This window comes from Arcobacter sp., assembly GCF_050300555.1.
Lineage (GTDB): Bacteria > Campylobacterota > Campylobacteria > Campylobacterales > Arcobacteraceae > Arcobacter.
In genome coordinates, this window is record NZ_JBNKXY010000005.1 from 72,790 (window position 1) to 128,489 (window position 55,700).

Annotated in this window: 70 protein-coding genes (2 of these 70 only partly in view); 37 read left to right on the forward strand and 33 right to left on the reverse strand. The window is 28.1% G+C overall.

Features of this window, described 5'->3' with window-relative positions:
- A protein-coding gene (locus ACQY5W_RS05065) for a hypothetical protein (RefSeq protein WP_428023863.1) crosses the window boundary here: on the reverse strand, positions 1-169 show its start. The gene continues 425 nt to the left of window position 1, outside the view; 169 of the gene's 594 nt are visible here — the first part of the coding sequence; the start codon lies at positions 167-169; its stop codon lies off the left edge, out of view.
- Between the two features lie 99 nt (positions 170-268).
- On the opposite strand from ACQY5W_RS05065, the gene ACQY5W_RS05070 reads away from it, so the two are divergent.
- On the forward strand, positions 269-844 hold the full coding sequence (locus tag ACQY5W_RS05070; protein ID WP_428023864.1) for an NUDIX domain-containing protein: 576 nt from the start codon (positions 269-271) through the stop codon (positions 842-844).
- Between the two features lie 70 nt (positions 845-914).
- On the opposite strand, the gene ACQY5W_RS05075 is transcribed toward ACQY5W_RS05070, so the two are convergent.
- On the reverse strand, positions 915-1,157 hold the full coding sequence (locus ACQY5W_RS05075) for a hypothetical protein (protein ID WP_428023865.1): 243 nt from the start codon (positions 1,155-1,157) through the stop codon (positions 915-917).
- A gap of 265 nt (positions 1,158-1,422) precedes the next feature.
- On the opposite strand from ACQY5W_RS05075, the gene ACQY5W_RS05080 reads away from it, so the two are divergent.
- From ACQY5W_RS05080 to ACQY5W_RS05095, 4 genes are read left to right on the forward strand one after another with little or no spacing between them, the layout of a single operon-like run.
- Positions 1,423-1,848, forward strand: a complete 426-nt coding sequence (locus tag ACQY5W_RS05080) for a hypothetical protein (protein WP_428023866.1) — start codon at positions 1,423-1,425, stop codon at positions 1,846-1,848.
- Positions 1,845-2,096, forward strand: coding sequence for a hypothetical protein (locus ACQY5W_RS05085; RefSeq protein WP_428023867.1), 252 nt, complete (start codon positions 1,845-1,847; stop codon positions 2,094-2,096). Before ACQY5W_RS05080 ends, ACQY5W_RS05085 begins: the two co-directional genes overlap by 4 nt.
- Complete coding sequence (locus ACQY5W_RS05090) at positions 2,093-2,737, forward strand: response regulator transcription factor (RefSeq protein ID WP_428023868.1); 645 nt, start codon at positions 2,093-2,095, stop codon at positions 2,735-2,737. Before ACQY5W_RS05085 ends, ACQY5W_RS05090 begins: the two co-directional genes overlap by 4 nt.
- Positions 2,724-3,758, forward strand: a complete 1,035-nt coding sequence (locus tag ACQY5W_RS05095; protein WP_428023869.1) for a sensor histidine kinase — start codon at positions 2,724-2,726, stop codon at positions 3,756-3,758. Before ACQY5W_RS05090 ends, ACQY5W_RS05095 begins: the two co-directional genes overlap by 14 nt.
- A gap of 35 nt (positions 3,759-3,793) precedes the next feature.
- Here ACQY5W_RS05095 and ACQY5W_RS05100 read toward each other — a convergent pair whose 3' ends face one another.
- Positions 3,794-4,033 carry a hypothetical protein gene (locus tag ACQY5W_RS05100; protein WP_428023870.1) on the reverse strand — a complete coding sequence of 80 codons (240 nt, stop codon included), beginning with the start codon at positions 4,031-4,033 and terminating at the stop codon, positions 3,794-3,796.
- Between the two features lie 61 nt (positions 4,034-4,094).
- A complete protein-coding gene (locus tag ACQY5W_RS05105; protein WP_428023871.1) occupies positions 4,095-5,072 on the reverse strand; it encodes a phospholipase A in 978 nt (325 codons plus the stop codon).
- 100 nt (positions 5,073-5,172) lie between these two features.
- Between ACQY5W_RS05105 and rpe the strand changes: the two genes are divergently transcribed.
- The 9 genes from rpe (at position 5,173) to ACQY5W_RS05150 (ending at position 12,702) form a co-directional block, all read left to right on the forward strand.
- Positions 5,173-5,814, forward strand: coding sequence for a ribulose-phosphate 3-epimerase (gene rpe / locus ACQY5W_RS05110; protein WP_428023872.1), 642 nt, complete (start codon positions 5,173-5,175; stop codon positions 5,812-5,814).
- Position 5,815: 1 nt separating this feature from the next.
- Entirely contained in the window at positions 5,816-6,406 is a 591-nt protein-coding gene (locus ACQY5W_RS05115; RefSeq protein WP_428023873.1) for a phosphoribosylanthranilate isomerase, read from the forward strand.
- The gene (locus ACQY5W_RS05120) at positions 6,396-7,217 is read left to right on the forward strand and encodes a 3'-5' exonuclease (protein ID WP_428023874.1); all 822 of its coding nucleotides are present in this window, start codon (positions 6,396-6,398) and stop codon (positions 7,215-7,217) included. Before ACQY5W_RS05115 ends, ACQY5W_RS05120 begins: the two co-directional genes overlap by 11 nt.
- Positions 7,217-7,759, forward strand: a complete 543-nt coding sequence (locus tag ACQY5W_RS05125; protein WP_428023875.1) for an HD domain-containing protein — start codon at positions 7,217-7,219, stop codon at positions 7,757-7,759. The genes ACQY5W_RS05120 and ACQY5W_RS05125 overlap by 1 nt, the downstream gene beginning before the upstream one ends.
- Positions 7,760-8,249: 490 nt before the next feature.
- The gene (locus ACQY5W_RS05130) at positions 8,250-9,974 is read left to right on the forward strand and encodes an OmpA family protein (protein WP_428023876.1); all 1,725 of its coding nucleotides are present in this window, start codon (positions 8,250-8,252) and stop codon (positions 9,972-9,974) included.
- Positions 9,962-10,927 carry a hypothetical protein gene (locus ACQY5W_RS05135; RefSeq protein WP_428023877.1) on the forward strand — a complete coding sequence of 322 codons (966 nt, stop codon included), beginning with the start codon at positions 9,962-9,964 and terminating at the stop codon, positions 10,925-10,927. Before ACQY5W_RS05130 ends, ACQY5W_RS05135 begins: the two co-directional genes overlap by 13 nt.
- Complete coding sequence (locus ACQY5W_RS05140) at positions 10,914-11,756, forward strand: hypothetical protein (protein ID WP_428023878.1); 843 nt, start codon at positions 10,914-10,916, stop codon at positions 11,754-11,756. Before ACQY5W_RS05135 ends, ACQY5W_RS05140 begins: the two co-directional genes overlap by 14 nt.
- An 89-nt stretch (positions 11,757-11,845) precedes the next feature.
- Positions 11,846-12,175, forward strand: coding sequence for a winged helix-turn-helix domain-containing protein (locus tag ACQY5W_RS05145; RefSeq protein ID WP_428023879.1), 330 nt, complete (start codon positions 11,846-11,848; stop codon positions 12,173-12,175).
- Positions 12,172-12,702: a hypothetical protein gene (locus tag ACQY5W_RS05150; protein ID WP_428023880.1), complete on the forward strand. Its 531-nt coding sequence runs from the start codon at positions 12,172-12,174 to the stop codon at positions 12,700-12,702. Before ACQY5W_RS05145 ends, ACQY5W_RS05150 begins: the two co-directional genes overlap by 4 nt.
- Before the next feature lie 40 nt (positions 12,703-12,742).
- Here the strand turns inward: ACQY5W_RS05150 and ACQY5W_RS05155 are convergent, their stop codons facing one another.
- From ACQY5W_RS05155 to ACQY5W_RS05170, 4 genes are read right to left on the reverse strand one after another with little or no spacing between them, the layout of a single operon-like run.
- The gene (locus ACQY5W_RS05155) at positions 12,743-13,300 is read right to left on the reverse strand and encodes a 2-oxoacid:acceptor oxidoreductase family protein (RefSeq protein WP_428023881.1); all 558 of its coding nucleotides are present in this window, start codon (positions 13,298-13,300) and stop codon (positions 12,743-12,745) included.
- Positions 13,301-13,309: 9 nt separating this feature from the next.
- Complete coding sequence (locus ACQY5W_RS05160) at positions 13,310-14,143, reverse strand: 2-oxoglutarate ferredoxin oxidoreductase subunit beta (RefSeq protein ID WP_428023882.1); 834 nt, start codon at positions 14,141-14,143, stop codon at positions 13,310-13,312.
- Position 14,144: 1 nt separating this feature from the next.
- Entirely contained in the window at positions 14,145-15,275 is a 1,131-nt protein-coding gene (locus ACQY5W_RS05165; protein ID WP_428023883.1) for a 2-oxoglutarate synthase subunit alpha, read from the reverse strand.
- A 1-nt stretch (position 15,276) separates the two neighbouring features.
- A complete protein-coding gene (locus tag ACQY5W_RS05170) occupies positions 15,277-15,591 on the reverse strand; it encodes a 4Fe-4S dicluster domain-containing protein (protein ID WP_428023884.1) in 315 nt (104 codons plus the stop codon).
- Positions 15,592-15,745: 154 nt separating this feature from the next.
- Here ACQY5W_RS05170 and ACQY5W_RS05175 point away from each other — a divergent pair, with 154 nt between their 5' ends.
- The 6 genes from ACQY5W_RS05175 to ACQY5W_RS05200 all read left to right on the forward strand — a co-directional run bounded on the left by ACQY5W_RS05175 (position 15,746) and on the right by ACQY5W_RS05200 (position 20,180).
- Positions 15,746-16,456, forward strand: a complete 711-nt coding sequence (locus tag ACQY5W_RS05175; protein WP_428023885.1) for a tRNA1(Val) (adenine(37)-N6)-methyltransferase — start codon at positions 15,746-15,748, stop codon at positions 16,454-16,456.
- A complete protein-coding gene (locus ACQY5W_RS05180) occupies positions 16,453-16,836 on the forward strand; it encodes a YkgJ family cysteine cluster protein (protein WP_428023886.1) in 384 nt (127 codons plus the stop codon). Before ACQY5W_RS05175 ends, ACQY5W_RS05180 begins: the two co-directional genes overlap by 4 nt.
- On the forward strand, positions 16,812-18,065 hold the full coding sequence (locus ACQY5W_RS05185; protein ID WP_428023887.1) for a hypothetical protein: 1,254 nt from the start codon (positions 16,812-16,814) through the stop codon (positions 18,063-18,065). The genes ACQY5W_RS05180 and ACQY5W_RS05185 overlap by 25 nt, the downstream gene beginning before the upstream one ends.
- A complete protein-coding gene (trpC, locus tag ACQY5W_RS05190) occupies positions 18,062-18,853 on the forward strand; it encodes an indole-3-glycerol phosphate synthase TrpC (RefSeq protein WP_428023888.1) in 792 nt (263 codons plus the stop codon). The genes ACQY5W_RS05185 and trpC overlap by 4 nt, the downstream gene beginning before the upstream one ends.
- 1 nt (position 18,854) lies before the next feature.
- On the forward strand, positions 18,855-19,562 hold the full coding sequence (locus ACQY5W_RS05195) for a ZIP family metal transporter (protein WP_428023889.1): 708 nt from the start codon (positions 18,855-18,857) through the stop codon (positions 19,560-19,562).
- Between the two features lie 81 nt (positions 19,563-19,643).
- On the forward strand, positions 19,644-20,180 hold the full coding sequence (locus tag ACQY5W_RS05200; protein ID WP_428023890.1) for a hypothetical protein: 537 nt from the start codon (positions 19,644-19,646) through the stop codon (positions 20,178-20,180).
- Between the two features lie 15 nt (positions 20,181-20,195).
- Here ACQY5W_RS05200 and ACQY5W_RS05205 read toward each other — a convergent pair whose 3' ends face one another.
- The 12 genes from ACQY5W_RS05205 to ACQY5W_RS05260 form a co-directional block, all read right to left on the reverse strand.
- Positions 20,196-20,876 (reverse strand): YggS family pyridoxal phosphate-dependent enzyme, encoded by a 681-nt coding sequence (locus ACQY5W_RS05205; protein WP_428023891.1) that lies wholly within the window; start codon positions 20,874-20,876, stop codon positions 20,196-20,198.
- 8 nt (positions 20,877-20,884) lie between these two features.
- Positions 20,885-21,937 carry an RIP metalloprotease RseP gene (gene rseP, locus ACQY5W_RS05210; RefSeq protein ID WP_428023892.1) on the reverse strand — a complete coding sequence of 351 codons (1,053 nt, stop codon included), beginning with the start codon at positions 21,935-21,937 and terminating at the stop codon, positions 20,885-20,887.
- 8 nt (positions 21,938-21,945) lie between these two features.
- The gene (gene pgsA / locus ACQY5W_RS05215; RefSeq protein ID WP_428023893.1) at positions 21,946-22,491 is read right to left on the reverse strand and encodes a CDP-diacylglycerol--glycerol-3-phosphate 3-phosphatidyltransferase; all 546 of its coding nucleotides are present in this window, start codon (positions 22,489-22,491) and stop codon (positions 21,946-21,948) included.
- Positions 22,491-23,270, reverse strand: a complete 780-nt coding sequence (locus tag ACQY5W_RS05220; RefSeq protein WP_428023894.1) for an enoyl-ACP reductase — start codon at positions 23,268-23,270, stop codon at positions 22,491-22,493. The genes pgsA and ACQY5W_RS05220 overlap by 1 nt, the downstream gene beginning before the upstream one ends.
- Positions 23,270-24,157 (reverse strand): 4-hydroxy-tetrahydrodipicolinate synthase, encoded by an 888-nt coding sequence (dapA, locus tag ACQY5W_RS05225; protein ID WP_428023895.1) that lies wholly within the window; start codon positions 24,155-24,157, stop codon positions 23,270-23,272. The genes ACQY5W_RS05220 and dapA overlap by 1 nt, the downstream gene beginning before the upstream one ends.
- A 9-nt stretch (positions 24,158-24,166) precedes the next feature.
- Positions 24,167-24,631: a globin gene (locus ACQY5W_RS05230; RefSeq protein ID WP_428023896.1), complete on the reverse strand. Its 465-nt coding sequence runs from the start codon at positions 24,629-24,631 to the stop codon at positions 24,167-24,169.
- Positions 24,612-25,892 carry a M16 family metallopeptidase gene (locus ACQY5W_RS05235; RefSeq protein WP_428023897.1) on the reverse strand — a complete coding sequence of 427 codons (1,281 nt, stop codon included), beginning with the start codon at positions 25,890-25,892 and terminating at the stop codon, positions 24,612-24,614. The genes ACQY5W_RS05230 and ACQY5W_RS05235 overlap by 20 nt, the downstream gene beginning before the upstream one ends.
- A gap of 70 nt (positions 25,893-25,962) precedes the next feature.
- Complete coding sequence (locus ACQY5W_RS05240) at positions 25,963-27,024, reverse strand: quinone-dependent dihydroorotate dehydrogenase (RefSeq protein WP_428023898.1); 1,062 nt, start codon at positions 27,022-27,024, stop codon at positions 25,963-25,965.
- Positions 27,025-27,079: 55 nt separating this feature from the next.
- Positions 27,080-28,789 (reverse strand): ABC transporter ATP-binding protein, encoded by a 1,710-nt coding sequence (locus ACQY5W_RS05245; RefSeq protein ID WP_428023899.1) that lies wholly within the window; start codon positions 28,787-28,789, stop codon positions 27,080-27,082.
- 66 nt (positions 28,790-28,855) lie between these two features.
- Entirely contained in the window at positions 28,856-30,157 is a 1,302-nt protein-coding gene (gene murJ, locus ACQY5W_RS05250) for a murein biosynthesis integral membrane protein MurJ (RefSeq protein ID WP_428023900.1), read from the reverse strand.
- Positions 30,147-31,700 carry an endonuclease/exonuclease/phosphatase family protein gene (locus tag ACQY5W_RS05255; RefSeq protein ID WP_428023901.1) on the reverse strand — a complete coding sequence of 518 codons (1,554 nt, stop codon included), beginning with the start codon at positions 31,698-31,700 and terminating at the stop codon, positions 30,147-30,149. Before ACQY5W_RS05255 ends, murJ begins: the two co-directional genes overlap by 11 nt.
- A gap of 77 nt (positions 31,701-31,777) precedes the next feature.
- Entirely contained in the window at positions 31,778-32,428 is a 651-nt protein-coding gene (locus ACQY5W_RS05260; RefSeq protein ID WP_428023902.1) for a ferritin family protein, read from the reverse strand.
- A 175-nt stretch (positions 32,429-32,603) separates the two neighbouring features.
- Here ACQY5W_RS05260 and ACQY5W_RS05265 point away from each other — a divergent pair, with 175 nt between their 5' ends.
- On the forward strand, positions 32,604-33,008 hold the full coding sequence (locus ACQY5W_RS05265) for a Fur family transcriptional regulator (RefSeq protein WP_428023903.1): 405 nt from the start codon (positions 32,604-32,606) through the stop codon (positions 33,006-33,008).
- Position 33,009: 1 nt separating this feature from the next.
- Here ACQY5W_RS05265 and ACQY5W_RS05270 read toward each other — a convergent pair whose 3' ends face one another.
- Positions 33,010-33,930: a calcium/sodium antiporter gene (locus tag ACQY5W_RS05270; RefSeq protein ID WP_428023904.1), complete on the reverse strand. Its 921-nt coding sequence runs from the start codon at positions 33,928-33,930 to the stop codon at positions 33,010-33,012.
- Positions 33,931-34,350 carry an rRNA maturation RNase YbeY gene (gene ybeY / locus ACQY5W_RS05275; protein WP_428023905.1) on the reverse strand — a complete coding sequence of 140 codons (420 nt, stop codon included), beginning with the start codon at positions 34,348-34,350 and terminating at the stop codon, positions 33,931-33,933.
- A 167-nt stretch (positions 34,351-34,517) separates the two neighbouring features.
- Between ybeY and ACQY5W_RS05280 the strand changes: the two genes are divergently transcribed.
- From ACQY5W_RS05280 to ACQY5W_RS05295, 4 genes are read left to right on the forward strand one after another with little or no spacing between them, the layout of a single operon-like run.
- Positions 34,518-36,440 carry a TonB-dependent receptor plug domain-containing protein gene (locus tag ACQY5W_RS05280; protein ID WP_428023906.1) on the forward strand — a complete coding sequence of 641 codons (1,923 nt, stop codon included), beginning with the start codon at positions 34,518-34,520 and terminating at the stop codon, positions 36,438-36,440.
- Positions 36,440-36,937, forward strand: a complete 498-nt coding sequence (locus ACQY5W_RS05285; RefSeq protein ID WP_428023907.1) for a YfiR family protein — start codon at positions 36,440-36,442, stop codon at positions 36,935-36,937. Before ACQY5W_RS05280 ends, ACQY5W_RS05285 begins: the two co-directional genes overlap by 1 nt.
- Positions 36,934-38,181 carry a diguanylate cyclase domain-containing protein gene (locus tag ACQY5W_RS05290; RefSeq protein ID WP_428023908.1) on the forward strand — a complete coding sequence of 416 codons (1,248 nt, stop codon included), beginning with the start codon at positions 36,934-36,936 and terminating at the stop codon, positions 38,179-38,181. Before ACQY5W_RS05285 ends, ACQY5W_RS05290 begins: the two co-directional genes overlap by 4 nt.
- Before the next feature lie 38 nt (positions 38,182-38,219).
- Entirely contained in the window at positions 38,220-38,624 is a 405-nt protein-coding gene (locus ACQY5W_RS05295; RefSeq protein ID WP_428023909.1) for a thioesterase family protein, read from the forward strand.
- Between the two features lie 14 nt (positions 38,625-38,638).
- Here ACQY5W_RS05295 and radA read toward each other — a convergent pair whose 3' ends face one another.
- Positions 38,639-39,988, reverse strand: a complete 1,350-nt coding sequence (gene radA, locus ACQY5W_RS05300; RefSeq protein ID WP_428023910.1) for a DNA repair protein RadA — start codon at positions 39,986-39,988, stop codon at positions 38,639-38,641.
- A 243-nt stretch (positions 39,989-40,231) separates the two neighbouring features.
- Here radA and ACQY5W_RS05305 point away from each other — a divergent pair, with 243 nt between their 5' ends.
- From ACQY5W_RS05305 to ACQY5W_RS05330, 6 genes are all read left to right on the forward strand, one after another.
- Positions 40,232-40,405, forward strand: a complete 174-nt coding sequence (locus tag ACQY5W_RS05305; protein WP_428023911.1) for a hypothetical protein — start codon at positions 40,232-40,234, stop codon at positions 40,403-40,405.
- Positions 40,406-40,440: 35 nt separating this feature from the next.
- Positions 40,441-40,581 carry a hypothetical protein gene (locus ACQY5W_RS05310; RefSeq protein ID WP_428023912.1) on the forward strand — a complete coding sequence of 47 codons (141 nt, stop codon included), beginning with the start codon at positions 40,441-40,443 and terminating at the stop codon, positions 40,579-40,581.
- Positions 40,582-40,692: 111 nt separating this feature from the next.
- The gene (locus ACQY5W_RS05315) at positions 40,693-41,085 is read left to right on the forward strand and encodes a RidA family protein (RefSeq protein ID WP_428023913.1); all 393 of its coding nucleotides are present in this window, start codon (positions 40,693-40,695) and stop codon (positions 41,083-41,085) included.
- A gap of 669 nt (positions 41,086-41,754) precedes the next feature.
- The gene (locus ACQY5W_RS05320) at positions 41,755-42,672 is read left to right on the forward strand and encodes a sialidase family protein (protein WP_428023914.1); all 918 of its coding nucleotides are present in this window, start codon (positions 41,755-41,757) and stop codon (positions 42,670-42,672) included.
- Positions 42,673-42,777: 105 nt separating this feature from the next.
- Positions 42,778-43,329 (forward strand): YqiA/YcfP family alpha/beta fold hydrolase, encoded by a 552-nt coding sequence (locus ACQY5W_RS05325; RefSeq protein WP_428023915.1) that lies wholly within the window; start codon positions 42,778-42,780, stop codon positions 43,327-43,329.
- Entirely contained in the window at positions 43,326-43,787 is a 462-nt protein-coding gene (locus ACQY5W_RS05330; RefSeq protein WP_428023916.1) for a ribonuclease HI, read from the forward strand. The genes ACQY5W_RS05325 and ACQY5W_RS05330 overlap by 4 nt, the downstream gene beginning before the upstream one ends.
- 30 nt (positions 43,788-43,817) lie before the next feature.
- Here the strand turns inward: ACQY5W_RS05330 and ACQY5W_RS05335 are convergent, their stop codons facing one another.
- From ACQY5W_RS05335 to ACQY5W_RS05360, 6 genes are all read right to left on the reverse strand, one after another.
- Positions 43,818-44,582, reverse strand: a complete 765-nt coding sequence (locus ACQY5W_RS05335; RefSeq protein ID WP_428023917.1) for a DUF1700 domain-containing protein — start codon at positions 44,580-44,582, stop codon at positions 43,818-43,820.
- Positions 44,579-44,923 carry a PadR family transcriptional regulator gene (locus tag ACQY5W_RS05340; RefSeq protein ID WP_428023918.1) on the reverse strand — a complete coding sequence of 115 codons (345 nt, stop codon included), beginning with the start codon at positions 44,921-44,923 and terminating at the stop codon, positions 44,579-44,581. Before ACQY5W_RS05340 ends, ACQY5W_RS05335 begins: the two co-directional genes overlap by 4 nt.
- 136 nt (positions 44,924-45,059) lie before the next feature.
- Complete coding sequence (locus ACQY5W_RS05345) at positions 45,060-45,263, reverse strand: hypothetical protein (protein WP_428023919.1); 204 nt, start codon at positions 45,261-45,263, stop codon at positions 45,060-45,062.
- Positions 45,254-46,276, reverse strand: coding sequence for a thioredoxin family protein (locus ACQY5W_RS05350; RefSeq protein WP_428023920.1), 1,023 nt, complete (start codon positions 46,274-46,276; stop codon positions 45,254-45,256). Before ACQY5W_RS05350 ends, ACQY5W_RS05345 begins: the two co-directional genes overlap by 10 nt.
- A gap of 121 nt (positions 46,277-46,397) precedes the next feature.
- Positions 46,398-47,333 (reverse strand): signal recognition particle-docking protein FtsY, encoded by a 936-nt coding sequence (ftsY, locus tag ACQY5W_RS05355; RefSeq protein WP_428023921.1) that lies wholly within the window; start codon positions 47,331-47,333, stop codon positions 46,398-46,400.
- Positions 47,333-47,875, reverse strand: coding sequence for a TlpA family protein disulfide reductase (locus tag ACQY5W_RS05360; protein ID WP_428023922.1), 543 nt, complete (start codon positions 47,873-47,875; stop codon positions 47,333-47,335). Before ACQY5W_RS05360 ends, ftsY begins: the two co-directional genes overlap by 1 nt.
- A 59-nt stretch (positions 47,876-47,934) precedes the next feature.
- Between ACQY5W_RS05360 and ACQY5W_RS05365 the strand changes: the two genes are divergently transcribed.
- Together ACQY5W_RS05365 and rny are read left to right on the forward strand one after the other, a co-directional pair.
- On the forward strand, positions 47,935-48,471 hold the full coding sequence (locus tag ACQY5W_RS05365; protein ID WP_428023923.1) for a 5-formyltetrahydrofolate cyclo-ligase: 537 nt from the start codon (positions 47,935-47,937) through the stop codon (positions 48,469-48,471).
- Between the two features lie 24 nt (positions 48,472-48,495).
- A complete protein-coding gene (rny, locus tag ACQY5W_RS05370; RefSeq protein WP_428023974.1) occupies positions 48,496-50,037 on the forward strand; it encodes a ribonuclease Y in 1,542 nt (513 codons plus the stop codon).
- A gap of 7 nt (positions 50,038-50,044) precedes the next feature.
- Here the strand turns inward: rny and ACQY5W_RS05375 are convergent, their stop codons facing one another.
- The 3 genes from ACQY5W_RS05375 to ACQY5W_RS05385 form a co-directional block, all read right to left on the reverse strand.
- A complete protein-coding gene (locus tag ACQY5W_RS05375) occupies positions 50,045-50,512 on the reverse strand; it encodes a DUF4405 domain-containing protein (RefSeq protein ID WP_428023924.1) in 468 nt (155 codons plus the stop codon).
- Positions 50,513-50,594: 82 nt separating this feature from the next.
- Positions 50,595-51,407, reverse strand: a complete 813-nt coding sequence (locus ACQY5W_RS05380) for an aldo/keto reductase family protein (RefSeq protein ID WP_428023925.1) — start codon at positions 51,405-51,407, stop codon at positions 50,595-50,597.
- A gap of 57 nt (positions 51,408-51,464) precedes the next feature.
- Positions 51,465-52,121, reverse strand: a complete 657-nt coding sequence (locus tag ACQY5W_RS05385; RefSeq protein ID WP_428023926.1) for a hypothetical protein — start codon at positions 52,119-52,121, stop codon at positions 51,465-51,467.
- A gap of 220 nt (positions 52,122-52,341) precedes the next feature.
- Between ACQY5W_RS05385 and rsmD the strand changes: the two genes are divergently transcribed.
- Genes rsmD through ACQY5W_RS05400 form a run of 3 tightly spaced genes read left to right on the forward strand, consistent with a single transcriptional unit; the run spans position 52,342 to position 54,291 of the window.
- Positions 52,342-52,932, forward strand: coding sequence for a 16S rRNA (guanine(966)-N(2))-methyltransferase RsmD (gene rsmD, locus ACQY5W_RS05390; protein ID WP_428023927.1), 591 nt, complete (start codon positions 52,342-52,344; stop codon positions 52,930-52,932).
- Positions 52,933-52,935: 3 nt separating this feature from the next.
- The gene (locus ACQY5W_RS05395) at positions 52,936-53,736 is read left to right on the forward strand and encodes an ABC transporter permease (protein WP_428023928.1); all 801 of its coding nucleotides are present in this window, start codon (positions 52,936-52,938) and stop codon (positions 53,734-53,736) included.
- A 3-nt stretch (positions 53,737-53,739) separates the two neighbouring features.
- Positions 53,740-54,291 carry a manganese efflux pump MntP family protein gene (locus ACQY5W_RS05400; protein WP_428023929.1) on the forward strand — a complete coding sequence of 184 codons (552 nt, stop codon included), beginning with the start codon at positions 53,740-53,742 and terminating at the stop codon, positions 54,289-54,291.
- Here the strand turns inward: ACQY5W_RS05400 and ACQY5W_RS05405 are convergent.
- Positions 54,288-55,109 carry an SDR family NAD(P)-dependent oxidoreductase gene (locus ACQY5W_RS05405; protein WP_428023930.1) on the reverse strand — a complete coding sequence of 274 codons (822 nt, stop codon included), beginning with the start codon at positions 55,107-55,109 and terminating at the stop codon, positions 54,288-54,290. The genes ACQY5W_RS05400 and ACQY5W_RS05405 overlap by 4 nt on opposite strands.
- Before the next feature lie 64 nt (positions 55,110-55,173).
- Here ACQY5W_RS05405 and ACQY5W_RS05410 point away from each other — a divergent pair, with 64 nt between their 5' ends.
- Positions 55,174-55,700, forward strand: partial view of a TIGR02757 family protein gene (locus ACQY5W_RS05410; protein ID WP_428023931.1) — the 5' portion only. Its footprint extends 253 nt past the window's final position; 527 of the gene's 780 nt are visible here — the first part of the coding sequence; its start codon is at positions 55,174-55,176; its stop codon lies off the right edge, out of view.

Below are 55,700 nucleotides of genomic sequence, written 5' to 3' on the forward strand. Positions count from 1 at the left end.
TAAATTCTGCATCATATTTATAAATTCTACCTTTTATGTATTCGTGATTTAGGGCATGCAAAACTTCTATAGCATTTTGTATATAGACATATTTGTCATCTTTCCCATCTTTAAAACTTACACCATGTTCTGAAATTATTGGTTTAGGACCTACGTATTTTAGTTTCATTTTTAACCTTAAGTATTTCAAATATCTTTTATATTCTACTATATGTTTACTTTTTTTAAATAGTTTTTGTATAGAATAAAAAAATTAAAAGGCTATTTTATGAATAATATAATTAAAAATTTTAAAACATCTATTTTAGAAGAGACTAAATTTGTACACCCAGTAAAAATAACTTATAATCAAAATGGTATAGACAAATCATGGGAAGCAGTAAAAAGCTTTGATTCTGTAGCTGTTTTACTCTACAATGAAGATAAAAACGCGTTTTTAATAGTAAAACAGTTTAGACCACCTGTTTATTTAAATGATAATTCAAACTTATGTACATATGAACTTTGTGCTGGAATAATTGATAAGGATAAATCTTTGGAAATTATTGTAAAAGAAGAGATTGATGAAGAGTGTGGCTATGATGTACCTTTAGAAAACATAGAAAAAATAACTTCATTTTATACAAATGTTGGGGTAAGTGGAGCAAAACAATATTTATATTATGCAAAGATTAATGATAGTATGAAAAGTCATAATGGTGGTGGAATCCATGATGAACAAATTGAGACAATGTATTTACCTATTGCAGAGTATAAAGATTTTATTTACGATGAAGAAAAAGCGAAAACACCGGGGTTGATGTTTTCGTTTATGTGGTTTATGGAAAATAAGATATCTAATTGAAAGTCTTAGAAAATATAAATTAACCAGCTATTTCTAATAGCTAGGTAATTTGTATATAAATATTTGAACATTATTTTTCAAGTACTTTTGATAGTTGAAGTTTATTACTTACAATTTCTTGAGCTGCTGGTAGATCTTTTTTATCTAAGCTTGAAAGTTCTTTATCTAACTCTTTTAATAATTCTCCTCTAGTTTCTAAATTTTCTGTGTTGTTAATTTTATTTACTAATAAGCTAATATCATTAACTCCAGCTGCGAATAAACTCATTGTTCCAATAAATCCTAACATTATTATTTTTTTACCTAATTTCATTTTTGTTCTCCTTATTTTTAAATGTTTGGAAGTATATATATAAAGTGTAAGTTATGTATTAGTTCAAATTTTTAGTTTTTTAGATTATTTTATATGGAGATTTTATGTTGATGTTTAATATATATTCCATTATAATTATGGCCTTTGAGAGTAGAATTTATGAAGAATTTACTCTATAATAATTAGCAAATTTTTTCTCATGTTATCTATTAAAATAATAGATAAAAAATAAATTATTAAGAACAGAGTTTTTTAAAGGGTATAGATGTTTAGGTTGGTACAAATTTGTTTTATACTAATGTTTTCAATATTTTTTATTGGATGTAGTTTAATTGATATTAAACAAATTATTATTGATACAAAAGATAAAAATCTTGTTAATGAAGATACAAAAAATAATTGTAATAAATATATTAAAAGCATGAACTATGCAGCACAATATATTGAAAAAGAGTTTGAAGATGCTTACTTTGTAAAAAAAGATATATTAGGAGCTAAAGCACAACTTTTTTTAATAGAAAACAATTCACCAACTCTTTTTGCAAAAAATATCAATGCGGCAAATGATTCATATAATACAAACTATGAGTTAGCTAAAAAAAATAGTTGTGATATAAGTGGGTTTAAAACTGCACCTTTTGTAAAATTAAAAGAGAGTATAAAAAGTTTTGAAAATAAGGATAAAAAATGAAGTTTTATGTAGTTTTTATTCTTTCTTTTTTTATTACAAATATGTTTGCACAAACAAAAGAAGTAGATAATTTATTAGAAAAAGTTAATCAAGCCTCAACACCCCAAGAAAAAAAACAATTAATTGAAAAGATAAAAAAAGAGCTTGCACAAAAAAATATAAAAGCAAGGGAAGAAGCTGATGCAATAATAAAAGCAAAAGAAAAAATGCCCAAAAAACTTTTTGATGAAAAAGTCTTAGAAAAATGAATAAAAAATTAAAAATCTTACTTCTTGAAGATGATACTATTTTAGCACAAACTATGGTGCAAATTTTAGAACAGGAAAATTATGATGTAACCTTAGTGGGTGATGGGGAAGAGGTTATGGAATATACTTATGAAAATAAATATGATCTTTATTTATTTGATGTAAATGTTCCCCTTCTTGATGGTATGGAAACATTAAGGCTTTTACGGGAAGCTGAAGATACTACACCTACATTTTTTATTACGGCAAAAATTGATATAAAATCTACCCTAAAAGGTTTTGATTATGGTTGTGATGATTATATTAAAAAACCTTTTGAAATAGATGAATTATTAGCACGTATTCAAGCTACTCTAAAACGAAGAAATCCTGTTATAAAGTACGGTAATATCACTTTTGATTTATTGGAGAGTAGAGTACTAAAAGATGATGTTGAAGTCTCTCTTGGAAGTGTGGAGAAAGAGATTTTTTCACTACTTATAAGAAATATTGGTATGACTGTAAACAAATCTACTTTTTTTGACTATATGAATAAACCAAGTGAACCAGCTCTTCGTGTTTTAATTAGTAAATTAAAAAAAGTTTTAGATGTCAATATTAGCAACATAAAAGGCATAGGGTATAAACTTGAAAAACTATGAAAAAAAGTCGCTTTTTACGACTATTTCACTTTTTTTTATACCACTTTTAATACTTGCTAGTGTTGTTTTGTATATGTATCATGGGGATAAAGTTAAAGATATAGAACAAAATATTTTATATCAAATGAAAGATTATACTTTTGATTTCAAAGGTGATACTTTTACTTTAGATATTGTACAAGATGATAAACAAAAAAAGCTATTTAAAATATATCATTGTGAAGAGGGACTTTGTGCCTATTTTCAAATACCAACAACAGGACCATATCTTCTAAAGGTGATTTATGACAAAAAGAAGTATGAGAAAGTTTATCATGAATTTTTATATGATATTTTTAAATTTTCCATTGTAATTTTCTTTTTTCTACTTTTTATTTCTGTTGGTTTTGCCATTTACTCTTTGCGACCTATGAAAGAAGCACTTCGACTTTTAGAAGACTTTTTAAAAGATTTAATTCATGATTTAAATACTCCAGCTACTTCTATATTATTAAATTCAAAACTTCTAAGAAGACGTGGAGATTTTGAGGAAATTGAACGTATAGAATTAAGTGCAAAAGCTATCTCTTCTTTGTATAAAAATCTAGAATTAATTACTCCAAATCAAATATCAAAAGATGAAGAAATCTCTCTTTTAGAACTAATTGATGGGAAAATTGAACTTTTACAGAAGTTATATCCAAAGATTTTATTTACTAAAAATATGCAAGATGTAACAATTAAAAGCAATAAAAATGCAGTTGATAGAATAATTGATAATTTATTAACAAATGCTTGTAAATATAATAAAAAAAATGGGCAAGTAATAATAAGTACCAACAATAAGAAACTTATTATAGAAGATACAGGACTTGGTATAAAAAATATAAAAAAAGTATTTCAAAGATATTATAAAGAGAATGATACAGGACTTGGTATTGGTATGAGTATTGTAAAACAGCTTTGTGATATTTTAGATATAAATATTAGTATAAGTAGTATTGTTGATAAAGGTACAAAGGTAGAACTTACGTTTAATTGAATACAAATCATCCTTTTACGGATGATTTATATTACTTAAATAAATTTAAATATTTTTAGATTGTTATTAATAATTTGCTGAGCGTTGATAAGATCTTCTTGTCCCATAGATGAAAGCTTTGCATCAAGCTTTTTCAATAATAGACTTCTTTCATTTAAAGTGGTAGCATTATTTATTTTATGTACTAAAGAAGTAATATCATATTTTATTTCTGAAGCAAATAATCCCGCTGTGCTTAAAATTGTAAAAATTGCTATTTTTTTACATAACTTCATTGTCACTCCTTTTTTAAAAGATGTGAAAGTATATATTTAAAGTGTTAGTTAAGTATAAGTTTTATCTTGATAGTGAAATTCCAAAGCTTATTCTATTTATTTCTTTATTATAGTCGATTAAACTATCTCCATATCCATTTGATAATTGAACATATCCAAAAGTATTTTTTGAATTAAAGAAAGGAAAAGTCCAGTTTAATTCAGTAAAACCTCTATTGTTCCCATCAAACCTTAAATTATTTCTCATTAATAATTTAAAAGTATGTGTTTTATATGGTAAATAAAATGTTAAATCTCCATATCCTAAATAATCTTGTAAATCAGGATTGTCATCATTCTCTCCATCTGGAATTCTATACCAAATTCTTGGAGTAATGAAGAGATTTGATATTTGAAAATAGCTTTGTGCATATAATCTATTCCAAGATCTTGATTTTGGATTATCTTGTCCATTTGATTCATGTAAAAAACCAAATTTAAGAGCTTTTAAAGAAGTTTTGTCTTTTTTCCCATAAGGAATAATAACAAAAACTTCAGGCTGATAGTTTGTCTCTCTAAAAGGTGAAGAGTTAGTATATAATTGCCACCATGAGGTTTGAGTATATCCAAAATTTATACTCTCTTTTAATCCAAACAAATTATAAGCGATGGGCTTTTTAACACTTAATTGAAATTTTGTTTCAACTCTTTTTCTTCCATCATTTATTTTTGACGAATATGAAAATGGTAAAAGATAGTTTTCATAATAAGGATAAAGATTAAATGATGATGCAAGCATTTGAGAAATAGATTCTTTTGTCTCTTTATCTTCGATTGTATCTAATATTTTTGTTGTTTCTTTTATCTCTTTTTCTTTATCTTCATCTATAAAAAGTTTTTTTTCTTTATTCTCTAGATTTGCTATTTTTTTATATAAAAGCATGGCCTCTTTATAATTTTGTTCATCTTCAAACTTTTTAGCTTGCTTATATAATTCATTGATATTTTCATCAGCTAAAATAAGAGTAGATAAAAAAATAAGTAGCAAAAGTTGCTTCATTTACACATGCCTTAAATAAATTGTTACAATATTATCATAATAAGTAAAATAAAACTATAAAATGATATAATCGCCACAATATAAAGAAAAAGGTATTTTTATGTTAGTTGCTCCTTCAATACTATCAGCTGATTTTGGAAAGTTAAATGAAGAGATTACGGCAATCTGTGATGGTGGTTGTGATTTAATTCATGTGGATGTTATGGATGGTCATTTTGTTCCAAATATGACAATAGGTCCAGTTGTTGTAACTCCTGTAGCAAAAATTGCTACAAAACCCCTAGATGTACATTTGATGGTAGAAAACAATACATTTTTTGTAGATTTATTTGCTCCATTAAAGCCAGAATATATTTCATTTCATATTGAAAGTGAAAAACATCCACATAGACTTATCCAAAAAATTAGAGACTATGGTATAAAACCAGCTATCGTATTAAATCCACACTCAACACCAGAGTCAATAGAGTATTTATTGGAAGATTTAGATATGGTATTACTTATGTCTGTAAACCCTGGATTTGGTGGACAAAAGTTTATTACAAGTGTTGTTGAAAAAAGTAAAAAATTAAAAGAACTTATAAATAAAAGAAATCCAAACTGTCTTATAGAAGTAGATGGTGGAGTAAATGATAAAAATATCCAGACCCTTAAAGAAGCTGGTGTTGATGTTGTTGTTGCTGGGTCTTATGTTTTTTCTCAAGATGACTACTCAAAAGCTATAAAATCTCTTCAGGTGTAAAATGAAAGTAAAGATTTGTGGTATTACAAACCTTGAAGATGCACTAGATGCTATAAATGCTGGAGCAGATGCTTTAGGTTTTGTATTTTATGAACCAAGTCCTAGGTATATAAGACCAATTGATGCTAAAAAAATAGTTGAGAAACTTCCCCCTTTTGTGCAAACAGTAGGACTTTTTGTAAATGAATCATCAAAACATATCAATGATATATGTAAAGTTGCACATATGCAATTGGCACAAATAATTGATGATGAAGATACCACAGAGTTTGATAATCTTGAAGTAAAATATGTAAAAGTAGAAAGAATAGCTTCTAAAGAAGATTTGGAAGATTTAGAAGATAATTTTAAGTTAGTAGATGCTTTTGTTCCAGGTTTTGGAGGTGAGGGCAAACGAATTGCACTTGATTGGTTTGAAGAAATAAACTGCTCAAAAATTATACTTGCTGGTGGATTAAAGGCAGAAAATTTAAAAGAGCTAAAAGGGTTTGGCTTTTATGGTGTTGATGTCAGTAGTGGAGTTGAACAAAGCAAAGGCAAAAAAGACAAACAAAAAATGATTGACTTTATAAAAACTGCCCATGAAATCTAAGAAACAAATTGTACCTTCTAATAGTGATATAATCGTATCAAAAATAAAAAAAGGGCTAAATAGTTTAGATGAACTTCTTAGTTTAATTGAATCGCTCAATAATACTTTTTTTGCTGATGCTTCTTTAGAGTTAGAACTTCTTCTTTCCAATGGTCTACCTTTGGAAATAGTTGAAGATAAAGTATTTTTAAAAACCAATGTTTATTCTTTATCTGAGCAAGTTTTTTGTATAGTTGATATTGAAACAAATGGAAGTAATGTAAATAAAGGTCAAGTGATAGAAATAGGAGCAGTTAAGCTTAAAAATGGTGAGATAATAGATAGTTATGAATCATTAGTTTATGCAAAAGAAGTGCCTCCTTATATTCAAGAGGTGACAAATATAACACCTGAGATGTTAAAAGATGCACCAGTTTTAAAAACAGTTCTTGAAGAGTTTAAAATATTTTTAGAAGATGATGTTTTTGTGGCACATGATATTAAGTTTGATTATAGATTTATTTCTGAATCTTTTAAAAAGTACAATCTAGGAGAACTACAAAATAGAAAGCTTTGTACTATTGATTTAGCAAAAAGAACAATAGAAGCACAAAGATATGGATTAGATTTTTTAAAAGATTTATTACATATAGATATTGATACACAACATAGAGCCTATAGTGATGCTTTAAGTACTACTTTTATACTTAAAGAGTCTATTTCTAAATTGCCTAAAGAAATAGTTACAGCTGAAGATTTAATAGCTTTTTCAAAATCTGATAATGTGATAAATAATAAGAATAACCAAAAGAAAAAAGAGAAGGAAGAGTAATGTTTTCACAAGAAAAATACTTAAAAGCACTAAATTATGCAGCACGAGTACATGATGAACAAAAAACACCGCAGGGTTTACCATACCTTACTCATCTTACATCAGTAGCAATGGAGATGATTCATGCCTGCGAAGAGGGAAATGTAAAACTTGAAGATGCAGATTTTGCAATTACTGTTGCACTTTTACATGATGTTTTAGAAGATACAGATGTAACTATTGGTGAACTTATAGAAGAGTTTGGAGAAGAGGTTGCAAGTGGAGTTGAAGCCTTATCAAAAGACCCAACTATAGAGTCAAAAAAACAACAAATGGCAGATAGTATAAACAGACTTTTAACTCAAAACTATGCAGTTCAATCAGTAAAATTAGCAGATAGAATCTCAAACTTACAAAAGCCACCACAAGATTGGGATAATGAAAAAATATATAACTATTTTCAAGAATCAAAATTTATATTGAGTTGTTTGAAAAATGCGAATCCGTTTTTGTCAAAGAGATTAGAAGACAAAATTAACAATTACAGAATATACATAAAGTAAAAACTCAGCTTTTTGCCCAACTCTGCGTTCGACTGCAATATTAATTGCAGTCACTTACTATTGTAAGCTCCTTTATTAATATTTTGTCTGCCTTGATTTGAACAAAATCTGAGTTTTATGTGATATTTGTAATAATTTTTTAATGAATAAATTTTATCCATAATTTATGAAAGCTTCAACAAAGCATTATCTTATAGATAGTATTTTTAAAACTATTTTCAAAAGCTACGGATTATTTTGTATTGATTAAATCTTCCTACTGGAATGCCCCCAAAAAAAGCTATATATGAATTCTTTTGTATTTATAGGTAATTATTGCCGTTTAATTAAGTAATTTGGTTTGAATTATTAGATTATTTAATATTAAAATAATACTTTTTAGTAATTATTATATAAATATTAACAAAAAAGTTAATAAAATAGTGATTTTATTGATATTTTTAAAATTATTTAAATATAATTAATTAATTTAAGAATAAAAAGGGGTTGTATGAAGAAGAAACTTGTAACTTCGACTCTGTGTGCTTCAATACTTTTTTCAGGTTGTTCAACAACTGAATTTCAAAATAGTGTAAACCAAAATATCGGTAAAATTGGTGGAACAACTGCTGGTGCAGGAGTAGGAGCTGTTATTGGTAAACAAGTAGGTGGCAAGAATGGAATGATTATCGGTGCATTACTTGGTGGTGCTGTTGGATATTTAATTGGTTCTGAAATTGATGAAAGAAGAGCTGCTATTGAAAAGATTGCTAAAGAAGAAAATATTCCTGTATATTTTGAAGATGTAAAATCAGAAAATGGCAAAAAAATAGGACAAGTGTTTATTGCAGAAGATAAATATCAATTTAATACGGCATCTTATATCTTAAATCCTAAAGCAAAAGATTATTTTATTAAAATAGCTCAACAATATTCAAAATCAGGACAAAAAGTATTAATTATTGGACATACAGATGATAGAGGTTCTGATTCATATAACTATAATTTATCTGAAAAAAGAGCAAAAGCTGTTGCAAAAATATTTAATGATGCAGGTGTGAAAGGTGAGAATATCTATTTTTATGGTTTAGGTGAATCAAAACCTATTGCTACAAACACTACAACCATTGGACAAGGTAAAAATAGAAGAGTTGAAATTGTTGAAGCTCCTACAGAAGAAGATATTGCAAAATATGCTTATGCAAAGCCTACAAACAATACTTTACTTAATAAAGAAAAAATTGGTAATGCAAATAAAGAAGCTCTTAAAAAAGCTAAAGAATTGGCTAATAATAAGCCTAAAATTAAAGATTCATCTGAAATCGCAACTGCAAATCTTCCTATAGCTCAAAAAAGTTTAAAATCAAATAGTGGAGAGCAAGATAATTCATCTCCTATGATAGCTAATAGTAATGGAAATGATTCTGGGATTTCTGCAAATGCTAGAGAAAAAGGCAGTTCTGATTCTTCTACTCCTCTTGCTTTAACTACTAATTTTAAAGGTAATGAGCTTTATGCAATTGGGAATGGTGTTTCTGATAATAAAGGACAATGTAGAGAAAATGATTTCTTATACTATGCAAAAGATAAAAAAGATTTAATAACTTTATCTGGTGGTGAAAAGTTCAAGCAGGGTAAAGTTGATGATTCTTTTGAAAAGGTAGTTGGTATGCCATTAAAGGATACAAATTTCTCAATTATTACAAAAGCTTATGCAGGTACAAATGATAAATTTTATTCAAGTTGCTTAGAAGATTCATTTAAAGAAAAAGGTACTGTTAAAAATTTTGAAACAGGGCGTGAAATATTAATAGAAAAAGTAGTAACACAAATACCTTGGTTAGATGGAACTCAATGGTATGGAGATTTAGGTGACAGTATTGTTTCTTTATCTCCTATTAGTGTATCAGTAAATAATGTTGAGCCTATTACTTGTCCTAATTTAAATTTTATAAAAAAAGGTAATGATAATCCAACTCTTAGTATGTCAACTAAAGTTGTAACAAAACAAGGAGATAAGGGATTTATTTATAGGGTATATCCTACTATAAAAAATAGTAATAGTAATTTTGAATGTATGGATGTTGCTTTTGCTGACCAAAAGAATGAAGTGGCTCATACAAATGTATATTATTCTAAAAATGGTGATTTTTATAAAAAAGAACTTGATTTAACTCTTTTAAGAGCAAATAAAGATACAGATGATAAAAAAGGACTTTTCTCATGGTTGAAATGATAGATTTAGTATATGATAAAACAGGTGTAGAATTAGTTTATTGGATTTTACTTTTATCTGTATTGATAGTAGTAGCAATTGTTTTTAATTTTATTAAAAATAAAAAAGTATTAGGATTAATTGATAAAAATTTATATGAGAAAAGTAGAAATTATTTAGAAAAAGTTGAAGAGTATAAACGTAAACCGATGCCTTTATTTATTCTAATTGTTTTAATTTTTGCTGTCGTGATAGAAGCAATGGGATTTGCATATATCTTTAGTGATTATTTATTGAACGATGCAAGTAATTCTGACTTGAGAGTTGCTGGTGTATTAGGTGCGATATTAATTGCAAGTATTTTAGTTCCTCTTACTCACGTTACTGGGGAACAAATATATTATAATAAAAAGATGGACACTTTAGAAAGTTATTTTGATAGCAAAAAAGATGTTGAATTTGATTCTATTCCTCATTTAAGAATTGATAATACTAATGAAGATGATAATATAAAAAGTAGAGCAATAGCGATTTATTCAAGAACTGAACCTGAGATAAAAAAAGGTAAATTTATTAGAAAAAGATATTTACCAATTTTTACAGCTTTATTGATTCTTGTAATTGCTGTTGGGGCTTATAAAGTTAGGGAAGAAACTTATTTAACTAAAGAAAAAAGAGAATCACAAGCTTTTGAGAATCAAGCTAAAGCAACTTTCAATAAAGATACTAAATCTTTACCATCATTTTTAATTGATACTTCAAAAGATAATGCAGATGTTCAAAATAGAGGAATAATTGAATCAAAAAGACGTTCAAATTTAATTACATATGTAATTTTAATGTTTATGTTTTTAGGTATTCAAGTTATTGGTATTTTTTCAGGTATGAATTGGGGATTTATTGGAAAAGAAAGTAAATTAGCATATCTTAATTGTAAGAATTATAAGAAAGGTAATAGTAATGAGAAGAAATAGAATTATTATTGGATTAATATTTATGCTTATGTCGATTACATTTGCTAGTGCAAGTCCTGAAAGTTGTAGGGAATCTCTTGGAGTTGATACTAAGTATTTTAAAAATGATTTTTATAATACCGAAGTTTATTTATTAATTGACAAATCAACATATTTTAGTCAAAAAGATAAAAAGACTGTTTTGGAAAAAATAACTCCTTTTATAAAACAAAATACTAAAATAAATGTTTATAGTTTTACTGAGTATGGTAAGAATTCAAAGAATGAAAACTTTGGAAGTTTTTACATCTATTCAGACCTTACAAGTAGTGAAGAAGATGATATAAGTAGAAGTAAAGTAAATAAATTAAAACATTGTTTAAAAGAAGCAAAAGCTTTTGCTTATGAGGGTATCAAAAATGGTTTAGAAAAAGGTACAAGAAAAAAAGAAGATAATGTTTTAAAATCTGAAATTCTTAGAAATTTGAAGATATATAGTAAAAATAATATCAGATATTCAAAGGCAAAAAGAAAAGTTGTTATTTTAATGTCTGATATGTTAGAAAATTCGAAACATATTTCATTTTATAAAAATGGTATAGTGAAACTTTTAGATATAAACAAAGAGCTTGCGTTTGTTAAAAAGCAAAATTTGTTAAGTGCCTTTAATGATTCAGAAGTTTATGTGTATGGTTTGGGTTCGATTGAAGTTAATAGCTCTAAAGAGGATAGTAGAGACTCTGATATTTTAGACAACTTAGCTGATTTTTGGGATGAATATTTTGTATCATCTGGTGCTAAGCCTAGAGGTTTAAGGTCTTATAACATGGATTATAGCTTGGAGTATTGATTTTATTTACATAATTTTCCTATTGACAAAATAAATTTATTAACATATAATATATGTTATGTAAACTATTATATAGGTTAAGGAATAGTATGTTAGAAGCAATATTTGGAAGTAAATGTAGAGAGCAAGTATTACAATTTATTTTAGCTAACGAATCAGGTTATGCAACTCAAATAAAAGAGTTTTATAAGATTGGCTTAGACCCTGTCCAAAAGCAACTTGAAAGATTAGAGTTTGGTGGGGTGTTAGTTAGTCAAAAAGTGGGGAAAACTGTTGTTTATAGTTTTAATCCTAGATATGCTTTTATAGAAGAACTTACAAACTTACTTTTAAAAGCTAGGGAGTTTTATAAACCTGAATTAAAAGAGTCTTTAATAATGATAAGAAAAAGACCTCGAAGACTAGGTAAACCACTATGATTGATATAAAAAATATGTCTATGCTTGAATTGGCAAGTTATATTTGTACAAAACTAGAAGAAAAGAATATTGAAGTGGTTCTATCAGGTGGTTCTTGTGTAGAAATTTATAGTAGAGGTGATTATACTTCTTATGATATAGATTTGATAAATAGATACAATGATACTTTTTATAAAATAAAAGCTGTGATGGAAGAGTTGGGTTTTAAGGAAGAGGGTAAATATTTTATATATGAAGGAACTCCTTTTTTTATTGAATTTCCATCTGGACCACTTGGAGTTGGAGATACACCAGTAGAAAAAATTGAACAAATAGCAACAAGATATGGAACTTTGAAACTTCTAAATGCAACGGATTGTATCAAAGATAGATTGGCTGCATATTATCATTGGAAAGACGAACAAAGTTTATCTCAAGCTATTTGGGTAGCACAAAAAAATGAAATTGATTTAAAAGAGATTGAAAAATGGTCTAAAAAAGAGAAATCAATGGATAAGTTTAAAATATTTCAAGAAGCTATAAAATAAAAATGTAGTATGTTAGATAAGTATCTAACATACTAACTAATCAGCCAGACACTTTTCTAGCATACTCCAAACCTAAATCAAAGGCTTTGTTGTTTATCTCATGTACTTTTGCTGGTACTTTTGAAAGCATTGTTTGTCGTAAGATATCGTTATTTACACTTTCTCCTGTCATGTAGTTTGCAATAGCTAAGGCTAGGACTGATTGGGTGATTACATTTCCTACTTCTTCTTTTGCTATTGTGATGATTGGGATTTCGTAGATTTTCCATCTTTTTTTATCTTCTTCAGTGGGTTTTACTAGGTTTGGCTCTATGACTATTACTCCACCATCTTTTACACCATTTTTAAATTGATCGTATGAAACTTGGGCAACTGATAACATAAAGTCTATTTCTCCATCATTTGCGTATGGATATAGGATTTCTTTGTCATCTAGTGTGATATCAACAACAGTAGCTCCACCTCTTACTTGTGAGGTATATGTGGCTGTTTTTAGTCCATATCCTCCAGCATTGATTTTAGCTGCTGCAAAGATTGCACCTGCAAGTAAAACTCCTTGACCTCCAACACCTGTAAATCTCATCAATATTTTACTCATATTAGTTCCTTATAATTCTACAGCTGTTTTATTTTGTTGAGCTGTTTTAACTTTTTCGTATAGGTCTGTATATTCAGCAGCAGTTTCATCTTGTTTTAATATTCCAGTTGGGAATTTTCCAACTTTTTCTTCATCACTTAGTTTTTCAAATTTATTTTTAGGAACAGTGATTTCATCTATCCAATCAAGATTTGCCATAGCAGAGTTCATTTTGTTTTTTCTTCCTAAGTTTATATGACAATTTGAAAAAATATCAAAGAAACTATATCCCTTATGACTTAAACCACTTTTTAGTAGTCTTTCCATTTTTTTAGGTTCATTTACACTCTCTCTTCCAACAAATGAAGCCCCAGCTGCTATTGCTAAATTACATGGATCAAAAGTAGGGTCTATATTTCCTCTTTTCATAGTAACTGTCCACATTCCTTGGGGAGTTGTTGGAGAAGTTTGTGAATTTGTAAGACCATAGATGAAGTTATTTACAACTATGTGATTTATGTCTATATTTCTTCTACATCCATGAATTGTATGATTTCCACCAATAGCTAAGCCATCTCCATCTCCTGTTACACATATTACATGTTTGTCTGGATTTGCCATTTTGATACCTGTGGCATAAGCTATTGCTCTACCATGTGTTGTATGTACAGTATTACAATTTATATATGAAGAAAATCTTCCTGAACAACCAATTCCTGATACTACACAAACATCATTCATATCCCAACCAAGTTCATCTATTGCTCTAATTAAGGCTTTTAAAATAACACCATCTCCACAACCCCAACACCATAAAGTTGGCATTTTATTTATTCGTAAATATTTATCATAATTAAAAGCCATCTTACATTCCTTTGATTTTTTTGATTATTTCAATTGGAGCTATTGGTCTTCCATTTGCTTTAAATAAAGTTTCAAAATCCAATCTTTGACTTGCTCTTTGTATTTCTTGGATATATTGTCCAAGGTTTAGTTCACAAACTAAAACTTTCTCAAATCTATCACATAACTCTTTGATTTTAAAAGCAGGACTTGGCCATAGTGTTATTGGTCTAAATAATCCTACTTTTATACCTTCTTCTCTTAATCTATTGATAGCTTCTTTTGCAGAAAGTGAAAGTGATCCATAAGCTATAATCATAATATCAGCATCATCTAACATATACTCTTCATATGATTCTATTTCATCAATATGAGCATTTACTTTATTAAATAGTCTTTCAATTAAATTTTCACACATAGTTTCATCTTCTGTTGGATGCCCATTAAAATCATGGTGAAGCCCAGTGTAGTGATATTTGTATCCTTTAAACATAGGATTTAAAACTGCTGGTTGGTCAGAAGGAACATTATATGGTTCATAATCTTCTGGATTACCATCAAAGGTTTTTCTAGGAACAATACCTTTTTTTACTTCTTCTAAAGTAGGAAGAATCGCTTTTCCACTCATATGACCTATGGTTTCATCAAGTAGTACAAAAACGGGTTGCATAAATCTATCTGCCAAATTAAATGCTCGAACAGTTTCAGTATAGCATTCAGTTAAATTCCCAGCACATAAAGTAATAGAGTTATAATCCCCATGGGTAGGATTCTTAGCTTGTAAAATATCTCCTTGTGCCACACGTGTAGGAAGTCCAGTTGAAGGACCACCCCTCATAACATTTACTATTACAAGAGGAACTTCAGCTATAAATCCAAGTCCAATATTTTCAGCTTTTAAAGAGATACCAGGGCCACTTGTAGCTGTTAATGCTCTTTTTCCACTCATTGCAGCACCTAAAGCTGCACAAACTCCTGCTATCTCATCTTCCATTTGTATTGCTGCACCACCTGAAGCTGGAAGTAAATCAGATATTACGTGCATAACTTCACTAGATGGAGTAATTGGATATCCTGAAAAAAACTCACATCCTGCATCAACAGATGCAATTGCTGCTAATTCATTTCCAGTTGTTATTAGTTCTCTTGGCATATTAATCCTTGATTCTATAGTTATTTTCTTTTAGTATTCTTGCTCGTTGTTTTGCTTCTTCAGTTAGTTTTGAGAATTGAAATTCATCTTTACTTGCAACACTTATAGCAAAATCAGGACAGGCAAGTTCACAATCATAACACCCAATACAAGACTCTTTTGATAAAATTTTAACCTTAGAACCAAGAGTTGAAGTTGAATCATAAGTCATAGCTAGAACACCTGCTGGACATACTGAGGCACAAATATCACAGGCTTTGCATCGTTTGGCATCTATCCAAACTGGAGTATTAGGTGGAGTTTCCATCGAAGTCATTTTATCTCCTTGTATTTTTATTAAATAAAAATATTAAATTATATTTTAAAATGGTATCTAATGTAGGCTAAATTTTTATATAAATAAAAATAGTAGTTTCAAAGCATTATTAGTGAGTTTTTTGTACAATATAAAAAAATTAAAAAGGCTATATTTGCTTCTATACCAACCCCAAGATGGATATTGTTACAATAGTGATACTCACTTTTTACACCACTTCATTAATACAAATCTAAAAAATTTTAAAAATATAAAAGGTGAATTATTAGATATAGGCAGTGGTAGTGGTATTTTAGGACTTTTAGTTGCAAGGGATAATCCAAGATTAACCTTAAATCAATGTGAATTGCAAGAGAAGTTTCAAGAACTAACAAAAATAAATTCTAAGAACAATAAGATTGATTCAACAATTTATAAAGGAAAATACCAAGAAATAAACTTTGATAAGAGTTTTGATATTTGTGTTTCAAATCCTCCCTTTTATCACAGCAACGTTATAAAAAGTGAAAATGAAAATATAAAAATTGCTAGATATAATGACTCTATGCCTTTAGTTGATTTTATTTCAAAAACTTCAAAAGTGTTAAATCAAAATGGTAAGTTCTTTTTCTGTTATGATGTTAAGCAGTTAAATGATATTATGTATCTTTTAAATGAATATAAATTAAATATTGAATCGATGCAATTTGTGCATCCAAAGCTTGGTAAAGATGCTACTTTAGTTTTAGTTTATGCAAGAAAAAATTCAAAATCTTTAATGAAAATATTAAGTCCTCTTATTGTTTTTGATAAAGAAGATTTTACAAAAGAGGTACAAGATATTTATAAAGTATCTTCTACACATAGTATAAAAGTTGAAATATGAACGAATTAATAAAACAAGATGGTTTTTCTTATGGTTTTAATCCCAAAGCTTGTGATACTTGTGAGGGTAATTGCTGTATTGGAGAGAGTGGTTATATTTGGATAAGTCAAAGTGAACGTGAAGTTTTAGCAAAATATCTTAATATAGAAGTTGAAGATTTATTACAAAATTATATAAGAAGAGTAGGGTATAACTACTCAATAATAGAGAGAAAATTATCAGAAGATAATTACGCATGTATTTTTTTTGATTTAGAAAAAAAACAGTGTTCTGTTTACGAAGCTAGACCAAAGCAGTGCAGAACTTTCCCTTTTTGGGATTATTTTAAAAATAGAGTAAAAGAGGTAAAACAAGAGTGTCCAGCTATAAAAGATATTTAGTAATTTTTATTTTCATTACTTCTTTATTTGCAAAAGAAGCAAACTTCAACGAAGACTTGTATATCTTATACGCTTTGGAGTATGAAAAACAAGATAAAACAAATGAAGCAAGACTTCTTTACGAAAAATTATTTGAAAATACAGAAAATTATGAATATTTTACAAAATACTTAAGGGCATCACTTGCAACTGGAAATTTCAAAGATATTATAAAAAAAGTTCAAAAGCATCTAGATAAAGATATCCCAGAAAAAGAGTTGATTTTAAGAATTTATTGTGTCTCTTTACTTAATCTAAATGATACAAATAAAGCCTTAGATGTGGCGCAAAAACTTTTAGCAAAATATAAAACTGCGTTGAATTTTGAAGTTTTAGCAAATGTTTATTTTGTAAAAAAAGATTATGAAAAAGCTGCTTCTTATTTTGAAACATCATATTCGATGAGTAATAACTCAAATACACTTTTCAATTTAGTAAATATTTTATATGCTTATTTAAATAAAAAGCCTGAAGCACTAGCTTATCTTGAAACCCATGTTAGACTTTATGGTTGTGATTCAATAGTTTGTTCAAAGTTGGTTTCTATTTATCAAGAGCAAAATAATATTGATGGTATTATTTCTGTTTTAAAAAGATCATATTTTACCTATAAAGATGGTAGAAATGATGATATGGCAAATAAAACATATAAACTTTTGATTACATATATGGAAAAAAAAGATATAAATGAAGCCATAGCTTTTTTAGAAAAAAATAGAATTGATGAAGTCAAATTAGTCAATTTATATAAAAGAGTTAATCAACCATTAAAAGCATTAAAACTTGTAAGAAAGCTTTACAAAGAAGATGGCAATATTGATTTTTTAGCACAAATAGCAATTTTAGAGTTTGAAACAGCAGTTGATAAGAAAAAAGTTTTAGATAATGTTATTAAAAAATTTAATGATGTTTTAACAGTTTTGGATAACCATGTTTATCAAAACTATTTAGGATATCTTTTAATAGATTATGATGTTGATGTTAAAAAGGGTTTAGAGTATGTAGAGAGTGCTTTAGAAAAAGCACCAAATAATATTGCATACATAGACTCTAAAGCTTGGGCTTATTATAAATTGGGAAATTGTAAAGAAGCCTATAAATTCATGAAAAAAGTTGTTGATGAAGTAGGTCTAAGCGAAAGTGAGATTAAACTTCACTGGAATAAAATTAAGGAGTGTAATAAAAAATGATTTTAGATGAGATAAATAGAAGAACTTTAGAAGATGTGGAAAAAAGAAAAAAAGATCTTCCACTTGAACTTTTAGGAAGAAGTTTAAGTTCTAATCCATATGCACCAAGGGATGTAAAACCATACCTTACATCTACTAAAGAAGAACCAATTAGAATCATTGCAGAGGTTAAAAAAGCAAGTCCTAGTAAGGGAGTTATAAAAGAGGATTTTGACCCACTTTTAATTGCTCAAGAGTATTCTAAAAATGGAGCAAATGCGATTTCAGTTTTAACTGAACCTCACTATTTTCAAGGAAATTTAGAGTATCTAACACAAATAAGAAGATATGTTCCAACTCCACTTTTACGAAAAGATTTTATTTTAGATAAATATCAAATCGTTGAAGCATTGGTTTATGGAGCTGATTTTATACTTCTTATAGCAAAAAGTCTTTCTACAAAAGATTTGAAAGAGTTATATGATTATGCTTTACATTTAGGATTGGAAGTTTTAGTTGAAGTACATGATAAAGAAGATTTAACAAAAGCAATGAAATGTGGTGCTCATATTGTAGGTATCAATCACAGAAATTTAGAGACAATGGAAATGGATATGACCCTTTGTGAAAAACTTATACCTATGATTCCAAATGGAAAAATTATTGTTGCTGAAAGTGGAGTAAGTAATACAGAGATAATAAAAAACTTAAGTGAAATAGGAGCAGATGCTTTTTTAATAGGTGAACACTTTATGAGAGTTCCAAGTATTGAAGATGAATTGAAGAAATTCAAAAACTCACTAAACTAAAATGTTTTTTGAAATCATCCTATTTTCAATATTAGCAGGTTCTACTGTTTTTATAGGTGGTTTAACTTCATATTATTTTGAAAATAGGGTAGATAATAAAGAATTAAAAGAGCTTACAGTTCATTATCTTATATCTTTTGCTACTGGTATTATGCTTTCTGCTATTTCTTTTGTATTAGTTCCAGAAGGTATAGTAGAGTTACCTATTTTATTAAGTTGTTTTCTTTTTATTTTAGGTGGAGTCTCTTTTTTCTTTTTTGATAAATTAATAAAAAAGAATAAGTACAAAATACCACAAGTAATAGCTATGCTTTTAGATTTTATTCCTGAATCAATAGCTTTAGGGGCTGTTTTTGTTTATAGTCATAAAACAGGAATTTTGCTATCAATTTTTATTGCACTCCAAAACTTACCAGAATCTTTTAACTCATATATTGAGTTAAAAAGACTTAAACACTCATCTTCAAAAGCACTTCTTATACTATTTGTTTTAAGTTTTGTTGGATTGGCTTTTTCTCTCTTAGGTTATGCTTTTTTAGATGATAAGATAGAAATCACTTCTTCCTTGATGCTTTTTTCTGCTGGTGGGATAATGTATATCATTTTTCAAGATATTGCACCTCTTTTACAGTACAAAAAAAGAAGAATGATTGCATTGGGAGTGAATTTGGGTTTTATAATTGGTATGCTAGGAGAAGCTATTCTATAAGATAATCTTATAATATTTTTAACACTCTTCTTATTAAATATTTAATATACTCTTTTACAAATGACTAAATAAAGGAGTTTCTTGAATAAGATTTTAATATTTATTTTAACTTCAATAATACTATTTTTTTCATATGGAATATATACAAATTTACATAAAAAGAGCATGAAATCGAAAAGAATTGCATGTCAAGAACAAACTATAACTTTTGAGTCCATATATGATATATCTAAAATATCTAAAGGACAAAAGCTTTTTTCTAGTAAAAATTATGTTATTAAATCTGATATTAAGTACTCAATTTTTATGCCAACGGTATTGAAAAAGTTTTATAGTGTAGAAAAAGCTGATACTATTTTAAAAAGTAGTATTCCTGTAAAAGATATAATAAAAACAGACGAAAAGATTGTATTGGATTATTATATTTATGAAAATGATAAAGAGGATAAAAATAAAAAGAGCCCAAAAGCAAAATTATATGCTGGGTATTTACTTTTTGAATTTAAATTAGATGGACAAATTATTTATAAAATACAAACAGATTATATGAAGATAGATGGAAGTGATATAGAAAATAGAATGAAATGTATAATCAAATCATTTTTGACAATAAAATAGAAACTAGGTTTAAGTCTATTTAAATAGACTTGAACCTACTCGAATCATATTTGAACCACACTTTATAGCCAATTCAAAATCTCCACTCATTCCCATTGAACAATATTTTGCACCTAATGGTTGAAGTTCATCAAAGATTTTTTTAGTTGTTTCAAAAGATTTTTTAATAATATCTTCATCTTCAACATGAGCCCCAATACTCATTACCCCTTTTAGATTTATATTTGGACAAGTATTGATTATTTGTTTATATATTTCTACTGCCTCTTCTGGCATAACACCAGCTTTACTATCTTCATAAGCAGAATTTATTTGAAGTAGGGCATTAGCTTTTTTCCCTTTTGCTTCAAGTTTTTTATTTAATTCTTGGGCTAAATCAAAAGAGTCAATAGATTGGATTAAAGTTGGATTCAAATCAATAAGATTATTTATTTTATTTTTTTGAAGTCTTCCTACAAAATGCCACTCTAAAGGTAATTCTTCAAGATTTTCCATTTTTTCTTTTAAATCTTGAACTTTGTTTTCACCATAAGCTCTTTGACCTGCACCATATAAAGTTGCAACTTCTTCAGATTGACTATATTTACTAATTGCAATAATTTTAACAATGTGATGATGAGAAACTTGAAGTCTTGCAGCTTCAACTTTTTCTATTAATCTATCTAAATTTTCTACAGCTAACTCTTTTGTTAACATTTAAACTCCTACTTTAATAATCTATTGATATCATTATAGATACCTAAAAGCATAAGTGAACCAAGTATAATCCATCCTGCAACTGTTAAGTATAAAAATACTTTATCACTTGGTTTTCTTCTTGCAATTATTTCATAAAGGTTAAACATAATATGCCCACCATCAAGGGCAGGTATAGGAAGAAGGTTTAAAACTCCTAAGTTTACAGAAATAAGTGCAGTAATCGATAATAAAGCTATGATACTAGATTGGCTAGCTTCAGAAATTACCTTTCCAATTGTTATTACACCACCAACTTCACTGCTAGGAATAACACCTTGGATTAGTTTTTGTACACCTTTAAAAATCATTTTTGATGATTCAACTGTTGTATCATAGGCAAAAACTATAGCTTCAATTGGTGTCAAATTTAAAGTAACTACTTTTGGAGCAGGAGCAATACCTATCATTCTTTTTTTGATTTTTTCTTTAAAAATATTTTCGCTATCACTAATATGAGGATATATTATTTTACTAATAACAACACCATCTCTTTTAACATAAAAATTTAATGCACCCTGTGAATTTATAATATATTTTCCTATATCATTCCATTGTTTGATATCAGTATCATTTATTCTTAAAATTTCATCATTAACTTGTAATCCAGCTTTATATGCAGGTGAATTAACTACAACTTGACCAATTGTTGGACTTAAAGCATTGGCTCCAAGTATGGCAATTGTAAAGTATAAAATAGCAGCTAGGATAAAATTAGCAAATGGTCCAGCAAAAAGTATTATAATTCTTTGCCAAGGTTTTTTGTTGTTATAAGAGTCATTACCAACTTCAACTAAGCCAGGTTTTGTATCATCTTGACCTTTCATTTTTACATATCCACCAAGTGGGATTAATGCAAATTGCCAAGTTGTTCCCATCCAATATTTAGAGAAAAGTTTTTTCCCAAAACCAATTGAAAAAACTTCAACTTTTATTCCAAAATATCGTGCTGCTAAAAAATGTCCTAATTCATGGAAAAAAACTAAAAATGAAAGAACAAGTAAAAAAGTTATAGTACCCATAAATATCCTTAGTTTTTAAAATAGTCTCTTGTATATTCATAACCAGAATATATTGTTAAAATAACTGCTAACCATAAAAGTTCAGTTGCAAAAGGCCAATTCATTATTAAAAATCCTATTGCAATCATTTGAATTACAGTTTTTATTTTTCCAGCCATTGTAGAAGCAACATCTTTACCTTCAGCTACTGCAACAACTCTAAGACCAGTTATAAAAAACTCTCTAGATAATATTAAAAATACAGCCCATGCTGAAGCTCTATTTATTACCATAAGACCTAAGAAACCTGCAAGCATAAGCATTTTATCTGCAAGTGGGTCTAAAATACCACCAAGTTTTGTCATTTGATTCCAAGAACGTGCGATAAAACCATCAAAAAAGTCCGTAACAGAGGCTATTACAAAAATTAGTCCTGCAAAGTAATCAAGCCAACTTGGATGCCAAGAAGAAAATAGGCTTGAATCTCTGTCAACTAAGAACCATAGCATTAGCGGAGCTAATGCTATTCTTAAAAGTGCTAGTATATTTGGTAGATTTAGTGCTTTTGATGACATTATTTAAAAGTTGTCCCACCATCAACGATTAATGTATGACCAGTAATCCATGAGGCATCATCAGTACATAAAAAGTAGCAAGATTGAGCTAAATCTTGAGGCTGACCTATTCTATTTAAAGGAGAGTATTCAGCAGTTTTTGCTTTAACTTCTTCATAGTTTGTAAATGCTTTAAGTGCATCAGTATCAATTGGACCACCTGAAACTGCATTTACTCTAATACCCATACTTCCAAGTTCTGTTGCTGCATATCTTACCATTGCTTCAACAGCAGCTTTATTTGTACCATGTCCTGCATAATTTTCGATATAAACTAAATTACCAGTAGAACTTAAAGAAACAATAGAACCACCACCAATTTTTTCCATTCTTTTTGCTGCTTGTTGTGCTCCACATACAAAGGCATTAACAGTTGCAGTATAGATGTTATTTAAACCTCTAGGTTTTAATTTCATAAATTTACCATATCCACCAACAACAGCTCTTCCATAAATCATTGCATTTGAGATAAAGAAGTCAACTCTATCAAAATCTTTGTCAATCTCTTCAAATAATTCTTTATATTTTTCAGGTTCTAAGATATTAAAAGGGTATGCTCTACATTTTACACCAAATTTTTCTTCTACATCTTTACAAATATCTTCTGCAAATTGTTGGTTAGAATTATATGTAAAAGCAACATTTATTCCATTGCTTGCAAATTTATAAACACACTCTTTTCCAATACCTTTTGTACCACCAGAAATTACTAATGTTTTTCCATTCATACTATTACTCATTATTTTATCACCTCATAATTTTTAATTACTTCTTCAAGTTTTTTCATTGTAGCTGCACTTGGAGCAGTCAATGGAAGTCTATACTCCAAAGTATCTAAAAGACCTGCAATATACATTGCTGCTTTTATTGGAATAGGATTTGACTCCACAAATAATACTTCATTTAAAGGAAATAAAGTATTATTGATATCTCTTGCTGTGTTATAATCACCTTCAAATACACAATGAACTAATTTTGATTTCATATTTGGAAGAAGATTTGCAGTAACAGAAATAATACCTTTTGCTCCATTTGCTAGCATTGGAAAATCAATTGAATCTACACCTGATACTACACAAAAATCAGATCTTTGAGAGTTGATTTCGATAGTTCTTTCAATATTCCCTGTTGCTTCTTTTATTGCATAGATATTTTTTACATCATCAAACAATCTAATTGCTGTTGAAGCTTCAATATCAACCCCAGTTCTTCCAGGAACATTATAAAGCATAAAAGGGATATCTACACTATTAGCAATTGCTTTATAGTGTTGATACAATCCCTCTTGACTTGGTTTATTATAGTATGGAGCTACAGATAAAATACCATCTGCACCAACAGCTTGTGCATGTTGAGCGATATCACATGCTTCATGTGTTGCATTAGAACCTGCTCCTGCAATTACTTTTACATTTGTTCCTTTACAAACTGCAACAGCAATTTCAATACACTCTTTGTGTTCATTATGAGATAGTGTAGCACTCTCTCCTGTAGTTCCTACTGGAACAACAGCATCAATACCTTGAGCAATTTGTCTTTTAATTAAATATTCATAGCAATTAGTATCAACTTTTCCATTTTTGAAAGGGGTTATTAATGCTGTCATTGATCCTGTAATTATATTCATTCTTTTCCTTTAAATTTTTACTATATCTTCTGGTAATTTTAAACCAGTATCTACATTTACTGTATGTTTTGAAAATGTCTCTAAATAGTTCCAAAAACTTTGTTTTGCCTCTTCAGAAATATCAACTTTAGCCAAGATTTGTTGCATACATCCTAGCCATTCTGTTCTTGCCTTTTCAGTGATTGAAAAAGGTTCGTGTGCCTTTATCATATCAAAGTGTCCAACTGCTTCAGTATAATATTTTGGACCACCACAAGCTTCAATGAAAAATTTTACGTTGTGAGCTTTTACTTTTGCTAACTCTTTTTCATCTTGTGGAAAAAAGTTAGAAATATCACTATCAACTAATAAATCATAAAAATCATTGAATAGCTTAACTAAACCCTCTTCACCTAATTCCTTATAAAATAAAGGTGTTGGTAAGTCGAAGTCTGGCTTCTTGCCAAATTCTGTTTTAGTTATCTTGTAATCCATTTTTATCATCCTTTCTTAAAATTAAAGTTGTAGAGTTATCTTCTTGTAAATATTTTTTTGCAACTGTTACTATATCTTTTACTTTTAAGTTTTGAATGTTTTCTTCATATGAAAAAAGAGGTTTAATATTATCTCTTACAAAATAACTTCCATACAATGAAGCAACAGAACTAGAACTCTCTAACGAAAATATAAAATCAGCTTTTGTATTGATTTTAATTTTTTCTAAATCTTCTTGAGAGATTTTCCCTTCTTTGATTTCTTCAATTATGTTTAATATCTCTTTTTCAACATCTTCTGCTTTTACACCTTCATTACAACTTGCAACAAACATAAATAGACCAGGGTCTTTTAGCTCCACATTGTAAGCATAAATAGAGTTTACTAATCTTTTTTCATCTACAAGTTTTTTTTGTAAAAGAGAACTTTTTCCTGAACTTAAAAGTTCACTAAGAGCTGAAAGAGCTATTTGATCTTCATGTTCAAAGTTAGGTATATGATAAGAAATAGCTAACATTTGAACTTGTGAATCTTTTTTTATTATAGCTCTTTTTGCCCCATCAAGTTTTGGCTCAACCATATGAACACTTGCAGGAATATCTTTTTTGTTTTTTATATTTTCAAAGTGTTTTTTTACTGATTCAAAAACATCATCTTTGTTTATATCTCCTGCAATAACTACAATTGCATTTTTTGGTTGATAATATGTACTATGAAAATCTTTTATATCTTTGATTGTCCATGTTTTAATATCACTCATAAATCCAATTGGAGTCCAATGGTATGGATGGTAAATATAAGAGTTGTTAAATAGTCTAAATTGTAAATATCCCATAGGGTTATTATCTGTTCTCCAACGTCTTTCTTCTGCAACAACATCACGCTCTGGTTGAAACTCTTTATCTTTTAGTGTTAAATTTTCCATTAAATCAGCAAAAAGTTTTAAAGATTTATCCATATTCTTAGAGCTTGATGTTATGTAATAATGAGTATAGTCAAAAGATGTTGATGCGTTGTTAACTCCACCAAATCCTTTTACTATTTCATCAAATTCACCAGCTTTTAGGTTTTTTGTTGATTTGAAATTTAGGTGTTCAAGCATATGAGCTATTCCACTTTTACCCATAACTTCATTTCTGCTTCCAACTTTATAAAATATATCAGTAGATACAACATTTGTACCATTATCCATAGGAATAGCTACTATTTGTAAACCATTGTCTAAAGTTTTAGTAAAATATTTTGGTAAGCTATTACTCATTAATTCTCCTGCGAATATAAATAAAAGTGAGAATTGTATCAATATCAATTTAATCACTTCTTAACCTTCTTTATTTTTTTAAATCAGCGCCAACTGCTTGTTCTATATTAGAAAAACCATCTTCTTCAAGTAATTTTAAAATTCCTTCGTTTATTTTTCTAACCATTGCAGGACCTTCAAAAATAAGTCCTGAATAAACTTGTATTAATGAAGCACCAGCTTTTATTCTTCTATAAGCATCTTCTGGTGTAGAAATTCCACCAACAGAGATAAGTATAGTTTTTCCAAAAAGTTCATTGGCTATTTCTTTAAATAGTTGATAAGATTTTTCAGATAAAACTGCACCACTAAGACCTCCAAAGCTTTGACATCCTGGAAGTAAATCATAATCAATAGTTGTATTTGTTGCAATTATTCCAGCAGCTCCAGCTTTTACTGCAGTTTTACATAAATCAATAGCAACTTTTGCTTCCATATCAGGAGCTATTTTTAAAAAGATTGGTTTATTTGTTTGCTCTTTTGCCATAGAAAAAAGTTCAGTAATAAATTTTTCATTTTGTAAATCTCTCAAGTTTGGAGTATTTGGACTAGAAATATTTATAACTAAATAATCACTAATATCTTTAAATTTATTTATTAAAACCTTATAATCACTAAGTGCCATATCTTCAGGTGTAGTTTTATTTTTACCAACATTTGCACCAATAGGAATAACATAAGGGAAAACTTTTCTTAGATTTTTAGCTACATCATAGGAACCTTTGTTATTGAACCCCATAGCATTTTGTACTGATTTTTGTTCAGGGTATCTAAACATTCTTGGCTTTGGATTTCCATCTTGAGCTCTTGGCGTCATTGTTCCAATTTCTGTAAAACCAAAACCTAAAGCCATCATAGATTCAATCATAGTGGCATTTTTATCAAATCCAGCAGCCAAACCTACAGGGTTTTTAAAGTTTATTCCTAAAATATTTTGAGATAATCTGTGGTCGATAACAAAATTTTTGTTAACCATGTAGTTATTTAAACTTCTACAATAAGGTAGTTTTGTTAGTCCAAACTCAGCAATATGATGTGCAGTCTCAGGTTCAAATCTAAATAATACTTTTTTTAATGTGTTATAGCTAAACAAATTTTTCCTTTTTTTAATCAGATATTTTATCTAAAATATAGTAAATATTTCTTTATTAAATATTTGCTAAATTATGAAGTCTTTGATACTCTTTACAGTTTTTAAGCAGCTCTTCTTCTGTATCTTGACAAACAATTTTACCATCTTTGAATACTGCAATTCTATCAGCACTTTTAATCGTACTTAATCTATGTGCAATAACAAAAGTGATTTTATCTTTACTTACTTCATCAATTACTTCAGAAATAATAGATTCACTCTCATTATCAAGAGCTGATGTTGCTTCATCTAAGATAAGTATTTGAGGATTTTTATATAAGGCTCTAGCTATTGCTATTCTTTGTCTTTGTCCTCCACTTAAATTTGTACCAAATTGATCAAGTTTTGTATGAATTCCATTTTCTAAAGAAGTAACAAATTTATAAGCATGGGCTTGTTTTAGCGCATTAATAACTTTTTCTTCATCTATTTCTTGTCCATAGGCTACATTTGCTGCAATTGAGTCATTAAAAATATATACCCTTTGTGTGACTATAGATATTTGATCTCTAAGGGATTTAATATTTATATCTTTTATTGATTTATCATTAAAAAGTATTTCACCTTCACTTATTTCATAAAATCTAATAATTAGATTTACTAAAGATGATTTTCCTCCACCACTATCTCCCACAAGGGCGATTTTTTCTCCCCTAGAAGCTTTTAGATTGATATTATCTAAAGCAGTAAAACCATCATATTTTAGTTGTGTATTTTTAAATTCTATTGTTTGAATATCTTGTGGAAATGAATTATCTCCTGTAAGAATAGTTGCTTTAGTATTAAATATTTCATTAACTCTTTCATTAGCTGCTAAGGCATCTTGCATCTTATTATATAAACTTGATAATCTTTTTACAGGTGTATAAAGCATAAAAAGTGCTGTCATAAAAGAGAAAAATGAACCAACAGTTAACTCTCCTGCAATTACTTTATGTCCACCAACAATTATTACAACTGCAACTGCTATAGCACCTAATGTTTCCATAATAGGAGAAACAAGTTCATTTGTTTTTACTGATTTTAAATTTATTTGAAAAAAATTGTTATTATGTGCTGCAAATTTTTTTGCTTCCATAAATTCAGTTGAATTTGCTTTTATTATCTCTATATTATTAAAAGTTTCACTCAAGTTTGTAGTAATATCAGAGTTTGATTCTTGGGATCTAAAAGATAGTTTTTTCATCTTTTTTGCTAACACTGTAAGAGGATAAACTGCCATAGGAAGAACAACCAGTCCATAAAAAGCTAATTCTGCACTTTGATAAATCACTACACCAATTAAAGCAACTATTGTTAAACTTTCTCTAATAAACTCAGCTATTTGACTTGATACTGCTGATTGTATTCTATTTATATCATTTGTAATTCGAGAAATTAATTCTCCACCATGCCTTTTTTGAAAAAAATCAATATCTAAAGTTAAAACGTGCGCTAAAAGTTTGTCTCTTACAATTCTTACAATATCTTGTCCAATGTATGAAATATAATATGCTTGAATATATGCTCCAAATCCTTTTGCAAAATATAATCCAACAACCATAAACGGTAGAAACTGTAGCATTTGAGCATCTTTTGCTATAAATATCTCATCAAGTAATGGTTTAATAACATAAGCACTTCCACTTGTACCACCAGCAACCAGTGCCATACCAATAAAAGCATAGAAAAATTTTAATATGTAATTTTTATAATAGGGTATATATTGTTTAAAAAATGCGTTCATTAAATTCCTGAAATCTTATAATAAAGGTAGATTATATCTAAAATTTTTAATAAAAAGATAAAACTTTTATTTGCTAAAAATAAGTTGTTTAAATTTTGAAAAACCAAACTCTTTAATGGTTAGAAAAAATAGAATAAATCCACTTAATGTTGAAGCAAAGGCAAGTCCAGCTGCCCCATATGGTGTTATTAAAAGAAGTGAAAAAACTATATTAAAAGCTAAAGATTTCATAGAGATTTTTGCAGCTAAATATTGTTGTTCATGGGAGTATAACCAAAGTGAAAATATTTTTGCTATTCCAAAAGGAAGAAGACCTATTAAATACATAGTCAAAATTAGTGCAGTATTTTTTGTATCAAGAGCTGTAAATGCTCCCCTTTGAAAAAGTAGTTCAATAATAAATTTATCAAAAATTATACCAATTAAAGTTGCACATAAAAGGAGTGCTGTTAATATAAAAGTTGATTTTTTCATAAGTTTTAAGGCTTTTGCTTCATCTTTATTTTTAATTGCACGAGCTATCATTGGAAAAAGTGCTATTGAAGTTGCTATGGCAAAAAGTGCTAAAGGAAGTTGAAAAACTCTATTTGCATAATATAAATATGAGATAGATCCACTTACTAAAAAAGAAGCTAACCAAGTATCTAAAAATGCTGAAATATGAGAAGTTGAACTTCCAAGAGTGGCACTTACAAAATTTTTGTAAAACTTATTTTCACTTATTTTCATTTTTCTAAAGGTAAATATTTTTTGTAAGTTTTTATTTTTTATTGCTAGAAAGTGAACCAAAATTTGTAAAAAACCACCAACTAAAACACCATATGACATGTAGTAAGTTATCTCATATTTTTCTAAATCATTTGAGATAAGTAATGCACCTATAAGTGCTAGATTTAAAAGTGCAGTTGAAAATGCTGTTGTGGCAAAGTGATGTTTGTATTGTAATAGAGCAGCCATAAAAGTAACTACAAATATCATAGGTAGATAATAAAAGTTTATAGCAACAAGAGGTGCTGCTAAATCAATAGTTTTATCATCAAATCCCAAAGCAATAACTTGGGTAATAAATTTTGAAAATAGAGTTACTAAAAGTGAAATAAATAAAATCAGAGCTAAAAACTGTAAAAATATGGCACTTGAAAATCTAATTTTATGGTTTGTTTTTGCATAAGCAGGAATAAAAGCTTGGGTAAAGGCACCTTCAGCAAAAATTCTTCTAAACAGATTTGGAAGTTTAAAAGCAACAAAAAATATATCAGAGTAGATATTTGCACCTAAAATAGAAGCAGTAAGTAAATCCCTTAAAAATCCCAAGATTCTTGATACTAAAATTCCACTACTATTTGTAAAAATAGATTTAATCAACATATTTATAGTCACTTTTTTTATAGATTATTATTTGTGGTTTTGATTTGTAAAAACCTAAATGAGCGTTTATTATAGTGATTTTTTGCCCATTATTTGGTAAAAGTTCTTTGTTTTTTGAATAAACTTTTATTTTTTTATTTTCATTTTTGAAAATATAGTGAAAATAGTTATCTTTTATTGTGCCTGTTATATTTGTAATGATTTCATTTTGAAATATGTTATTTTGTATATCAAACTTTGAAGCATCCAAATATAATGATTCTTTATTGATATTTTTTTCATGATTATTTAAAATTGTAAAATCAGTTATTTCCAAAAGTCCATTAAACTCTTTTATTTTATTTATTTTTAGAGTATAGACTTTGTTGTAATCTAAATTATCAATATTTTTATAAATAAAAATAGCTCTATTATCTTTTTGTTTTACAATAGCTATTTCACCTGTTTTGTATAAAAGTAGAATATCTTTTAATATTATAGGATATGATAGATTGTTTTGAGAATAAAGTTTATCAATAAAGTTTAATTTTTCAGATTCATATTTTGGCTGTTTGCTAGTGCTAAAACTTGCAAAAATTGGAAGGTGGTCAGAAAAGCCACTATTTTTATGGATATTGTTTTGGATTTTCCATCTAAAAATCTCTTCATTTTTAATTAAATAGTTTGGTTTAAATACTCCAAAACTATTCTTTTTATATGAGATATTTTTATCATCAAACATTGACTTTGGTAAAATAATATTATCAGGTGTTTCATTTTGTCCTTTAAATTTATAAGAGTATCTTTGAGTATAATTTAACTCCAACCATAAATTATAATGAACCCTTTTTACTTCACTTAAAATTTTATTAACAGATATAAAGTCATTTTCATTTCTTGTATTTAATACATCATTGATACCAGTTAGGTTGTATGTATTGTTTAATTTTGAGTATTTAAAAGTTTCAAATTCATTGTAATTTGAGTTTAAATCTCCCAAAATAATATAATCAATATCTTCATCTAACTTATTTATATACTCTTGTATTGTTTGAGCATATAACACTCTTTGGCTCTCTTCATTTCTTTTTGAAGGCCAGTGATTATTAAAAAGTAAAAGTTTATGATTATCAATAATTATACTTACTTTTAGAATAGGGCGATTAACTTTTGAGTGTTTTACATTTAAAAGTTCAAAATCAGTAATCTCATATTTACTAAGTATCGCTAATCCCACACTTGAAGTTTTGTATTTTTTAAATATATTATATTTGTATTGAGGTAGATTTTTTATTATTGCATTAAATGCTTCATTTGATTCAATTTCTTGTAAAGCAATAATATCTTTATCTAAATCATTTATTACTTTTATTATATTATTTAGTTTTGTTGTGTAGGTTTTTTTGTTCCAGTTTGACTTGGTATTTGGTATAAACTCTCTGTATTCTGTTTTATCATACTTTAAATCAAAAAAATTTTCCACGTTGTATGAAGCTATTGTAAAATCTTTTGCAAAAGTAAAATTACATAAAAAAAGTATAAGGGTTAAAGCTTTAAATATCATACGGGATTATATAGTTTAAAGCTTTAGAATATGGTAAGTATTTTGGGTTATTTGAATAAATCAAATAACCTAAATTTTTATTTTTTTGAATTTAATCTTGATTGATACTCTTGTGGGTGTTTACATACTGGACAAACTTTTAAAGCTTTTTTACCCCTATGCACATGACCACAGATTTCACAAATCCACTCTTCTTCCTCTTCACTTACATGCTCAGCACCACTATCAAGTCTTTCTTTTAGGCTTTTGTACATATTTTCATGTTCAATTTCAATTTTACCAATCATATCTAGCATTCTAGAAATATCCTTGTGTCCTTCTTCAGCTGCAATTTTTGCAAAATCTGGATACATAGTAGTATTTTCATAACTTTCACCATCAATAGCATACTGTAAGTTTTCACTTGTATTTCCAAACTCTTTATCATAGTTTAGAACATTGTAAGCTTTTAATTCCAATTTGGCGTGCATTTTTTCATTATTTGCTGCTCTTTGAAAATGTTCAGCAATATCCCTATAACCCTCTTTTTGAGCAACTTTTGCAAAATATTCATACTTGTTTCTAGCCATTGATTCACCAGCAAATGCTTTCATAAGTACAACTGATGTCAAGTCTGTTGTTATGCACTGCATTTCTTGTCCACAGCAAGATAATTTACCACCACCGACATTTGATACTTCAACTTCGTTTCCACATACATTACACTTATAACTTTCATGTTTTTTCATTATATCTCCTTTTATTTATTGGATAATTTTTTTCTTTTGATAATTATAATTATATATAACTTAATCTAATATAATAGTTAAATAATAATTTTTTTCTTTAACAAAAATTTATCTTACTTATAATAGTATTTCACAATTAGTATAAAAGTGATAAATATACTTTTAAGGAGGGCTCATGGAAAATTCAACAAGATTGTTAAAAGAATTTAATTTGAAAGTAACACCTCAAAGAGTAGCTATAGTAGATGAACTTTATTATAAAGGTCATATAAATATTGATGAGCTTTACGCAAGTATGTTAAGTAAGTTTCCATCTATTTCACTAGCAACGATTTATAAAAATGTAAATTCGATGGTAGAGAAATTTTTTATATCTGAGGTTAAGATACCTAATGAAAAATCTGTTTATGAATTAATAAAAGAGGAACATTCTCATTTAGTTTGTGAAAAATGTAAAAAAATCGAAGATATAAGTATAGATACTTCAAGTGTTTTAGAAGAATTAAACTCTCAAAGTGACTTTAAAGTAAAACGTGCAAATGTAGTTTTTACAGGTGTATGTTCTTCATGTTCAAAATAGCTTACATAAAGCTATTTTGAATTACTAATCCAAATACTACCATTAGGGCAATACCCGCACTTTTATTATACATTTTGTTTGCAGTTATAAATACTAACATAAGTGATAATATAAAAGCAGCTGCTATATCAAAAAAGTTTCCACTTAAATCCACATTTAAAGGATTTACCATAGAAGATAATCCTAATACCATAGTAAAGTTAGCTACATTTGAACCAATAATATTTCCTATTGCTAAATCAGCTTGATTATTTAAAGCAGCTTTTATAGAAATTGTAAGTTCTGGTAAACTTGTACCAAAGGCTACTAAAAATAGACCAATAAGCCATTCACTTATTCCAAAACTTCTAGCGATACTTGTAGCACTTTCAATAGCAAAATCAGCCCCACCAATAGTAAGAATAAATCCAATTATTAAAAATATACCTGATTTAGCCCAGCCAAAAGGCTCTTTCTTTAACTCTTCATCAGGTTCTTCAACTTGATTTGATGATATTAAAAATAGTAAAAAACCACACATTAAAAATAGGAATAAAACTCCATCAAGAAAGGTAAGTTTCCCATCTATACTCATAAGTATAAAGATTAGAATAGGAAATAAAGCCCAAGCAGAATCTTTTGCAAATAGATCTCTATTGGGAACTATTTTTTTAGCTAATAAAAATACAGCTCCTAATACCAAAGCGATATTAAATATAGTACTTCCAATAACATTTGCAACAGCAATATCTGCACTTCCTTTTAACGAAGCAGAAATTGATACTGCCATCTCTGGTAAACTTGTACCTACTGCAACTAATGTTGCACCAATAACAAAGGGTGAGATATTATAATGAAGTGCTATTTTTTCACTTTGTTGTATTATAAAATCAGCTCCATATATTAATGCAGTCATTGAAATAATAAAAATCAGAATATCCATTTATGAATTCCTTACAATTAAACTATCTGGAAGATTGTATTTTTTGATTAGCTCTTCTTCTTTAATTCTATGTTCTCCATTATCTACTTCATGGTCATAACCCAATAAGTGAAGCATACCGTGGATAAAAAGAAGTGTTAATTCATCTAAAAAACTATGATTGAACTCTTTTGCCTTATCTTCAACAAAATCAACAGAAATAACAATAGAACCCAATGGCATATTTGGCATATCATACTCTAAAGGGAAACTAAGTACATCTGTAGCTTTATCTATATTTCTATGCTCTTTATTTAAAATTTGTATTTCATCATTTTTTACAAGTATTAGTTCAATATCTTTTGGACTAAGTTCATTTTTTATTATTTCCAATGATGTTATATCTATTTCTATTTCTGTTTGATTATCAAAGTCAATCATATCTACCCATTTAATTTTGGCGGATTATAGCTAAATTAGTTAAATTAGTAAATAAATAAAACCTTTTAAGTTAGTATTATTTGTTATTATTTTTATTTGTAACCAAAATGTGACCAAAATGTGACCAAAATTTTGATATAATAAAATAAAAAGGTTTAGGTCACTTATTGTATTCTTTCAAATATTGTTTTTTTTCAACTTTACTTATTACTACATCACTTATAGCAAAAAATGATTCTACAATTGATGCTACAAATATTTCTTTTGAAGAACTTCTTAATACTGAATATATTCCAGCAAGTCATATTGCCAATCAATTAAATAAAGCATCTTCTGCTGTAGCTGTTGTGACTGCACAAGATATTAAAGATTATGGTTACCGAACTCTTGGAGAGATTTTGGGAAGTATGCGTGGTCTTAATGTTTTTCAAAATTATGAATATGGTTTTTTAGGTGGACGAGGATTTAGTGCTCCAGGAGAATATGCAGGGCGAATTGCTGTTTTGATTGATGGATATCGTGCTGATGATGCTATGTTTGGACAAGCTTACTTTGGAGAAGATGGAATTCTTGATGTTGCTATGATTGATAGAGTTGAATATGTTCCAGGTGGTGGCTCAGCTGGATATAGTAGTGGAGCACTTCTTGGAGTCGTTAATATCATCACAAAAAAAGGAAGTGATATTGATGGTGGAGAATTTGCTCTAGGTTATGGAAGTCATAACAGTAATAGAAAAAGAGCAGCTTTTGGTAAAAAATTTGATAATGGACTTGAAGTTCTTTTAAATGCTTCAAAGTATGATACAGATGGACGAAGTTTTACTTATAATATTAATGGAATAGATACCACTTTTGATAAACAAAATAGTGAAAAAAATCATCGTATCTTTTTTAAAGCTTCTTATGAAAACTTTTCATTGGAAAGTGCTTGGCTAAATCGAGAAAAAAATATTCCTTATTATCCTATTTGGGCTATAGAGTCTCAAATTTCATTCTTATCTACAGATAAAAGCAGATTTACACAATTAAAATACGATAACGATATTGTTTCTACGTTAAAGCTTTCTGCTTCTCTTTGGTCTGGAGAGTATCATTATTTTTCACATGATACAGTATTTTCTTCTCCTGATATAGACAACTCTTTTTTTGATGCTAAATGGTTTGGGGGAGATCTAAAACTTGTATCAACTGCTTGGGATAATCATATTTTATCTTTTGGAACAGAGTATCGTAATGATTATAGTTTAAGGTATTTAGATAATTATATTGAAGTAGCAACAAATACGGAGTATCCTTGGGAAGAAAAATATGAAAACCGTCAAACTTATAGTTTTTATGCTTATGATGAATACAAACTTACTTCATCTTTAAATCTAAATTATGGGTTTAGATATGAAAATGGCTATAATGGATATCATGCAATCAGCCCTCAATTAGCTGTAAGTTGGCAAGCTAAAGATGACACGTTATTTAAACTTTCATCCGAGCAAACACATCGCCGAACTACTGTAGATGAAGGAGATACACCTACTCCTGAGATGGCTAAAACAACAGAGTTGATTTTAGAGCAAGATTTTGCAGAACAGACGAAACTGGTTGCCTCGGTTTTTCGTTATCATATTGCTAATCGTATTGGATGGACAGCTCAATCTGATATAGTTACTAAGGGAGTAGAAATTGAACTTGAAAAACAGTGGGAAAATAATATGCGTCTTAAAAGTAGTTACACTTTTCAAGATGCAAAAGAAACAGATACGAATTTAACTCTTGCAAACTCTCCTAAACATCTTGCAAAATTAAATCTTTCAGTTCCGCTTGTATCTGAAAAGCTTCGTATGGGATGGGAAATGCAATATGTTGGAAAACGTCCACTTGCCACGTATGATAAAAAAGAGTATGCTCCTAGCCATACTGTGACCAATCTAACTTTTTCTTCACATAACTTTATTCCTAAAAGTGATATTTCTTTTACTGTACGTAATTTAATGGATAAAAAATATGGTGATGTAGTAAACCAACAAGGTAATGGAGATTTGTATTATCCAAAAGATGGACGTACCTTTTGGTTTGAATGGAGGTATAAATTCTAATGAAACAGTTAATATTATGTTTTATACTTCTTTTAAACTTATTAAAAGCAGATGCTTTACCCGAATATACACTTAAAACAGCTTATTTGTATAATTTTGCTCTTTTAACAAATTGGCCAGAAGATGAAAAACTAGATGATTTTAATATCTGTTTTTATAAAAAAGATTTTGGAGAGTCTTCAGATATTTTAAACAATAAATATTTTAAAAATCAAAAAATCAAGGTTTCTACAATTTCGAGCTTTGATGAGGCTAAAGCATGTCAAATTGTATTTATTCGAAAAAATCAAGAAGAAAAAGGTAAAGAATTAATTCAAGAACTTTTAGGCAAACATGTGTTAATAGTAAGTGAAAATAAAAATCTTATAGATTCTCATATTACTATTTCAGAAGATAATCATAAGTTAGCTTTTGATGTTAGTTTAAAAACATTAAAAGAGAGTAATCTTATAGTAAGTTCTCGTCTTTTAAAATTAGCAAGGAGAATTATTCAGTGAGTTTTTTTATAAATTGGATATTAAAACAATCTATTCTAAAAAAATTTATTTATTCAAATATTTTTAGTATCATAATTGCTTTAGTACCTATTATTTTTGTAATGGTAATTTATGAGTATTATTCATTAAGAAATACAACTTTAGAAAAAGTCTGGGTTCAAGCTGAAATTTTAGGAGAAAGTTCTTCTGCTGCGTTAGCATTTCAAGATAATACTGCTGCAAAAGAGACTTTATTAACTCTTTCTGGTGCACGTGATTTAACTGAAGCTCATTTGTTATTGCCCAATGGGGATATTTTTGAAAGTTTTTATGGTAAAAATAAATTAAAACATAGTAAATCAATAATTGATTTTGATTTAATTTCTGAAGAAAATATTACTTTAACACATATAATTATTAAAAAGCCTATTTATTTACGGTCTCAATTTGTAGGTTTTTTGGTTTTAAGTAGCAGTTTAGATCAATTTTATAAACGTTTAGGCTGGTACATTCTTATTATTTTAGCGACAAGTAGTTTTGGCTTTCTTTTAGCTTGGTTGATGGCAACACGTATTAGTAAAATGGTTACTAGCCCTTTGAGTTCTTTGACAACTGCCACACAACGTATTATACAAGATAAGGATTATACTATTGAGATACCTGAACATACGAATAATCCAGATGAAGTTAGTACTTTGTCTAATGCTTTTGGAGAGATGATATCTCAAATTAGAGAAAGAGATCTTTCTCTTCAGCAACTTGCGTATTATGATAGAGTTACAGGCATTCCAAACCGACACTATTTTGAAGAACGTATTAATCAAGCTGTGACAAATGCACGAAAATATGGAACCTTTTGTTACCTTTTGATGATAGATTTAGATGATTTCAAAATAGTTAATGATACATTGGGGCATAATGTTGGAGATGAACTTTTACGATATGTAAGTAATAAATTAAAAAATACAATGAGAAAAAATGATAGTATTTTTAGAATTGGTGGAGATGAATTTGCTGTAATTATTGAAAGTAATTCTAAAGAAGAACCTGTAAATTTGATTGCTGAAAAAATTATACAATCAGTTTCAACTCCTACAATATTGGAAGGAAATGAAGTTAAAGTAGGTGCAAGTATTGGTATAAGTTGTTTTCCTATTTTCTCTAGTGATGTATTTACTTTAATGAGTACAGCTGATGTAGCAATGTATGCAGCAAAAAAAGAAAATAAAAATACTTATAAAGTGTATGATGAAATTTTTAAGTAAATAATTTATAAAATACAAGAAAATTTAGGAGTGAAGCTATGTCATTGGAAATTGGAGCAAAAGCTAGTATAGAATATAAAGTAGAAGATAAGGATTTAGCAAAGAATTTACAAATATCAGCAGAAGATAATTTCCCAGAAGTATTTGCAACAGCTAGAATGGTAGCACTTATGGAGTGCTCAGCTGCAAAGATGTTATTACCTTTTTTAGAAGATGGACAATTATCTGTTGGAGTTGAAGTAAATATAAAACACCTTGCCCCAACACTAAGTGGTGATGTAGCTGTTTCAACTGCAACTTTTGAAGGTATGGAAGATAAGCTTTATAAATTTAGTTTAGAAGTTGTTGATTCAGCAGGAGTTGTTGGAACAGGAACACATACAAGAGCAATAGTGACAGAAGAAAGACTTATGAGTGGAGCAAATAAAAGAGTAGGGAAGTAAAAAGATTTGAGCTATTAAAATAGCTCAATCATTTTTACCACTTCATCTACTGGAAAAATTTTTAAATTTGTTTTTATATTTGGTTTTTGTGCAACTATTGCTTTTGATACACCTTGTGCACTAGCCTCTTTTAGTCTCATATCTACAGAATATACATCTTTTATCTCACCTGTTAGTGAAACTTCTCCGATAAATACCGACTCTTTAGAAATAGGTCTATCCCTAAAAGAGCTAATAATAGAAGCAATCACAGCCAAATCAGCGGAACTCTCTTTTATTTTGATACCACCACTTATATTTATAAAAACATCATAGTGATTTAGAGGTAAGTCAAGTTTTTTCTCCAACAGAGCTAGAAGCATATTTAATCTATTTACATCAAATCCTGTAGCACTTCTTTTTGGATTTGGATAGGTACTTTCACAAACTAAGGCTTGTACTTCAATAATAAGTGCTCGACTCCCTTCCATCACTACAGTTAAAGCAGAACCACTTTGGGGTTTACTTTTATCAAAAAATTTAGAGGCTATATCTTTTGCACTTATAAGTCCTTCGGCTGTCATCTCAAAGATACCTATCTCACTTGTACTTCCAAATCTATTTTTAAAACCTCTTAGCATACGAAGTTCTTTTGATGATTCTCCTTCAAAGTATAAAACAGTATCAACCATATGTTCTAAAACTCTAGGTCCTGCGATACTTCCATCTTTTGTAATATGACCGATGATAAACATAGCAATATCACAATCTTTTGCTTTCCTCATAAGTTCAAAGGTTATTTCTCTCACTTGTGATACACTTCCTGGTGCAGAAGTAAGTGAGCTAGAATAAATAGTTTGAATAGAGTCAATAACAACAGCTTCATAATCATTTCGTAAAAGTTCTTCTTGTATCTCTTCTAGTTTTATTTCAGAGAGTAAATAAAGATTATCACTATTTGCACCAAGTCTATTTGCTCGTAGTTTTATCTGACCAGCACTCTCTTCTCCTGATACATAAAGAACTTTTTTACCAGAGTTTGAAATATCCCCTGCAACTTTTAATAGTAGTGTTGATTTACCAACCCCTGGACTTCCCCCAATAAGTGTAAGACTTCCAGGAACTATACCACCTCCTAGAACTAAATCAAACTCTTGGTTGTTTGATGAAAATCTGATTATATCATCTTGTTCTATTTGTGTTATTGGTTTTGCTTTTGAGCTAGTGTTTATTATTTTTGCTGTTTGTTTTAGTACTTCTTGTTGTTCAGTATTTAGTTCAACAAAGCTATCCCATCCTCCGCAAGATGGACATTTCCCCATCCATTTAGTAGATTGTTCGCCACAGTGTTGACACTCAAAAAGAGAGGTTTTTTTCTTTGCCATTTTATTTCCTTATTTCAAAAGGGATTTTATATTATTTTTGTTTAATTTTATGAACTTTATCATAAAAAGTTGGTGGGGATTAAAAATATAACATTTTGCAATATTCTTTATTTAATATATTTTTAGTTGCTTTGATATACGACATATTTTGTGTACATTATTTGTTTATTTTTAGACTATCTTCTATATAATGTATGTGTAATAAATATTTATGTATCTAAATATCAAATGGAGGATATAGAGTTGGAAAAGTTATTTTCATATGGAACGTTACAAATGAAGAATGTTCAAAAGGAAACGTTTGGAAGAATCCTTGAGGGTGTTAAAGATACCTTAGTTGGGTATGTATTATCTGAAGTTAAAATAAAAAATAAAACTGTAATAGAAAAAAGTGGTACAGATATTCATCTATTCTAAAAGCTACTAATAATATCAGTGACGAAGTTGAAGGAATGGTTTTTGAAATTACTCATGAAGAATTGATACAGGCTGACAATTATGAAGTTGAAGAATATGTCAGAATAAAAGCTGACTTTAAGTCAGGAAATAAAGCATGGGTATATGCTGACGCAAGTCAAATTAAAAATACCTAACAAGTATAGGCACAATAACAAAGTTTTCACTGCGTTTAAATCTGTACTTCAGGTGTTCTTCAAAAGAATTTTAAGTATAATAAACAATAAAATATGAATAAAAGAGTAATTATGAGTAATAGAAAATTTATAACAGAAGGCGAAGGATTACCTAAATGGTCTAATCCTATAAGTCATGCAGTTGTAGTAAAAGATACTTGTTATGTTAGTGGTCAGTTATCTGTTAATGAAAATGGACAATATGTTCAAGGTACGATTGAAGAAGAGACAATAAGAGCTTTTAATAATATATTTTCAGCTTTAAAGGTAGCTGGTTTTAAAAAAGATGAAATTGTATATATTGATATAGCATTTTCAAATTTATCTGAAATTGAAGAAGTAAATAAAATCTATATGTCATTATTTGAAGAAGGTAGAAGACCAGCAAGAACTATCTATGAAGCTGCTGCATTACCATTTGGTGGTAAAGTTAAGATTGTAGCAACAGCAGTTAAGGAGTTATAAAAATCTGGGGACATAATACTAATAATTTATGTTAATGATTCTCTTGAAGAGGTAAACCTCTTCGCACCTCTTACTTTGTGTGGACAAAGTAAGCAAAACCACCAACAGAGTTTCAAAGCCCTTTGGGTACCCTCATTTATTATTTATCTTTTCTGAGTTACAAAACTCATAAATAAATGTGCATTTAGCACATTTATTTACTCAAACAGTTGTAACTCTTTTCCGAAAAGAGAAATAAATATTCGGCTTTTACAAATGTTGGAATAAAAGGTGGGATAAGGACATTTGCATTTTTGATTTGTTTAGATTCAAAATTTTTACTTACTCCCATTAATATTAAACCAGTACAGAATAAAAGACAACCGAAGGGATTTCTTTCTACATCTGCAGGAGCCGAATGTTTATTTTTCTCTTTTCTAAACAAGATTGGCAACTGTTTGAGTGTTTAAAAGTTCCTAAATGGAAGTTTTAATAAACGAGTTTTGCCAAGCAGAAAAGATAAAAATAATAAATGAGGGAACCTTTGGCTCCGAAGCCGTAGTTGCTTTTGCTTACTTTTCGTCAATACAAAAGTAAAAAAGCGGAGAGGTTTATCTCTTCAAGAGAGTAGAAACTTATTTCATATATAATATATAAAATCTAAACACATAGACAAACAAGGAATCACAAATGGAATTTTTAGAAGTTAAAAAAATATGGGATAAATCGCCTCACAATGCTTTTACTGATTTGATACGATTTGGCGATTATTGGTATTGTAGTTTTAGAGAAGCCAATGACCATATGTCTATGGATGGAAAACTTAGAGTTATAAGATCTAAAAATGGTAAGAGATGGTCATCAGTTGCTTTTTTAAAGTTTAAAGGTGGCGATATTCGTGATGCTAAATTTTCAATAATGAATAATGAACTTATATTAAATGGGTGTGTTAGATTAAGTGTTTCAGTAGATAATTATGACACACAATCCTTATCTTGGTCATCAGTTGATGGAAAAAAATGGAGCAACGCTTTTCTGTGTTCAAGTGGCTTAGGAACATTTAGATGGAGTACCACTTGTCATAATAATGTTGCTTATAGTATAGGATATACTGGAAAAGATAAACAAGGATGTTTATATAATTCAGATGATGGAATAAATTGGAAGGTAATTAAAGACAAGCTTTTTCCTTTTTCAAACTCATATTGGAATGAAAGCTCACTTGTATTTTTAGAAAATGAAGATTTATATGCACTTTTACGACGTGATTCGCAAAGTTATACAGCAGCTCTTGGCGTTTCAAAATTCCCTTATGAAGAATGGTCTTGGAGTGATTTAAATGTTCCTATTGGTGGACCAAAGATGATTTATATGGAAAAACAGAATAAATTTTTGGCAGCTGTTCGTCTTTATGGAAATAAAAGTGCAAGGACTTCTTTGTGTTGGATTGACTACGAAAAAGGGGAGTTAAAAGAGGTTTTAACTTTGCCATCAGGTGGAGATACAAGTTATGCAGGTATGGTATATGAAGAGGATATATTGTGGATAAGTTATTACTCATCTCATGAGAGCAAAACTTCTATTTATTTAGCTAAAGTTAGGATTTAAAAAGGAATTTTAATTTTACTTATATTATCAATTTCTAATAGAACTTAAGTATAAATCATATAAAATTAGCACCCCAAAAAATAAAAGAATTAGAAAAGAGTAGAAATGATTATATATATACATGGTTTTGCATCATCTGGGCTTGGTGGAAAAGCGGCACTTTTTAAAGAATATTATAATGAAGAATTAATTTCTCCATCACTTTCATATGTTCCATCACTTGCTATTGATACACTTGAACAACTTATTGAGTCATATATTTCTTTAGAAGAAGAGGTTTATTTAGTAGGATCATCTTTGGGTGGATATTATGCTATTTATTTAGCCAATAAATATAACTTAAAAGCAGTTTTGATTAATCCAGCTGTTTATGCCTATGAAACATTAGATAAAATTGGAACAGCTACAAATTATTATGATTATTCTAGTTTTGAAGTTATAAAAGAACATCTGACTTATCTAAAATCAATAGAAGTAAATGAGATAAAAAATCAATCAAATTTTATGGTTTTACTTCAAGAAGATGATGAGGTGTTGGATTTTAATGATGCAGTTGAAAAGTTACCAGAATCTGAGCTTATAATAGAGCAAGGTGGTAGTCATAGTTTTGATGAGGTTGAAAGATACTTTAGAAAAATAACCACATTTTTTAGATGAGTCATTTAAAGCTATTTTGTGATGGGAGTGTAAATCCCCAAAGCAAAATAGGTTATGGAGCTTATTTTATCTACAACGAAAGTTTAGATACTCAAAACATACATCTAAAAAAATTTGAAAATACCTCTTCTACAAAGTTAGAACTAGAGGTTTTACTTTGGGCCTTAAGCGATAAAAATATTTTTAATAATAAACTTACTGTTTATACCGATTGTCAAAATATTTTGGCTTTAGAAAGTAGAAGAGAAAAATTAGAAAAAAACTCCTATAGAAGTAGTACGGGAAAAGAGATTAAAAATAAAGAGTTATATAAAACTTTTTTTGATTTGAGTGATAAGCTGAAATTTGAACTTGTAAAAATAAAAGGTCATAAACCTTCAGATGAAAAAGATGATATTGATAAGTTGTTTAATTTAGTTGATAAGGCTTCAAGAAAGGCTTTGAGAAAGTTTTTATAGTAAGAACAAATATTTTGTTCTTACTTTATTTTAATACTTATATAAATCAAGTTTACTTTGATAAATAGTTCCTTTTATTACTATCCCATTTTCTTTAGATTTAACATTATTTATGTCACTTTGTTTTTTTATTACATTATAAGTATAAGAATTATTGTTTTCAACAATCTCAATATCTGATTGTTCCGTATTAAGACTCACTTCTTCAGTTGGAGCAACTAAGATAATTTTCGATTGAAATGATTTTATATCTATTTTTTGTTTTGGTATTTTTAAAATACATTTTGCTTGTTTTATATAAATTGTAGAATTATCTTGCGAGTATCTATCTTCTTTACAACTTATATTAATTTCTTCTTCATCTGACCAATATATACCAATTCTTGATTGTTGTATGTCCAATTTGTTTATATTTTTTAGTTTAATCCAAGGGGATTGAATTTTTTCATCAATGGTAGATGCCGAGTATTTACTATAATCAAAAGGGTCTTTTGTAAATTGATATATAACAAATGCTACTATTATGGCTACTATTACTAAAAAAGAAAATATTATAAGAATTATTTTTTTTGTTTTAGAACAAGTCTTTTTAACTCTATGAGTATCTTTGGGTAAATCTTCTAAATAGCCTTCTGATAGTTGTTCTGGAGTACCAAATCGTTCGACCAATATTTCATATGTTGCGTTACTTTCTTCAATATAACTTTCAATCTCTTTGATAATATTTTTTGTTTTGTCATTATCAAGTCCTGACAAATATTTTTTTAATTCATTTAGGTAGTTTTGAGTATTCATAGTTTTATCTCCTTAATTTTTTCTATACTTTTATGGTGTAAATTATAAGTTTCTACTAGCTTTGGTAAAATTAGTTCACCTTTGGTACTTATTTTATATTCTCTTTTTGGATGTCCACTAGTTTTTGGCATATTCCAAGAAGATTCTAACCATCCATTTTGCTCCATTCTATTTAATAAAGGATAGAGTGTTCCTTCATTTACTTGTAAATCCATATTTTCAAAAAAATGAATAAGTGCAATTCCATGCATATTTCCATTTGTTTTTAAAGCCATAAGTGTACATAGTTCTATATATCCTTTTCTAAACTGGGTTAACCATTTTTTATAATCATCTTCCATTTATTCTCCTTTTACAAATATAATTGTATCACAATTTACTTTGTATTGCAAAGTAAATTGCATTAAAATATTAATTTATTTTATATTTTGAAATTTTTTGAGTTAAAAAACCTTCTATAAAAGATACTTTATAAGCTCAATTTTTTTCTTTTTTAAATACAGAATATAAAGATTTAATAACTAAAAAGAGTAAGTATAAGGTTCCAATAAAAAGATTTACAGAACTTAAAACAATAGCTGATAAAGTAAAAAATGATAAAGCACCATGAATATATGTTGTACTAAAGATTTCAAAAAGTAATTTTTTAATTTTAGTGTTTAAGTATACTTTTAATCCCAAATATTTACATCAATACCTTTTGCTCTTATTTTATCTGCTCTATTTGTAAGATATCTTTGAAACTCTTTTTCATCTTTATATGAATCACTCACCACATAGTCAACGATACTTTGAAAATGAAAGTTTTTAAATATGGCTTCTACTCTTATTATCTCTTTACCTTGTTCATCAAAAAATATAATAGTAGGAGTGTGGGTAATATTTAATACATTTATCCAATCTTTTATATTATAGATTATTTTATCAGGGCTTACAATGGCTTTGGGAGAGTTTATATCAACTTGAACTAAATCTATCTTTTGAAGTAATGCTCTTGTTTTTTTATCTTTTAGGAGTTTGTTATGAAGTATTGTACAATTATCACAATTGGATGATTCAAAAAATATTGCTATTTTTTTAGAATCTTTTACTCTCATAAAATTTTTTAAGTCTTTAAAAAATCCTGGTTCACTTATCAAAGCACTTTTTTGTTTTTTATTTTTAAGTATATACTCTTGATACGTTAAGCTAGTCTCGTTTTTATCTTTTATATAATCTAAGGCTAGATTGAATTGTGGTATATCAACATATCCATTTAGTCTGAGTATTTGTTTTTTATTTTCATCAAAGAAGATAATAGTAGGAGTGAATTGTATGTTATGTTTTTGAGCAAACTCTTTTTCTGTAAACTCTTCACCATCTGTATCTATAACTTCTCTATCACCAAACATATTTAAATCAATGACTCCAAAGTGTTTTTGCACCTTTTCTTTTGTTTTTGTATGGGTTAAATTTTTTGTTATAAAAGCATGACAGTAGGGACAGCTATCTTGTTCAATAAAAAGCATAAGTCTTTTATTTTCACTAGCTAAATTTTCAATGTCTTCGGATAAATCAAGAAAACTATTCATAAACCAAGAGGGCATAGTAGTATCTTTTGTACCAGAGAACTCTCCAGTTTTAGCAGCTTGAACATATAAGGTACTTGTAAAAAGTGTTGCAAGCAGGGTTATTAAAACTTTTTTTAAATACATAATATCCTCCTTTTAGAAGTTAGTATATATTAACCTATAAGCTTTAAAGAAAAAATATAAATTTATTTTAGTTTAGAAAATTTAGGGAAGGATATTTTTGTCGAAAATAAGAGCTTAGCTCTTATTTCTCTTCTATATAGATTTCATCTAATAATGAATCTACAAAATTATCAGGACTAAACTCAACTAAGTCATTCATTGTTTCACCAACACCTATATAAAAAATAGGAAGTTCAAGTCTATTTGAGATAGAAAATAGTGCTCCACCTTTTGCCGTACCATCTAGTTTTGTAACAATAATACCATCTATGCCTACCATTTCATGGAAAGCTTTTGCTTGCTCTATTGCTGTATTTCCTTGTGTTCCATCTAGTATCATAAGCTTTTGATGAGGAGCACCATTTTTTGCTTTATTACAAACTTTTACTATCTTTTTCAACTCATTTGAAAGGTTTGTTTGAGTTTGCAATCTTCCTGCTGTATCAATAATAACATGGTCAATATTTTTAGCAACGGCAGAAGAGATAGTATCAAATGCAACTGCACTTGGGTCATGTCCTTGTTTTGTTTTTATAATTGGAACATTTAGTTTATCTGCCCAAATTGAAAGTTGTTCAATAGCTGCTGCTCTAAAAGTATCTCCAGCTCCTAAAATAACTGATTTGTTCTCTTTTTTATACATATTTGCTAATTTTGCTATGGTAGTTGTTTTACCTGCTCCATTTACTCCAATAATTAATTGTACAAAAGGTGTTGGTAGGTTTTCTAAATTTACTTCAGGTGCATGTTCAAATAACATAACAAGTCTATGTCTTAGTTGTTTTCTATTTATCATATCTGGAAGTCCATCCATAGCTTTTTCTATGATTGAATAATCCATATCAGCTTCTATAAGTAATTCTTCAATATCTTCAAAAGAAATTTTTTCTTTTTTTTGAGGAACAACTGCTTTTATATTTTCAAATGTTTTTGATAGGGCATTTGAAAAAAAGTTTTTACTTTCCTGTTTCTCTTCTACTGTTTCTTCTTTTTTGTTCTTTTTAAAAAAACTAAACATTATTTTATCGCCTTTTGAATATCAATATTTAACATTTCTTCAGGAACAATTCCCACATAATTTTGTGTTAGTTTCCCTTGTTTATCATATAAATACATAGTTGGAATTGCTTCTACCCCACCAACTATATCTGAAAAAGTTATATTTTGTTTAGAATTTGTTACCACATAGTTAATATTGTATTCATTGATAAAATCTTTAACAACATCATTTCTCTTATTATCCTCAAGTAACACTGCAACTATCTCAAAGTCATTATTGTATTTTTCTTTTAGATGAATTAAATTTGGAATTTCTGCAAGACATGGTTGACACCAAGTTGCAAAAAAGTTTACCAATACGGCTTTACCTTTATATTCTTCAAAAACAAAACCATTTTCTATTTTTGTTATATTTAGAGTTTGAGCCTCTGTTGTTGTAAGTTTGAAGTTTTTAATTTCTGCTATTTCTGTTTTTTTATCATTTTTTGAATTGTCTGTTCCACATGCTGCAAAAAATATTGTTATAAAAAATGTCAAAAATGCTATTTTTTTAAACTGCATTTTAATTCCTTTTGGTAAAATATTTGAAGCTAAGAATTTTAGCTAAGTAAGGCTTAAATATGTTAGAAAATCACAAGAGTGATTTTAGAAAATCGTGTATAAAAAAATTAAAATTTGTTAGTAGATTCACAAAGAATTATAAAGATAAAAAAATAGTTGATGAGATATATAAAACTATTTGTGAATTAGAAAAAAAGAATGTTTTATTATATATTCCACTTGATTTGGAAGTGGATGTATATCCTTTGATAAAAAGATTACGAAGAGAAAAAAGAGTTCGTGTTTTTGTACCTTATATGGAAGGGCTTAGTTTTAAGCTAGTTAAATTTAGACTACCTTTAAAAACTAAAAAATTTGGTATAAAAGAACCCAATAACTCTTTCTTTCGTACTAAAATTGATTTAGCAGTGGTTCCTGTTGTGGGAATTGATGGTGCAAATAAAAGAATCGGTTTTGGAAAAGGCATGTATGATAGGTTTTTTTATAACTTAAATTATAAGCCTACAATCCTTTTTACCCAAAGAAAACTTTGTAAAACTACAAAAATTTTAAGTGACAACTACGATATTAAAGCCGACATAATAATTTCTAGCTAAAAGCTAAAAGGTCATAATATGGATATGTTACTAATAGAAGGGTTTGTGGTTGCTATTTTTGCTTCAGCAATTACACTTTTTGTCATGAAAAAATTAAACAAAGCAAAAATTGAGATTTACATAGAACAAGCAAAAGCAAAAGCAAAAGTGATAGAACACGAAGCTGAAGTTGTCTTAAAAGATGCTCAAATAAAGGCAAAAAGAGATTACGAAAGAGAATTTAAGCACGCCAAAAGAGAATATGATGAGATGTTCTGTAAAATTGAGAAAAAAGAAAAAGAGTTAAATGAGCATTTAGAATCAGAACTTAATGCTATAAAAAAAGAAAAACAAGAAATAGTTGAAAACAATCAAAAAATAGCATCGCTTAAAGAGGGATTACAAAAACAAAGTAAAACCTATGAAGAGAAGATTGCAAAAGCATTGAAAATTTTAGAAAATGCTTCTGGTTTAACAGTAGATGAAGCAAGAGAGCTAATGCTTGAAAAAATAGAAGAAGATTCAAGAGCTAAAATTGCTTCTATTTTTAGAAAAAAATATAAGCTTGCAGAAGATAATGCTAAAAAAGAAGTAAATAATATGCTTTCCCATGCTGTTACTCGTTATGCTGGAGAGTTTGCAGCAGAAAGACTTATCAATAATATTCCTATAAATGATGAAGAAACAAAAGGTAAGATTATTGGTAAAGAGGGAAGAAATATTAAAGCTCTTGAAATGTTGTTAGGGGTCGATATTATTATTGATGATACTCCAAATACAATTACAATCTCTTCATTTAATCTTTATAGACGTGCAATTGCAACAAAAACTATTGAAGAGTTATTAGAAGATGGAAGAATCCAACCTGCACGTATTGAAGAAATTTATAATAAAGTTAAAACAGAATTTGATAAAAATATTTTAAAAGAGGGTGAAGATGTTGTGATGGATTTAGGAATTAAATCTATGCACCCTGAGCTTATAAAACTTGTTGGAAGATTAAGATATAGAGCTTCATATGGTCAAAATGCACTTAAGCATACCCTTGAAGTGGCTCATTTGGCAGGATTATTAGCTGCACAAATGGGTGGAGATGCTATATTGGCAAGACGAGCTGGATTATTACATGATATTGGAAAAGCTTTAACCCATGATTTACCAGGTTCACATGTGGATTTAGGTGCAGAAATGTGTAGAAGATATGATGAACCTGATACTGTTATAAATGCCATTTATGCTCACCATGGACATGAAGAACCTATAAATGTAGAAAGTGCTGCAGTATGTGCTGCAGATGCTTTAAGTGCAGCCAGACCAGGTGCACGAAGAGAAGTATTAGAGAGTTTCTTAAAAAGAGTAGAAGAGGTTGAAAATATCTCTACTTCTAAACGAGGTGTTATAAATGCTTATGCTATTAATGCAGGACGAGAAGTAAGAGTAATAGTAAAAGCTGAATTAGTAAATGATGATGAAGCCGTTTTACTTGCAACAGAAATCGCCGAAGAGATTGAGCAAAAAGTTCAATATCCTGGTGAAATAAAAGTAAATGTTATAAGAGAATTAAGAGCTGAATCTTACGCAAGATAGAGTTTCTCTATCTTGTCAAAATATTAACAATTTCAAAGGGACTAATTTTATTTAATTTAGCTAGTTCTTCTATATTTGCTGTTTCTACATATTTTAAATTTTCTTTTTCTAATTTTTCTTTAGCATTTGTTATGTTTAAAATCAAAAATGAATTTTCAAGGGGTGCTTTTAGCACTGATTGAATAATTTTACCCTTTGGATTGTTTTTTTCAGTAGAACTTTGTAGTATAAATCCACCACTTAAAATAACTGTAAAAAGTAAAGTGCCAATAAATACTCTTTTTGTAAAATAGTTTTTCATTGCTTTAAAATTATAAAATACATGCAAAAATACTGCACCAACAAAAACTAATCCTAAATACTCATGTAAACTTTTAACTTCATTACTAAAAAAATGGAAAAACATCATTATCCCACTTATTCCTATTACTAAAAACATTGTTGTAGTAAGTGAAGTTGCTAATGTTCTATTCATAAAATTCCTTTCTATAATTTGAACTGGAATTGTAATAAATAAAAATTAACTAAATATTAATATGTATAATATTTTTAAAATATTAGTTTAAAAGAGTTGATATTTCTTCTATTTCATTATTTGATAATTCAAAGGAAAAAATATCCAAATCTTCAATCATATGTTCATGTGAAGTTGTTCCATTTAATGGTGTAATTTCTATTTGAGTAAGAAATCTATAAAATATTTGTGCTTGTGTTTTTTTGTATTGTCTTGCTAAATTTATAATTTCTTTAGAGCCTAAAATATGCAAATTAGCACTAAGAGTCCAAAATCCAAGATATTTGATGTTGTTTTCTTTACAAAAAACTCTTATTTCTTTATCATAGTCACTATCTTTATAAAATCTATTTTGTAAAATTGTTGGTTTTATTTTTGCTTCTTTATATAAAGCTTTTAAAACTCTTATATCATAACAATTACTTATTCCAATATTTTTTGTTTTTCCTTTTTCATAAAAACTTTCAAAAATCTTCCAAACTTTCATCATGTGATTAAAAGGAAAAATAGGAGAATGTAAAATATAAGAATCTAAATATGAAGTTTGAAGATTTTTTAAACTTACATCAAATGAGTCTAAAACTTGTTTTTCTAAAGAATCATTTGGATTATATGGAATATTATTTAAGTCTTGTCCATCTTTGGGAGTAAACTTTGTTTCTAAAAATATCTCTTCTCTTTTAAAACCTTGTGCATAAAGATTTTGTAAAGCATCACCTACGCCTTTTTCATTATAATGTCTAGGTTGGCATGCCGTATCAATAGCCCTAAACCCACTTTTTACTGCAAGTTCAACTAATCTAGTAGTCTCTTCTTTTTTCCATGCAGTTCCATATATAAGTTTTGGTATATTCATCTTTAATCCAATATTTCATATTAATTTTACATTATAACAGAAAATTAGTACAAAAAGTTATTTGTTATTAAATTTTATTATTTCTTCTAATATTTCTGATTTAGTATATAACTGTGATGAAAGAAATTTATTAGTACCATTTTTCAATTTAGTTACATCATCAATAAAATTATCTAATTTTGAGATAATTTTTTCTATAAAGGTATCACTATTTTTATTATCAGAACTCTTATCTTTTTTTTCTGAATTTATATCCTTATAGTTTTTTATTGCTAATTCTAGAGTTTCATTTGTTTCATCGGTTTTATTAGTTTTTTCTTTCTCTTTTTTTGAATCATTATTTAAAATAGAACCACCTGCCATTCTATTTTTATAATAATTTATAGCTTTTTCAAGATCTTCCATCATTTGTTCAATTTTCTTTTTATCATAATTTTTTTTCTCTATTTCTTCTTTTATTCTTTTTATTGCATTTTCTAATGCTTCTATTTCATCTTTTGACATTCCAGTTTTTATCATTGATGTAATATTTTCAACAAGATTTCTCATATTTTCGATAACTTCTTTCTCACTTCTCGTATCTTCTAATACCTCAATAAATTTATCCTTGCCTTTACTGTCCATGGGTCTATTTTTTTCACTATTTTGATTATGATTATCTCTTGAATTTGCTGTAATTAAGGTACTGCCATGATTGTTATTGTCAATATACATTTCGTATCCTTTTAGTTTTTAAAACTATTTTATACTAATAATTGTAATTTTTAAATGCTTTTTATATTTAAAATTAACTATTTTTTTGGATTTAATCTAAAATTTATTATTGTAAATAACTTATAATATTATTTTATTTGAGAAGATGAAAAAAATATTTTCTTAAAATCGAACCCTCAACAACTTTTAACTATAATTACAAAAAATTAGTAGAAGAGTAATGAAAAAGAATATATTAACAACACAAATTATCGCAGGAAAATACAAAGGTAAGAAAATAGAACTTCCATCTTTAGATGTTACAAGAAGTTCAAAAGCAAGGGTTAAAGAGTCATTTTTTAATGTTCTTCAATTTGATATTATTGACAAAGTATTCATAGAGGCTTTTGCTGGAAGTGGAAGTATTGGACTTGAAGCAGTTTCTAGGGATGTGAAAAAATCTTATTTTATTGAATTAAATAAAAATTCATATAATATTTTAGTAAATAATTGTAAATCAATAGATATAAATAAATGTCAAACAATGTTAGGTGATACTTTTGTGCAATTACCAATTTTGTTGAATTCACTAAAAAATTCTACTGAAGAGTTGATAGTTTATATAGATCCACCTTTTGATTATAGAGAGGGGATGGAAGATATTTATGAAAAGTCATTTGAACTTGTTAGAAATATTGAAAATGAAAATATTTTAATGATTTGTTTTGAACATGTTTCTACGGTGGAAGTACCAGATATTTTAGGTAAATTTGAAAAATATAAGTCTAAAAAGTTTGGTAAAACTACACTTACATACTTTAGGCTAGCATAAATTATGGGAAAAATGGCATTTTATATTTTAGCTTTTTTTGTTGCTATTATTTTTTTAATGCCATTTTTTTATACAGTTTCCCCTTATGAATTAAACCCAAGCAAAATTTTACAAGTTCCTAGTATGGAGCATATAATGGGAACGGATAGATTAGGTAGAGATATATTCGCACGAATTTTAAATGGTGGGCAAACATCGTTAATTATTGGATTTCTTAGTGCTGCTATATCTTCTTTAATAGGACTATTTATTGGTATCAATGCTGGATATTTAAAGGGGAATATCGATAAAACTATTACTATTATTATTGATTTATTTTTAACTTTCCCTACATTTTTTTTATTGCTTGCCTTGGTTTCTTATATTCAAGCTTCATCACTTATTTTGATTATTGTTATTTCTATTACAGGTTGGATGGGAATGGCAAGAATGATAAGAAGTGAAAGTTTTTCTATAGGTACAAAGCCATACATAAAGGTTTTAAAACTTGCCAATGTAAGTAGCTTTAAAATCATATTTAAATATTTTACGCCACTTTTAGCACCTATTTTTCTTATCTCATTTACTTTTGGAGTAGGTGGAGCAATTTTAGCTGAGTCTGGATTGTCATTTTTAGGACTTGGAGTAAATTCTCCTGAAATGTCTTGGGGAAGTTTATTAAGTGATGGAAAAGCTGTACTTGATATAGCTTGGTGGGTGAGTTTTTTCCCTGGTTTGATGATATTTATAGTCACATTTTGTTTGATGCAAATAAGTGATTTTTTACAATCACAAATAAATACAAAAGAGATACAAAAGGGTTAATTTTTGATAGAAGTTTTATTACTAGCTTTTGCTTTATCTATGGATGCGTTTGCAGTATCTATTGGACTTGGTGTAAAGAAAAAAAAGTTTGATGTAAGTTTAGCTGTTAAAGCAGCATTGTTTTTTGGGATATTTCAAGCTCTAATGCCATTTATAGGGCATTTAGCAAGTTTGGGTGTTGGTAGTTTAATAGAATCAATTGACCATTGGGTTGCATTTATTTTGTTAGCTTTGATTGGTGGAAAGATGCTTTATGAAAGTTTTGGTGAAAATACAGAAGAAGAAATAAGTGTTATTACAAATAAAGTTCTTCTTATTTTAGCTATTGCTACAAGTATTGATGCTATGGCTGCTGGATTTACGCTTAATTTACTAAAATTAGATCCATATCTTTCTATGATAATTATAGGTGTTGTTACTTTTATATTTAGTTATATTGGAGTTGTAATAGGTTCAAAAGGTGGAAGTTTTTTAGAAGATAAAGCTGAAAAACTTGGAGGAGTAGTACTCATAGGTATTGGATTAAAAATACTTATTGAGCACACTTTGTTTTAAATTTTATTTAATAATTTATCAAGTAAATTAGTACTTAAAACTCTTTTTGCAAAACCTAAGATATAAGTTGCAATTGTTACATAATATCTAGGTTTTGGTTTTTTACTTTTCATTATTTTTAAGACAACTTTTGCAACGCTACTTGCAGGCAAGTTAAAAGGTGTAGTATCTTCTTTATTCTCTAGTCTAGTTTTTAATTCTTTTTCATATATGGTTCTAAAATAGCTATCTTTTATATTGATATGTTCGTTAAATTTTTTAAGTGCATTTTCTCTAAATTTACTTGTTACTGGACCTGTATTTATTGTACTTATGTATATATTATCATTTATTACTTCTTGTCTTAAAGTGTCACTTATTCCTTCAATAGCATATTTACTAGCATTATAAGCACCTCTAAATTTTAAAGATATGATTCCCAAAACTGAGCTATGTTGGATAATTTTTCCATATCCTTGTTCCCTAAAGATTCTCATGGCTTGAATTGTAACTTCATGCAGACCAAAAAAGTTAGTTTCAAATTGTTCTTTTAATGTTTCAGTTGATAAATCTTCAACAGCTCCTGGTTGACCATATCCTGCATTGTTAAATACTGCATCTAAAGTCTTATCAAGTTTTATGATTTTTTCTAAGACTTCGGCTATTTCTATATGATTAGTTACATCTAATTTATAAGCAATAAAATCCAACTCTTGCAACATAAGAACATTTTCTTTTTTTCGTGCAGTTGCATATACTTTGTAACCTTTTTCTTTAAGAAGTTTTGCCGTTTCTAAACCTATACCTGATGAACAACCTGTTATTAATATATTTGCCATTTTTAACCTAAATTATTTTTTAAGATGATATTATAACGAAAAAGATTTTACTACAAAGAAACATATGAATAAAAAAGAGCTTGAACTAAAAAATTTACTTGATATGGAAGTTAATAGTAGAAATAATGAATGTGAATTAACCCAAGAGCGACCAGATCCCTTATTTATAGCAAAAAGATACAATGACGAGTATATCTCACTTATTTGTGCTTTATTTGCCTATGGAAAAGCCTCTTTAATAATAAAGTTTTTAGATAGTTTGGATTTTTCACTTTTGGATGAAGATGAAAAACTTATTAGAAAAACTCTTAAAAACATTTATTATAGATTTCAAAATAGTAAAGATATACAAGAGTTTTTTATAGCTTTATCAAGACTAAAAAAACAGACAACTTTAAATGAACTTTTTTTAGAAAAATATTTAGTTAATAATGATATTTGTGAAGGGATAGATTATTTAATAAATAAGATTAATGACGAAAATCCTTACACTTCTCAAGGTTATAAATTCTTACTTGGCTCAAATTTTAAAAGAGATAAAGAAAATAAAATAAAACTTATAGGAAATGCTGCTTATAAAAGATGGTTTAT

Coding starts and splice junctions, on each gene's coding strand:
- ACQY5W_RS05310 (WP_428023912.1), top strand. CDS start 40,441: ATGGTTTTTGAAATTACTCATGAAGAATTGATACAGGCTGACAATTAT.
- ACQY5W_RS05220 (WP_428023894.1), bottom strand. CDS start 23,270: ATGAGTAATAGTATGAATGGAAAAACATTAGTAATTTCTGGTGGTACA.
- ACQY5W_RS05315 (WP_428023913.1), top strand. CDS start 40,693: ATGAGTAATAGAAAATTTATAACAGAAGGCGAAGGATTACCTAAATGG.
- ACQY5W_RS05145 (WP_428023879.1), top strand. CDS start 11,846: ATGTTAGAAGCAATATTTGGAAGTAAATGTAGAGAGCAAGTATTACAA.
- ACQY5W_RS05330 (WP_428023916.1), top strand. CDS start 43,326: ATGAGTCATTTAAAGCTATTTTGTGATGGGAGTGTAAATCCCCAAAGC.
- ACQY5W_RS05320 (WP_428023914.1), top strand. CDS start 41,755: ATGGAATTTTTAGAAGTTAAAAAAATATGGGATAAATCGCCTCACAAT.
- ACQY5W_RS05385 (WP_428023926.1), bottom strand. CDS start 52,121: ATGTATATTGACAATAACAATCATGGCAGTACCTTAATTACAGCAAAT.
- trpC (WP_428023888.1), top strand. CDS start 18,062: ATGATTTTAGATGAGATAAATAGAAGAACTTTAGAAGATGTGGAAAAA.
- ACQY5W_RS05380 (WP_428023925.1), bottom strand. CDS start 51,407: ATGAATATACCAAAACTTATATATGGAACTGCATGGAAAAAAGAAGAG.
- ACQY5W_RS05375 (WP_428023924.1), bottom strand. CDS start 50,512: ATGAATAGAACATTAGCAACTTCACTTACTACAACAATGTTTTTAGTA.
- ACQY5W_RS05135 (WP_428023877.1), top strand. CDS start 9,962: ATGGTTGAAATGATAGATTTAGTATATGATAAAACAGGTGTAGAATTA.
- rny (WP_428023974.1), top strand. CDS start 48,496: ATGTTACTAATAGAAGGGTTTGTGGTTGCTATTTTTGCTTCAGCAATT.
- ACQY5W_RS05130 (WP_428023876.1), top strand. CDS start 8,250: ATGAAGAAGAAACTTGTAACTTCGACTCTGTGTGCTTCAATACTTTTT.
- ACQY5W_RS05205 (WP_428023891.1), bottom strand. CDS start 20,876: ATGTTAACAAAAGAGTTAGCTGTAGAAAATTTAGATAGATTAATAGAA.
- rsmD (WP_428023927.1), top strand. CDS start 52,342: ATGAAAAAGAATATATTAACAACACAAATTATCGCAGGAAAATACAAA.
- murJ (WP_428023900.1), bottom strand. CDS start 30,157: ATGTTGATTAAATCTATTTTTACAAATAGTAGTGGAATTTTAGTATCA.
- ACQY5W_RS05170 (WP_428023884.1), bottom strand. CDS start 15,591: ATGACTTCGATGGAAACTCCACCTAATACTCCAGTTTGGATAGATGCC.
- ACQY5W_RS05155 (WP_428023881.1), bottom strand. CDS start 13,300: ATGAGTAAAATATTGATGAGATTTACAGGTGTTGGAGGTCAAGGAGTT.
- ACQY5W_RS05365 (WP_428023923.1), top strand. CDS start 47,935: ATGTTAGAAAATCACAAGAGTGATTTTAGAAAATCGTGTATAAAAAAA.
- ACQY5W_RS05075 (WP_428023865.1), bottom strand. CDS start 1,157: ATGAAATTAGGTAAAAAAATAATAATGTTAGGATTTATTGGAACAATG.
- ACQY5W_RS05070 (WP_428023864.1), top strand. CDS start 269: ATGAATAATATAATTAAAAATTTTAAAACATCTATTTTAGAAGAGACT.
- ACQY5W_RS05255 (WP_428023901.1), bottom strand. CDS start 31,700: ATGATATTTAAAGCTTTAACCCTTATACTTTTTTTATGTAATTTTACT.
- pgsA (WP_428023893.1), bottom strand. CDS start 22,491: ATGTCATCAAAAGCACTAAATCTACCAAATATACTAGCACTTTTAAGA.
- ACQY5W_RS05265 (WP_428023903.1), top strand. CDS start 32,604: ATGGAAAATTCAACAAGATTGTTAAAAGAATTTAATTTGAAAGTAACA.
- ybeY (WP_428023905.1), bottom strand. CDS start 34,350: ATGATTGACTTTGATAATCAAACAGAAATAGAAATAGATATAACATCA.
- ACQY5W_RS05295 (WP_428023909.1), top strand. CDS start 38,220: ATGTCATTGGAAATTGGAGCAAAAGCTAGTATAGAATATAAAGTAGAA.
- ACQY5W_RS05335 (WP_428023917.1), bottom strand. CDS start 44,582: ATGAATACTCAAAACTACCTAAATGAATTAAAAAAATATTTGTCAGGA.
- dapA (WP_428023895.1), bottom strand. CDS start 24,157: ATGAATATAATTACAGGATCAATGACAGCATTAATAACCCCTTTCAAA.
- ACQY5W_RS05160 (WP_428023882.1), bottom strand. CDS start 14,143: ATGGCTTTTAATTATGATAAATATTTACGAATAAATAAAATGCCAACT.
- ftsY (WP_428023921.1), bottom strand. CDS start 47,333: ATGTTTAGTTTTTTTAAAAAGAACAAAAAAGAAGAAACAGTAGAAGAG.
- rseP (WP_428023892.1), bottom strand. CDS start 21,937: ATGGGTACTATAACTTTTTTACTTGTTCTTTCATTTTTAGTTTTTTTC.
- ACQY5W_RS05090 (WP_428023868.1), top strand. CDS start 2,093: ATGAATAAAAAATTAAAAATCTTACTTCTTGAAGATGATACTATTTTA.
- ACQY5W_RS05360 (WP_428023922.1), bottom strand. CDS start 47,875: ATGCAGTTTAAAAAAATAGCATTTTTGACATTTTTTATAACAATATTT.
- ACQY5W_RS05150 (WP_428023880.1), top strand. CDS start 12,172: ATGATTGATATAAAAAATATGTCTATGCTTGAATTGGCAAGTTATATT.
- ACQY5W_RS05165 (WP_428023883.1), bottom strand. CDS start 15,275: ATGCCAAGAGAACTAATAACAACTGGAAATGAATTAGCAGCAATTGCA.
- ACQY5W_RS05405 (WP_428023930.1), bottom strand. CDS start 55,109: ATGGCAAATATATTAATAACAGGTTGTTCATCAGGTATAGGTTTAGAA.
- ACQY5W_RS05235 (WP_428023897.1), bottom strand. CDS start 25,892: ATGAGTAATAGCTTACCAAAATATTTTACTAAAACTTTAGACAATGGT.
- ACQY5W_RS05115 (WP_428023873.1), top strand. CDS start 5,816: ATGAAAGTAAAGATTTGTGGTATTACAAACCTTGAAGATGCACTAGAT.
- ACQY5W_RS05260 (WP_428023902.1), bottom strand. CDS start 32,428: ATGAAAAAACATGAAAGTTATAAGTGTAATGTATGTGGAAACGAAGTT.
- ACQY5W_RS05230 (WP_428023896.1), bottom strand. CDS start 24,631: ATGGATTACAAGATAACTAAAACAGAATTTGGCAAGAAGCCAGACTTC.
- ACQY5W_RS05180 (WP_428023886.1), top strand. CDS start 16,453: ATGAACGAATTAATAAAACAAGATGGTTTTTCTTATGGTTTTAATCCC.
- ACQY5W_RS05270 (WP_428023904.1), bottom strand. CDS start 33,930: ATGGATATTCTGATTTTTATTATTTCAATGACTGCATTAATATATGGA.
- ACQY5W_RS05195 (WP_428023889.1), top strand. CDS start 18,855: ATGTTTTTTGAAATCATCCTATTTTCAATATTAGCAGGTTCTACTGTT.
- ACQY5W_RS05285 (WP_428023907.1), top strand. CDS start 36,440: ATGAAACAGTTAATATTATGTTTTATACTTCTTTTAAACTTATTAAAA.
- ACQY5W_RS05120 (WP_428023874.1), top strand. CDS start 6,396: ATGAAATCTAAGAAACAAATTGTACCTTCTAATAGTGATATAATCGTA.
- radA (WP_428023910.1), bottom strand. CDS start 39,988: ATGGCAAAGAAAAAAACCTCTCTTTTTGAGTGTCAACACTGTGGCGAA.
- rpe (WP_428023872.1), top strand. CDS start 5,173: ATGTTAGTTGCTCCTTCAATACTATCAGCTGATTTTGGAAAGTTAAAT.
- ACQY5W_RS05100 (WP_428023870.1), bottom strand. CDS start 4,033: ATGAAGTTATGTAAAAAAATAGCAATTTTTACAATTTTAAGCACAGCG.
- ACQY5W_RS05105 (WP_428023871.1), bottom strand. CDS start 5,072: ATGAAGCAACTTTTGCTACTTATTTTTTTATCTACTCTTATTTTAGCT.
- ACQY5W_RS05395 (WP_428023928.1), top strand. CDS start 52,936: ATGGGAAAAATGGCATTTTATATTTTAGCTTTTTTTGTTGCTATTATT.
- ACQY5W_RS05340 (WP_428023918.1), bottom strand. CDS start 44,923: ATGGAAGATGATTATAAAAAATGGTTAACCCAGTTTAGAAAAGGATAT.
- ACQY5W_RS05085 (WP_428023867.1), top strand. CDS start 1,845: ATGAAGTTTTATGTAGTTTTTATTCTTTCTTTTTTTATTACAAATATG.
- ACQY5W_RS05125 (WP_428023875.1), top strand. CDS start 7,217: ATGTTTTCACAAGAAAAATACTTAAAAGCACTAAATTATGCAGCACGA.
- ACQY5W_RS05325 (WP_428023915.1), top strand. CDS start 42,778: ATGATTATATATATACATGGTTTTGCATCATCTGGGCTTGGTGGAAAA.
- ACQY5W_RS05350 (WP_428023920.1), bottom strand. CDS start 46,276: ATGTATTTAAAAAAAGTTTTAATAACCCTGCTTGCAACACTTTTTACA.
- ACQY5W_RS05140 (WP_428023878.1), top strand. CDS start 10,914: ATGAGAAGAAATAGAATTATTATTGGATTAATATTTATGCTTATGTCG.
- ACQY5W_RS05080 (WP_428023866.1), top strand. CDS start 1,423: ATGTTTAGGTTGGTACAAATTTGTTTTATACTAATGTTTTCAATATTT.
- ACQY5W_RS05245 (WP_428023899.1), bottom strand. CDS start 28,789: ATGAACGCATTTTTTAAACAATATATACCCTATTATAAAAATTACATA.